The following is a 49,096-nucleotide window of genomic DNA, read 5'->3' on the forward strand; positions in this document are numbered from 1 at the left end:
GAGGTTGGCCACGTTGGCGCACGCGATGAGCAGCACGAAGCCCACCGCCACCCACAGCATCCACAGCACATCTCGCGTGTTCGTCGTGAGGTGGTCCTGCCAGCCCGTCACCCGCACGGTGTGGCGCTTCTGCCCTGGCTCGGGGTGGCCAATGCCCTGCGCCGCGCGCTCCAGGTCCGCTCGGGCCGCCTCCAGTGAGACGCCCGGTGCCAACCGTCCCAGCACCGACTGGTAGTGGTTGCCATGCCGCTGTGGGTCCTGCCACTCGGGGACCCACACATCCGTGTCCTCGGCGAACTCGGGGAACGAGAAGTCCTCCGGCAGCACGCCCACCACCGCGTGGCTCCGGCCGTTGAGCACCAGCGTCTGGCCCACCACGTCCGGGACGCCGCCGAGCGCCCGCTGCCAGTAGCCATGGCTCACCAACACCACGGAGGTGTCACCCCCGGGCGGCGCGTCCTCTTCACGCAGGTCGCGCCCCTGCGCGGGTTGCACCCCCAACACGGAGAAGAAGTTGGGGGTGATGCGCGCCGCCCGCACCCGCTCGGGCTCGTCCGTTCCCGTCCGGTTGAGGCTGGTGCGTCCGAAGCCCGCGAGCTGGCTGAAGCCCTTCGAATGCTCCCGCCAGCCGAGCAACTCCGGTGCCGCCACCGAGGCGTGGCTCACCGACTCCTGCACGCACCAGATACGGACCAGGGATTCGGGGAGGGGAAAGGGCAGGGGCCGCAGCAGCATCGCGTGGATGGCGCTGAACAGGACGGCGTTCGCCCCAATGACGAGCGCCAGCGTGAGGCCCGCGGCCAGCGTGAAGCCGGGGGTTCGTGTCAGCGTGCGTATCGCGTAGCGGAGGTCCTGGAGGAGCGAATCCATGGCTGCGGCCATGAGCGAAGGACATGCCAACCGCCTCGCGGGCGCAACCGCCGGACATCCGGAGGGTGTCCTTCCCTGAGCGAGCCAGGCGGGTGCGCGAATGCGGGAAGGCCCGTCCCGGAAGCGGACAGGCCCGGGGCGGGACGCCCGCTCACCAGCGCGTCAGTGGACGTCCCACCGGGCGGCGATTTCCTCGCACGCCAACCGGACGTCGTTCATCCGGCGCTGCTGGGCCTTGGGCGCCTGGAAGAGTCGGCCCGCGAAGACGTCGAACACGCCCACCAGCCGCGGGTCCACCGGGCCGCGCTGCTCCAGCCGCTCCTCGGCGTAACGCTGGAGCACCGTGGCGATGTACTGCCCGGAGCGCTCGTCCAGCGGCGTGTGCTTGGAGAAGTAGAGCTTCAGCAGCCCGGAGCGCATCAGCCCCTGGGCATCCACGCTGCGCAGCAGCACGTCCGGGCGCACGCTGATGTCCACGCCCGCCAGCGCCAGCGGCGGCAGGTCCGCGTCCACGGGGCTGGCAATCGCGCGGGTGGCCAGGTCCCCCGCGGACACCAGGCAACGCTGGAGCGCCTCCGCGCACAGGGCCAGCCGGTGCGCGTCGTAATCGGATTCCGGCTGGGCGTTGAGGAGCCGCCGCTGGTGGTAGCGGAGGATGACCTCGTCCCGGCCTTCGCACAGGAACTCGATGATGGCCTGGGCGGCGGCGGGGTAGCGCAGGTACTGCGGGTCCACCGGGTGCTTCTGGCCCTGGATGATGCGCTTTCGCAGTGACGGCGTCGCGGTGAGGTACTGGCCCAGCTTGTTGACGGAAACGCGCGGACTCTCACGGGTGACGGTCATGGTTCGGCCTTCCTTTCCGGCTTCGGGAATGAAGGCAGACTACCGGAAGGGTCTGACATTCCCGGGGCGGCCAGACGGGCCAGCCGCCCCATGAAAATCACACCCGTGGGGTAGGCCCTGTCAGGCCCGTCGTGGTGGGCCCCGGTTGGACATGGAGGCGATGACGGCCATCAGCTCCACCGGTTCGATGGGTTTGGGCACGTGGGTGGTGAAGCCCGCGAGCAGCGCGCGCGTCCGGTCCTCCATGCGGGTGTAGGCCGTGAGGGCCACCGCGGGGATGCCGCCACCCTGTTCCTCGGGCAGGGCCCGGACGCGGGCAATGAAGCGGTACCCGTCCTCCTCGGGCATGCCGACGTCGGAGACGAGCACATCGAACGAGGCCTCGCGGAGCTCGGCCAGCGCGTCCTCCGAAGAACTGGCCGTGGTGACGATGCCGCCACACGCCTCGATGATGCTGCGAAGCAGCTCACGCGTGTCCTCCTCGTCGTCCACCACGAGCACCCGCAGGCTCGCGAGCTGGGGCGGGCAGGGGATGTCCTGCTCCTGCAACGGGCCGCGGAGGGTGGGGGGCACCAGCACCTCCCGCCTCAGCGCCACGGCCTGCGGCAGGCTGACGATGAAGGTGGCCCCCCGGCCCTCGCCCTCGCTGGTGGCCATCACGGTGCCGCCGTGCAACTCCACCAGGTGCCGGACGATGGCCAGTCCCAGCCCGAGCCCACCGGCCTTGCGCGTGGTGCTGCCGTCGGCCTGTCGGAAGCGCTCGAACACGTGCGGCAGGAACTGCGGGGAGATGCCCTGGCCCGTGTCGGCCACCGTGATTTCCACCGAGGAGTTCCGCCGCTCCACCAGCACCTGGACGCGGCCTCCCTTGGGGGTGAATTTCACGGCGTTGGACAGCAGGTTCCACACCACCTGCTGCAGGCGGCTCACGTCGCCCATGATGGTGCCGCCCGAATCGAGCGCGGCCTGGATGCGGATGCCCTTCGCCTCGGCGGCCGGCCGCAGTGACTCGAGCACGGCCTCCACGACCTGGCTCACGTCGACGGACGACACGTCCAGCTTCAGCTTGCCCGTCATGATGCGGCTCACGTCGAGCAGGTCCTCGACGAGCTGCCCCTGGGCGCGGGCATTGCGCTCCACGGTGGCCAGCGCCCGCTCCCGCTTCTCTGGCGGCAGCGTGCCGGTCCGCAGCATCTGCACCCAGCCAAGCACCGCCGTGAGCGGCGTGCGCAGCTCATGGGAGACGGTGGCGAGGAACTCGTCCTTGAGCCGGTTGGCCTCCTCCGCCTCCTCGCGCGCCACGCGCTCCCGGGCGAGCAACCGCTCCCGCTCCGCTTCCAGCCGCTTCTGGGCGCGGATGTCGCGGCCGACGGTGGCGATGCCCATCTGCCGCTGGGTGTCGTGCTCTACCAGGGCGAAGGTGTGGTACTGCGCCGCGATGGGCTCGCCCGTCGGGAAGTGCCGGAAGCGGAACGCTCCCTCCCGCCGGCCGCCCTGGAGGATGGCGGCGGCGATGTGTTCGTCGACGTAGGTCTGGTCTTCGGCCAGGAAGAAGTCCCGCAGGTGGTACCGGGTGATGTCCTCATCCAGTCCCAGGCCCAGCAGACGCCGCCCCGCATCGTTCACCCACACCGCCCGGCCGGATGGGTCTCCCACGCCGATGAAGTCGGGGGATTGTTCGACAATGGTGGCCAGCCGCTCGCGTTCCCGTTCAGCGCTCCGCTGCTCCGTCACGTCCTGCAGGGCGCCGACGACGCGGTCAGGCTGCCCCTGGGCGTCGAAGTGCGTCTTCACCATGGCCAGCAGGAAGCGCTGCACGCCATCCCAGCCTTGCACGCGGCACTCCAGGCGAATCGCCTCCGCGCCCGGACGCAGCGCCTGTTCGATGGTGCGCCGTGCGCGGTTCACGTCGTCGGGATGAATCCGGGCCGCGGCTTCCTTCAGCGTCGGAGACTTGCCGGGGGGAAGGCCCAGGTGCTGCAAGGCCCGCTCGTCCCACGACAGCACGCCGCGCTCGTACTGCAATTCCACGACGCCCAACTGACCGGCGGCCAGGGCCATCCGCAGGCGTTCCTCGCTGGCCCGGAGCGCGGCCTCCGCCTGGGCCCGCCGGGCCACCTCCGCTTCGGCCTGGGCCCGGGCTTGCTTGGCGTGTGTGTAGGCCTCGCGCTCGGCGCGCTTTTCCTGCTCCACGGCCAGGTGGGTGGCCAACTCGCGCGCCAGGTCCTCGAAGAACTGGCGATAGGTGTCGTCGAAGCGCAGCCGGGGGCTGATGCCCAGGACGACCACGCCCCGGAGGCTGTCCGTGCGGGTGCGGCGCAGGGGCAGCACCAGCGCCTTCTCCGTCGGCTCGGGCCAGGGGCCGAACTGGCGGGCTCCCAGGAGGGATGGCACCGACTCCAGGAGGACGGGGACGTTCGCCGCCACGGCCTGCTTCGTGGCCTCCGTGATTCGTCCCAGGTCCACCACGGCGTGCTGCGCCAGCCCGTCGAGCCCCGTGGACTCCGCCAGCTCCAGCCGCTGTTCGCCCTCGTCCCAGTGGTAGATGAGGGCGAAGGGGATGTCCTTGGGGTTGTCCGCCAGGGCCCGGATGGCATCCGTGGTGGCGCTCTCGGAAGGCCCGTTCACCCGGGGCGCCAGCGCGCGAATCGTGGCCAGCCGGCGTTCGCTGAGCACGACGTCGGTGACCTCGAAGACGACCTGGAGGATGCCCGCGATGGTGCCCGCGTCGTCCCGCAGGGGACTGAAGTCGAAGGTGAAATAGGCCTCTTCATTGAACCCGTAACGGGTGAGCATGAAGTAGGTCTTCGCCACCTGCGTCACTTCGCCCGTCGCCAGGAGCTTGCGCATCCAGGGCGAGATGACGGGATAGGTGTCGGGCCAGCACTCGCGGTAGGTAGCGCCCAGGTAACGGGGATGGCGCGGGCCCATGATGACCGCGTAGCCGTCGTTGTAGACCTGGATGAGCTCGTGTCCCCAGAAGATGATGGCCGGGGCCGGCATCTCCAGAATCATGGTGACGAAGGCCTTCAGCGGGCGGGGCCACGATTCGTAGGGGCCAAGTTGGGTGCGGCTCCAATCGTGCGAGCGCAGCAGTTCGCCCAGTTCGCCACCAGGGACAGGGAGTTCAGTCTGGGAAGTGAGTTGTTTCACGCGGTCGGTGGGGGTGCAGGGCGGGGGCGTAATCTTGCGTAATCTAGCGATGCAGCCTGCCGCGTCCTGGCTGGATGCGTTCGGCCGAATCGCGATGAAGCGGGGTGGCAAGCGCTCGAGTCGCGCCCAGCGTCGTGCCGTGAACAGCCCTCCGCCGTCCGGGCGCCACCTGTCCCCAGGGGAAGTTGATGGAGGATTCATGGCGCGGCGCGCTGTGAAATGCCCTGACAGTCTCTGGCTGGACTTTGTACTTTTTATGCAGGGGAGCCGTCCCTACGTTCGCGAGAGGAAGCGCTCCCGACCAGGGGGCGCTTCGGCGACTCGCGCGGGCCGTGAAGGCCCGCGCCCCAGCAACGCACGGAGGCGGCGTCATGGCGGATACGGCAGAGAACCCTCTTGGGCTGAATGGCTTCGAGTTCGTGGAGTTCACCAGCCCCCAGCCCGAGGTGATGGAGCACCTCTTCGAGCGGCTGGGGTTCACCGCGTACTCCAAGCACCCGTCCAAGGAGCTGGTCCGCTACAAGCAGGGCGGCATCAACCTGCTCATCAACCGCGAGGCTTCCGGGCAGGCCGCTGAGTTCCGCGCGGAGCACGGCCCGTCCGCCAGCGGCATGGCCTTCCGCGTGGCGAACGCGCGCACCGCCTACGAGATGGCCCTGGAGCGTGGCGCCAAGGCGGCGGACCCGGAGCGGGGCTCGCTGGGCGAGGGCTCCTATGTCCTGGAGGGAATCGGTGGCAGCCTGCTGTATCTGGTGGACCGCCACGGGGAGAAGGGGACGCTCTATGACTCCTGGCAGGAGATTCCTGGCGCCGAGGCGGCCGAGGCGAAGAACAGCGTGGGCCTGGAGACGCTGGACCACCTGACCCACAACGTGCGCCGCGGGCAGATGCGCACCTGGTCGTCCTTCTACAACCGCATCTTCGGCTTCACCGAGCAGAAGTACTTCGACATCAAGGGCCAGGCCACGGGCCTGTTCAGCCAGGCGATGATCGCCCCGGACAAGGCCATCCGGATTCCGCTCAACGAGAGCCAGGACGACAAGTCGCAGATTGAAGAGTTCATCCGCCAGTACAAGGGCGAGGGCATCCAGCACCTGGCGCTCACCACGCCGGACATCTACGACACCGTGGAGCGGCTGCGCGCGCGCGGCGTGGTGCTGCAGGACACGCTGGAAACCTACTACGACCTGGTCGACAAGCGCGTCCCCAAGCACGGCGAGGACCTGGCGCGGATGCGCAAGAACCGCATCCTCATCGACGGCAGCGAGGAAGAGGGCCTGCTGCTCCAGATCTTTACCGAGAATCTCTTCGGGCCCATCTTCTTCGAAATCATCCAGCGCAAGGGCAACGAGGGTTTCGGGAACGGCAACTTCCAGGCGCTCTTCGAGTCCATCGAACTGGACCAGATTCGCCGCGGCGTCATCAAGGTCGACTAGTCCGCTCGCCGCGCTTGCGAGGAGAATCCGGTGACCACCCAGCCTTCCTCCGAGGTGTCGCCGGGGAGCGTCCTCAAGACGGCTCCCGGCGCCTATCTGTCTGGCTTTGGCAACGAGTTCGCCACCGAGGCGGTGCCCGGCGCACTGCCCGAGGGACAGAACTCACCCCAGCGGGCGCCGTTCGGCCTCTATGCCGAGCAGTTGTCGGGCTCGGCCTTCACGGCCCCGCGCCGGGAGAACCGGCGCTCGTGGCTGTACCGCCTGCGGCCCAGCGCCAACCACCCTGCGTTCCAGCCGCTGGCGCAGGGACTCTTGCGCAGCGGGCCCTTCGACGAGGTGCCCGCCTCGCCCAACCGGCTGCGGTGGAGTCCCCAGCCCCCGCCGGCCCAGCCCACTGATTTCGTGGACGGGCTCGTCACCTACGCGGGCAACGGGGACGCGGCGTCAGGGGCGGGCATCAGCATCCACCTGTACGCGGCCAACCGCTCCATGGTGGACCGGGTGTTCTTCGACGCGGACGGTGAGCTGCTCATCGTCCCGCAGGCGGGGCGGCTGCGGCTGGTGACGGAGCTGGGCGTGCTGGACGTGGCGCCGGGCGAAATCGCGGTGGTGCCGCGCGGGGTTCGCTTCCGCGCGGAGCTGCCGGAGGGCCAGGCCGCCGGCTACGTCTGTGAGAACCACGGTGCGTTCTTCCGGCTGCCGGACCTGGGGCCCATTGGGGCCAATGGACTGGCCAACCCGCGCGACTTCCTGACGCCGGTGGCGGCCTTCGAGGACGTGGACCGGCCCACGGAGGTGGTGCAGAAGTTCCTGGGGCGGCTGTGGTCGGCGCGGTATTCGTACTCACCGCTGGACGTGGTGGCGTGGCACGGGAACCTGGTGCCGTACAAGTACGACCTGGCCCGCTTCAACACCATCAACACGGTGAGCTTCGACCATCCGGACCCGTCCATCTTCACGGTCCTCACGTCGCCCAGCGAGGTGCCGGGCACGGCCAACTGCGACTTCGTCATCTTCCCGCCGCGGTGGATGGTGGCCGAGCACACCTTCCGGCCGCCCTGGTTCCACCGCAACGTGATGAGCGAGTTCATGGGGCTGGTGCACGGCGTCTACGACGCGAAGGCGGGCGGCTTCGCCCCGGGCGGCGGCTCGCTGCACAACTGCATGAGCGGCCATGGCCCGGACCGGACCAGCTACGAGCAGGCCATCCAGGCGGACCTGAAGCCTCACAAAATCAAGGACACGCTGGCCTTCATGTTCGAGTCGCGCTGGGTCATCCGTCCCACGCGCTTCGCCATGGAGACGCCCGCGCTCCAGCAGGACTACGACGCGTGCTGGGCGGGCTTCCAGAAGGCGAAGTTGCCTTGAGGGCCGCGTGAGCACGGGGGGGGAGACGGCGGGGCGCAAGCGCGTCTGGTCGACGCCGGCCAACGTGAAGCTGCTCCCGGTGAGCGCCCTGGAGGACCCCGGGGCGCGCAACCTCGTCCTCCAGATTGGGGACGCCTTCTTCCACGGCTTCCTGGTGCGCAAGGGTGACGCGGTCCACGGCTACGTGGACCGGTGTCCCCACGCGGGTCTGCCGCTCGCGCGCGAACTGGACCGCTACCTGACGCCGGACAAGGGGCTCATCGTCTGTGCCTGGCACGGGGCTCTGTTCCAGGTGGAGGACGGGCTGTGCGTGGGCGGGCCGTGTTCGGGCGGGCGACTCACGCCGTGGCCGGTGACGGTGCGTGACGGCATCGTCGTCACCGGCTGAGCACGCGGCTCAGGCGTGCGCTGCGACGGGCGCGGCCTCCGCCTCCGTCTCCGCGTCGAGGGAGACCAGGACCTGCTTCTCCCAGGCGCGGCTCTTCCAGCGCAGCCACATGGTGATGCCGCGCACCCATTCATCCGCGGCCACCGCCATCCACACGCCGGCCAGTCCCAGGCCCATGTGGAAGACGAGGTAGTAGCCCAGCGGCAGGCTCATGCAGACCATGGACGCGATGCCCATGTAGACGGTGAATGTCGCGTCACCCGCGGCGCGCAGGGCGTTGATGAGCACCAGGTTGAAGCAGCGCCCCGTCTCCAGCGCGAGCCCGATGACGATGACCTGCGCTGTCAGCCGGACGATGTCGGCGTTCTCGGTGAAGAGCGAGACGATGGGGACGCGGAGGAGGACGACGGCCACGTCCACGACCAGGGTGATGGCCAGGCCCCACTTCAGGCTGCGCAGGGCCTGCTGGTACGCGTCGTCGGCGCGGTTGGCGCCCACCAGCCTGCCCACGATGATGGACGTCCCCATGCCAATGGCCAGGCTGCACAGGAAGACATACTGGGAGATGGCGTGTGCGTACTGCCGGGACGCCAGCGCCACCGCGCCCAGGAACGTCACGTAGTACAGGAACACCGTCTGGCAGCCCTGGTACGTGGCCTGCTCGAAGGCGGAGGGCAGGCCGACCTTGAGAATCTTGCGGACGTAGTCCTTGGAGAACGTCACGTAGTCGCGCGGCGCCATCTTCACCGGCATCACCCGGTACAGGACGTAGACGAAGACGCCCAGCGCGATGGCCCGGCTCACGACGGTGGAGATGGCGGCGCCCGCCACGCCCATCGCGGGGAAGCCGAAGTGGCCGGCGATGAGCACGTAGTTGCCACCCACGTGCAGCACGTTCATTCCCAGCGAGACGAACATGGACGCGCGCGTGAAGCCGTAGGTGCGCAGCAGCCCGGCGAAGACGTTGATGAGGGCCTGGATGAACAGGAAGCCGCCGACGATGTGCAGGTACGTCTTGGCGTACGCCAGCATGTGGCCCTGAAGGTTCATCCCGCCCAGGATGGCATCCCCGCTGAGCAGCAGCCCCGCGCTGACGGTGATGCCGAGCGCGAGGTTCAGGGTGACGGCGATGGCGGAGATGCGCGCGGCCTCTGTCTGCCTGCGCGCGCCCAGGTACTGGGCCACGACGATGGCCGCGCCGTGACCCACGACCTCCATGATGAGGATGCAGATGAAGACGTACTGATTGACGACGCCCACCGAGGCGACGGCGTCATCCGACACGCCGCTGAGCATCAGCGTGTCCGCCGTGCCCATCATCATGAAGAGCAGCAGCTCCAGGAAGATGGGCCACGTGAGCCGGAACAGCCCCAGCGACGGTGCGCCGTGTGGATCGGCATTCGGGGATGCTGCGACTTCCATGGTGCGTCGACTCCGAGAGGCGGGCGCGGCAATGCCTCGGCTCGCGCCAGCGTCTCGCATGTCGCGCAGAGCGCGTCGAGTGACATCGAGGTGTGGGCGCCGCTGCTTGATTGGCGTTCAAACAGCAGGAGCCTTTTGCTCGTCTGCCCGACGACGCGATGGCGCGGTGAGGCGTGCGGATGAGGGGCACGGCGTGCCGTGGCAACGCGGGCTCATCCTGGGCGCCAGACGCCGCGAGCGAGCGGCTGGCCGCTCGTTCGCCTCGTGGAGTCCGTATCGTGAGTGGAGTGACACGAGGTGGTCGACAGCGGCCCGGACGGCATGGGCGCACCCGGGGGCTCCAACGCCTGCCGCGGACCGGTGACAACTCGCACCGTTCTGGCACTCAGGGCGCGAGCCGCGCGGATGGGGCGTCCGCCCCCTTCGTGCGAGTCGCAGTGGACGGCACGGCGATGTCTTCGATTTGCAGATACGCGGAGGCTTCGACGATGACTTCCGCGGGCGCGCCCCGGTTGGAGCCCCGGCCGTTGACCTCACAGTCTCCGTCGGTGTGGACGCCCAGCAGGTGCCCTTGCTGGTTGAGTACGCCCGCGCCGGAGCTGCCGACCAGCGTGTCCAGGTCCCCGTAGAAGATGAGGTTGTTGCACGCGTCCAGATAACGGCCCTCGGCGATGACCTTGGGGCGTCCGCGAGGGTGCTGGATGATGGCCAGTTGCTCGGTGGCCTGGGCCGTCAGCGGGATGGGCGTGACATCCGGGAGGACGTCGAGCTGGATGAGCGCGTAGTCCGGCTCCATCGACTGCTCGATGACGGTGCCCTCCGTAATCAAAGGGTCGCCGTCCGCGTCGTCCTCGAAGTTGAAGACAATCAGCGGGATGTCCCCGAGGTTGACACAGTGGCCCGCGGTGAGCACCACGGGGCCCGCGCTTGCTTGAATCAGCGTTCCGGTGCAGCGCCCGTCAATGAGCACGACGGCGTCTTCCCGGTCCTGGATGATGTCCGAGAGCTCGCCGACGTAGCTGTTGATGGGGGTGAAGTCGAGCGTCGGACCGCACTGCGCGAAAGCACGAACCTCCGGACTGGCGGGTGGCTCACAGACCGCAGGCTCGGCCGGCTCGGACCGTCCTCCGCAGGCGGTGAGGCCCAGGAAGACGGTCCCAGCGAGGAGCGAACCCCACAGCGTCAGGTGGAAGTCTGTGGGGTGTCGCGCCATGACTCAGTACAGGTACTGGAGCGCCGTGACGTCGGAGCTCTTGAAGTTACCCGTCTCGGACGAGCCGAAGCAGGAGTTCATGAGCGAGCCGCCGCGGGTGGCCGTGGTCGGCGTGCCCGGGATGTGGATGGCGCCAACGCCCGCGGTGCCTTCGTTGGTGGCCGCGCCGCCGCAGCTGATGCTGCGGTTGTAGTAGTCAGAGTGGCGCAGGCCCACGGCGTGGCCCAGCTCGTGGGTCACGACGTGCTCGACCACGGCCACGCCGTAGGTGGCCGTGCCGGTGCCGATGTTGATGATGCCGTAGGGACGGCCGCCGGAGGGGAAGCCCGCCGAGCCGCCAGCGCCGGACATGGTGCGTGCGGAGATGGTCGCGCTGCAGCCGGAGCCGCCGCGCTGCATGGTGAACGACAGGCCCAGCGCGTTGTAGTTGGCGATCGCCCGGTCCAGGGCGGACATCAGCGTGGTGTTGGCGGCGTACGCGGAGTTCGGGACGATGCAGATGCGGGTGATGGAGGCGGCGACGAGGTTCGTCGTGCGGTACTGCTCCTGCGTCTTCAGGTCCGTCTGGAGCATCTCGCGGGACGCCTCGAGCGTCACGTGCGCGTCGCGACCCACGTACACCTGGCCGTCGGAGAGCAGGATGTCGTCCGCCGGGAAGCCGGCCTCGACCAGGTTGGAGATGATCTCATCCTGCTCGTGCTGCGAATCGGCCTGCACGTCAGTGCCGCAGCCCGTCAGCATCATGCTACCGGTCACCGCGAGGACTGCAGCTCCCTTGAACATCTTCTTGAACATGGGCATCGGAGATTCCTCGTCCGTTTTGACTGCGGGGGGACGCGCCGTCCGCCTGGTATCCACCAGCCGCGGCGAGACGCGTCCCGGCCCTTGAGCAAATGGTAGGCCAATGAGTCCCGCAGAGAGAGAAACAAGGAATAGTTGACTAGCGTGGAGTATCTGCGCTCCAGGCCCGCGTCACGGGCGCGTAAATAGAGTTGACGCCAGTCGCCGCAAACCCGCGTGATTGCTTCGGGTTCCATGGATATGGTCGGGCGTTTCGAAACCGCACAGTGATGTCTGGTTATCGGTCACCTGCCCCATGGGGCAAAGACACCCCAGGCATGATCTGACTCAAGTGAAAACAAACTACGACCCTGTAATGGGCTGGGAAAGGACACTTCCCTCTGACGAGAGGTGCGCGTGAATACACTGTCGGTGTATTCAGTCGCATATGCAAATGCGCCACGTCACCTGTCCTGTCGCCGCGCTGCTGGGCGCGGCCCTGTCGTTCCTTTCTGGCTGTGGGGGCACGATGTCGAGCAATCCCTCGCCCATCGACGCTCAGAGCCAGACCGCCACTTCTCAGCAGGCCGCGGAGGCCTGGAAGCGTGCCCGCGTGGGCGATCGCGTCACCTATGCCTTCTCCGCGACCCAGGGCCCGACCCCCCGTGCGGCTGACGCCGCGCGCACGCTCGACGGCCAGTTGACGCTGGATGTCGTGTCCGTCCAGCAGCCCTGGGTCTATGTGCGGGTGGCCTTCACGGACGCGGCGGGAAATCCGTTGACGCAGACGCGGCTGGCGCGGGACCTGGTGGTTCCCGTGCGCTCGGACATGACGCGCTCGCTGGACGTGCCGCGTCCAGGGCAGGTGACGGCGGAGCGTCCTTCCTTCTCCGGGCGCAACTGGGAGGCCACTCGCTATGTCAGCGATCAACGGCCCGTGGACGGTCCGCTGCGCACGCGCGTGTATGCCAATGATTCGGCATTGCTCTACCTGACGCGCGGCCTGCTGGAGGCCAGCACGGAGTCCGCCGGGTTCCGGACGCCGGGCGGCATCAGGCTGTCGCTGCGTGAGTTCCAGGAGGGCTCCACCGGGGCCAGCGCCCCCGTGCCCGCGCTGGAGCGGCCCCTGGGGCCCGGCGCGTACTACGACAGGAAGGTGGACATGGCGCCCACGCACGAGGTGCTGCGCGTGTGTTTCACCGCGGAGCGCGGCTACATCCTGCGCGCGGAGGGCCCCTTGGGCACTGGGAGCGAGCCGTGCGCCGACTTCTCCAAGGCGGAGCCTGAGTCCCTGGAGGAGGTGGTGATGGGCCTTCCTTGGGAGGCGCTGGTGTCAGGCGAGTGGCCTCCCTCCAAGGACGGCGCCCGTGGCACCTTCACCGTGGGAGACCGGAACGTGCCCTCCATCACGGAGCAGCGCACGGAGGACCTGGAGGGCACGCAGCACGTCTTCATGGACACCTACGCGGCGGAGCCCTGGGCGCCGGGGCTCGCGGGCCTGCCGTATGAAGCGCGCTTCCAGTCGCTCTCCAGCGGCTCCGAGCGCGTGGGCCCCGGGGGGCAGCGTGAGTTCGCGGGCGGCAGTCGGATCGTCCAGTGGGGCCCGTGGCTCGGCGGGCAGCCGTGACGGTTCGGTAGCCTCCAGAAAGAGGCCCCGGGGCCATTGCGCTGAGCGGAGCTACACTGGGTGCGGACTGGAGGCGTCATGCACCTTGTGAGATTTCGTCGGCTGCCCGCGCTCGTGCTTCTCGGACTTTCCTTCGCCGGTGGGATGGGGTGCTCGGAGGACGACGGGGGTGTGGACACGCCCAACCCCCTGACGAATCCCAAGGATGGGCCTCCCGCCGGGAATCAGAACCCGGAGGCCACGTGCGCCATCCCGGCCGAGGCTGGCCTCGCGGATGTCGCCCGGCCCACCACGGTCGTCGGCACGGGCAGTCCGGAGAGCTGTACCAGTGACGCGTTCATCCAGGCCGTGGCGCGGGGCGGGGTCATCACCTTCGACTGCGGTCCCGAGCCCGTCACCATCACCCTGGAGCGGACGGCGAAGATCTTCAACGACACGGGGCCGGAGATCGTCATCGACGGCAAGGGGTTGGTGACGCTGAGCGGGGCGGGGCGGCACCGCATCCTGTACATGAACACCTGCGACCGGGATCAGGTGTGGACGACGGCGCACTGCCAGGACCAGGACCACCCTCGGCTGACGCTGCAGAACCTGACGTTCGTGGATGCCAGCTCCAAGACGGAGGCCGAGTTCGACGGCGGCGGCGCGGTCTGGGTGCGCGGCGGGCGCTTGAAGGTCATCAACTCCCGGTTCTTCAACAACGTCTGCTCGGATGTGGGACCGGACGTGGGCGGCGCCGCGCTCCGTGCGTTCAGCCAGCACCGGAACCAGCCCGTGTACGTGGTGAACACGACCTTCGGGGGCAAGGCTGGTTACGGCGGTGCCTGCTCCAACGGCGGTGGCATCAGCAGCATCGGCGTGTCCTGGACCATCATCAACAGCCTGTTCTCCCACAACCGGGCCGTCGGCAATGGCGCCAATCCCGCGCGGCCGGGAACTCCGGGAGGGGGCAGTGGCGGAGCCATCTACAACGATGGGAACACGATGACGCTGTCACTTTGTGGCACCCGGATTGAGCACAACGAGGTCAATGCGCACGGCAGCGCCATCTTCTTCGTGAGCAATGACCACTCGGGAGATATCCGCATCGACCGCTCCGTGATTCGGAACAATACGGGCGGGTCGTGGTACCCGACGCATCCACAGATTTCGAATCACGATGACACGCCCATCGTCGTGACGAACTCCACGATTGAGTGACCAATCGCCCGCCTGCCGCGCAGCCACGCCGCCTCGCGTCTGAAGAGCGCAGGGCGGAGAAGGCAGATGGTCCCCCCGTCGTAGGCCACCCAGCCACAACAACCTTGACGCTTACTGCCTGGCGGCTCAGCGCCGCTTCTTTCCCGGTGCCTTTCCGTCAATGAGTACCGCCAGTCCATCGAGCACTCGCTCGAGACCGAAGGCAAACGCCCCCCTGGGGTCGTGTGCCCCGTAGGTCTCTCCCGCGGTCTTCCCGACGCGGGACAGGACGGGGTAGGGCGTGAAGTCGATGGTTTCGAGGAAGGGGGCGACGCGGTACCACCACTCCTCGTCCGTCATGCCGGTCAGGTCCTTGACCATCTTTTCCCGGGCCGCGTTGCGGACCGCGCCGTGGACGTAGTCGAGGACCAGGGTGATGATCCGGTCCATCTCGAGGTCCGTGAGCCCCAGGCCTTCAATGGCGCTCAACGCGATGTCTGCGGAACGGAAGGTGTTCGGGCCCAGCACAGTGCGGTGGGTCGCGAGTGGAATCACCCACGGGTGGGCCAGGTAGAAGTCGCGATAGTCCGTCGCCACCCGCGTCAGGTTGGCGCGCCAGTCGGCGGGCTTGAAGACGGGCCGGTCCTTCAGGATTTCGCCGGACACGACATCCATCATCAAGTCCAACAGCTCGGCCTTGCCGGGGATGTGCGTGTAGAACGACATGGGGGAGATGCCCACTGCCTCCGCGACGCGGCGCGTGCTGACCGCTTCGAGCCCCTCGGCATCCGCGATGGTGACGGCGGCTGACACCAGCTCCGCGACGCTGGCCTTCGCCTTCGGGCCGCGCTTCGGTGCCTCGGTTCGTCCCCATAGCAACTGCAGTGATTTCAATGGGTCGCCCCGACCGGAAATCTCGTCGCTCATCCGTACCTCAGGATAACTATTTACAGTGTACGGGGTTGTTGTGCTAAACCTCGTGCGCCGTACGAAGTTACGGCGTAGCTGAAAAGATGTCGAGCGATTTGCGGGAAGCCTGTTCGTGGACGTGCCGCGTCCGCGGGCAGGGCGTCACTCTAAGGAGAGGCCAATCATGTACGGCTCCATCAAGATTCGCGGGGCACGCGAGAACAACCTGAAGAATGTCTCGCTCGACATCCCCAAGCGGAAGATCACGGTCTTCACGGGCGTCTCGGGTTCGGGCAAGTCATCCCTGGTTTTCGGCACCATCGCGGCTGAGAGCCAGCGGCTCATCAACGAGACCTATCCGGCCTTTGTGCAACAGTTCATGCCGCACTACGGCCAGCCGGACGCGGAGAGCCTGGAGAACATCTCCGCGGCCATCATCGTGGACCAGCAGCGGCTGGGAGGGAACTCACGCTCCACGGTCGCCACCGTCACCGACGCCGCGCAGATGCTCCGCGTGGTGTTCTCACGCCTCGCCGAGCCGCACCTGGGCAGTCCGGGCTTCTATTCCTACAACGACCCTCGGGGGCTTTGTTCGGAGTGCGAGGGAATCGGTCAGGTCGCGTCCATGGACATGGACGCCGTCATCGACAAGTCCAAGTCCCTCAATGAGGGCGCCATCCTGCCCAAGGACTATGCGGTCGACAGTTGGTACTGGGCCATCTACGCACGCTCGGGCTTCTTCGACGTCGACAAGAAGCTGTCCAAGTACACGAAGGAGGAGATGGAGAAGCTCCTCCACCTGGACGACGGCCGGAAGATCAAGCTCGACAAGATGAACCTCACCTACGAGGGCCTTGTCCCCAAGCTGCGCCGGACGCTGGGTGCCAAGGACCCTGAGACGGTCCAGCCGCACGTCCGCGCCGAATACGAGCGCATCTTCACCCGAGCCACCTGCCCTTCCTGCAAGGGTGGGCGGCTCAACCAGGCAGCGCTCGGCAGCCACATCCAGGGGAAGAGCATCGCGGAGTGCTCCGCGATGCAGGTGTCGGACCTCGCCGCGTTCGTCCGGAAGATTGCCGCTCCGTCCGTGGGGCCCATGCTGGAGGCCCTGGCCCACCGGCTCGACAACCTGGTGACCATTGGCCTGGGGTACCTCAGCCTCGACCGCGAGAGTTCGACGCTGTCGGGTGGAGAGAGCCAGCGGGTGAAGATGGTGCGGCACCTGGGCTCCAGCCTCACCGATGTGACGTACATCTTCGATGAGCCCAGCGTGGGGCTCCACCCGCACGACGTAGGTCGGCTCGCGGGCCTGATGCAGCAACTGCGCGACAAGGGCAACACCGTGCTCATCGTGGAGCACAAGCCGGACATGATTGCCATTGCGGACCATGTGGTCGACATGGGGCCCAAGGCCGGCAACAAGGGTGGACAGGTCGTCTTCGAGGGCACCTACGAGGGGTTGCTGACCTCGGGCACGCTCACGGGCAACCACATGAAGAAGCACCAGCCGCTGAAGACCACGCCTCGAAAGCCCACGGGGCAGCTTCAAATCAAGGGCGCCCGGCTCAACAACCTCCAGGACCTGTCCGTTTCGATTCCGCGAGGTGTGCTCACGGTGGTGACGGGCGTGGCGGGTTCGGGAAAGTCGTCGCTGATTCAGGGCTGCCTGCCCAAGGCGTACCCGGAGACCATCATCATCGACCAGAACCTGGCTCGGGGCTCGCGCCGCTCCAACACCGCCACGTACACCGGCATCCTCGACAACGTCCGCAAGGCCTTCGCCAAGGCGAACAAGGTGGATGCCGCGCTGTTCTCCGCCAACTCGAAGGGTGCTTGCCCGGACTGCAGTGGCCTGGGCGTCATCTACACGGACCTGGCGCACCTGGACCCGATGGTGACCGTCTGCGAGACGTGCGAGGGCAAGCGGTTCACCGAGGAGGTGCTGGCGCACCGGCTGCGCGGCAAGTCCATCAGCGACGTCTACGAGATGGCCGTCAGTGACGCGGTGGCCTTCTTCACCGAACCGGCGATCGCCAAAATCCTCCAGGGGCTGGATGACGTCGGGCTCGGCTACCTCACGCTGGGGCAGCCGCTGTCAACGCTGTCGGGCGGTGAGCGCCAGCGGTTGAAGCTCGCCGCGGAGCTGGGCCGTTCTGGGAACATCTACGTGCTCGATGAGCCCACCACGGGACTGCACATGAACGACGTGGACACGTTGATTGGCCTGTTCGACCGGTTGGTGGATGCCGGGTCGACGGTCATCGTCATCGAGCACAACCTCGACGTGGTGTCCCGCGCGGACTGGGTCATCGACCTGGGGCCCGGCGCCGGGCATGAGGGCGGACAGGTCGTCTTCGAAGGACTTCCGGCTCAGCTCGCCGCGCACCCGCGCTCGCTGACCGGGCAGCACATGGCCCGCCGAGGCAAGGCGTAACGGCGGGCCCGCCGGAGCGGCGCGAGACACCTCGCACCGCTCCGGTCGACGCGTACGGCTCCGGCGGCAATGGACGTCTACCGGCGGCGGCGCTGCTGCATCGCCCGGCGAGCCGCGGCCCGGGCCTCACCGCGCGCCGCGACTTCCTTGAGCGCTTCTTCCTCGCCGCTGTCACCCGACAGGAACCCGGAGAGGGTGCGGATGGTGGGGTAGCGGAACAGGTCCACCAGCGTGAGGGGTTTCTCCACCTGGGCCTTGAGCTTCTCCAGCACCTGCACCATCAGCAGCGAGTGGCCGCCCAGGTCGACGAATTTGTCCTCCACGCCGACCTTGTCGAGCTTGAGCACGTCCTGCCAGATGCTGGCAATCAGCGCCTCCGTCTCGCCTTCCGGCCGGACCAGCTCACCGCGCGCCTGCGCCTGCTCCGGAGGTGGCAGGGCCTTGCGGTCCACCTTCTTGTTCGGCGTCTGGGGGAAGGTGCTCAGCGTCACGAAGGACTGCGGCACCATGTACTCGGGCAGCCTCGTGCGCAGAAACTCGCGCAGCGCGTCCGCCGCGGGCGGCTCGCCCGGCTTCGCGATGAGGTAGGCCACCAGCCGCTTGTCGCCCGGGATGTCCTCGCGGACGATGACAACCGTCTCCCGCACCGCGGGGTGTTCGCCCAGCCGGGATTCGATTTCGCCCAGCTCGATGCGGAAGCCGCGCACCTTCACCTGGTGGTCCAGCCGGCCGATGTACTCCACCAGACCGTCGTGCCTCCACCGCGCGGCATCACCGGTGCGGTACATCTGCGCGCCTGGCTGGGAGGAGAACGGGTCCGGCACGAAGCGCTCGCGGTCCAGCTCCGGACGGTGGTGGTAGCCCCGCACCACGCCCTCGCCGCCGATGTACAGCTCACCCGCCGCGCCAATGGGCAGCGGACGCTGCTGCGCATCCAGGATGTAGAACTGCGTGTTCGCGATGGGCGTACCGATAGGGACGCCTTCGCCCACGTTCTTCACCGGGTGCGTGGAGGACCAGATGGTCGTCTCGGTGGGGCCGTACATGTTGATGACGTCGCCGGACACCGTCTCGGAGAGCTGTCGCGCCAGCGGGACGGGGAAGGCCTCGCCGCCCACCATCATCTTCTTCAGCCGCTTGAGGCCCTCGCGCGAGCGCTCCTCGGCCAGGAGCATGCTCGCCTGGGACGGCGTGCACTGGAGATGCGTCACCGCGTGACGCTCCATCAGCGCGGGGATGGAGCCGTCGAGTTCGGGCTCGGCGCCCGGCTGGCCCACGCCCGAGTTGGCGCGCTGGCGCACCTCGGCCAGCAGCGGCAGGTGCTTCATCACCAGCTCCGTGGGCACACCGAAGTCCACGAGGCAGGCAATCTCGTCCACGTCCAGTCCCTTGAGCCGGTCCACGAGCGCGACGCACGCATCCACGCTGCCGAACAGGCCGGAGGACTGGAAGTAGCGCTCGAAGGAGAAGTCGAGAAGCGCGTCCATCTCCTCGGCGGACAGGTGGTCGGTGCCGAAGTTGCCGTTGGCCAGCGTCGTCTGCGCCTTGAAGGCCGGGAAGCTCCAGGCCGCCTCCTTGATGAGGCCCACCGACGACCTGAGGTACGACTTCATCGGCTCGCGGACGACCTCCTTCACGGAAGCCTCGGAGTCACCGACGAAGGTGTGCAGCATCAGCGACACGGTGCCCTTGCCGGGGTGGCCGGCCTTGGCCCACGTCTCCCGGTAGAGGGCAATCTTCTGCGCCACCTCTTCCACCGACTGGCCCAGCAGGTGGGTGAGGACGTGGCAGCCCGCGCGCGCCGCTTCCTCGAAGGTCTCCGGGTTGCCCGCGGTGGTGACCCAGATGGGCAGCTCTTTCTGCACCGGGCGGGGCAGGGTGCGCAGCTTCACGGTGTGGCCCGTGCCGCTCTTCGTCTCCAGCGCCTCGCCACGCCATAGCCGGCGCACGTCTTCAATCTGCTGGAACATGATGCGCTTGCGGTCCGGGAAGGTCTCCGGACGCAGCGCGAAGTCGTTGGGCTGCCAGCCCGCGGCGAACGAAATGCCCACGCGGCCGTGGGAGATGTTGTCCACCACGGACCAGTCCTCGGCGATGCGCAGCGTGGGGTGCAGCGGCGACACGAGGCTGCCGGCGCGAAGCTGCACGTTGCGCGTCACCGCCGCCAGCGCGGCCGACGTCACCGCCGGGTTGGGGAAGAGTCCGCCGAACGCGTGGAAGTGCCGCTCCGGCGTCCACACGGCGCAGAAGCCGTTCGTGTCCGCGAAGCGCGCGCTCTCCATGAGCAGGTCATAGCGTCCCTCGGGACGCTCGCCTTCATCACTGGAGAAGTAGAAGAGACTGAACTCCATGGCGCGCGAGGCGTGCTTGCCGGCCTGCGCCGTGTCGTGCCGCTCCGCGTGCAGCACCACCGTGAAGCCGCGCGTGAGCGTCCAGAGCAGCTCCAGCACGGAGATGTCGAAGTTGAGGCTCGTCACCGCCAGCCAGGTGCCGCGCTCCGTGCCCAAGCGCTCGTCCATGCCAACGCCGAAGTTCACGACGTTGCGGTGTTCAATCATCACCCCCTTGGGCTTGCCCGTGCTGCCCGAGGTGTAGATGACGTAGGCCAGGCTGTCCGGCGTGGCCGGCGGCGTCTGGGCCTCCGGCGCGGCGGCGATGCGCTCCCACTGCTGGTCCACCGCGAGCACGGCCTTCGCCGCGGACGGCACGCGCGACAGCAGCCGCTCCTGGGTGAGCACCAGGTGGCAGCCCGCGTCCTCCTCCATGAAAGCGATGCGCTCGGCGGGATAGGCCGGGTCCAACGGCACGTAGCAGCCGCCCGCCTTGTGCGTGGCCAGCACGCCCACCATCATCTCCAGCGAGCGCTCCATGAAGATGCCCACGCGCACGTCGCGGCCCACGCCCGCGCCGCGCAGGTGCCGTGCGAGCACCTCGGCGCGCGCGTCCAGTTCGCGGTAGGTCAGCGAGGTGCCCCGGCAGATGAGCGCGGTGTCGTCCGGCGTGCGCCGCGCCTGGGCCTGGAAGAGCGAGGCCAGGGTGGCGTCGCGGGGGAAGTCCCGCCGCGTGTCGTTCCACCGGGCCAGCAACTGGCGCTCCTCCGCGCCCAGCAGGTCATGCTCGCCCACCGCCTTGCCCGGCGCGTCCCGGAGCGAGGCGAGGAACGCGTTGAGCTGCCGCGCCACGTCGTCCACGCGGGCCTTGTCCACGCGCGTGGCATCAAAGTGCAGGTGGGCGTGTCGGCCCTGCGCGTCCACGTCAATGACGAGCGCCGCGCCACCCACGGCGGGGTTCGCCGCTCCGATGCGCAGCGCGACGGGATACGCCACTTCGCCGCCGTGGCGCTGGAGGTTGGAGAGCTGCGCGGAGCGGCCCAGGGCGTCGCGCGCGAGCACGCCCTTGTCGCGCAGTTGCGTCAGCGCCTTGCGGAAGGCACCCGCGGCCTGCTCCGGCGCATCCTTCATCGGCAGCTCGATGCGCAGCGGGAGCTGCGAGGCGAAGAAGCCTTCCACGCCTTCGATGTGGGCGCGCGTGGACGCATCCGCGTAGCCGACGTCGAAGCGGGGCTCGGGGGACAGGCGCGCCAGGAAAGCCATGGCGGTGAAGAGCAGCCGCTCCTCGGGAGGCAGGTCCGTGACCCAGCCTGGGGTAAGGTCGCTGGCCTCGAACTTCAGTGTGTGCGTCCCCACGTCCTTGGAGCTGCCGCCCAGGAAGGACAGGTCCGGTGGCGCGAGCGTCTCCAGGCGACGGAGGAAGAACGACTCCGCCTTGCCCGCCTGCGTGCCCACCTCGGTCAGCCGGGCGCGCAGCTCCGGAGCGGCGGCGGGCAGGGCGTCACCCCGGGCAAGCATTCGAGCGCCGAGCACGTCGGCCCATGACAGCGGCGCGCCGCACAGCCCCTTGGGGCCCTTCAGCGTGAGGTCTCCGCCCTGGAGCGCCACCGTCAGCGCGTCACCCTCGATGTCGAGCACGGTGCCCGGGGCGGACTCGGATGCCGGCTCGGCGCGGCGGGCCTCGGAGATGGCGATGGGCCCGTTGCCCAGCCAGACCTTCGCGAAGGACAGCGGGTTGGGGTAGCCGCCGTAGTCGAGCGCCGATACCAGCGCGTGCGCCACGTCCACGTCTCCGTGGAGGTCGACGACGCCCGCGGCCTCCGGACGCTGCGCGAGGCCGAAGTAGCTGCGCTGCGCGAAGTCCTGCTCCTTCGCCTCGGACGTGCCCGCGACCAGCTCTTCCGCGAGCTCCGCGAAGGTCTCCATGCCCAGCGTGTAGCAGCGGGCGTTGAGGCTGAAGGCCGTCTCACCGGGGGCGATGTCGAAGAGGCGCTGCTTGAGGATGCGGCCCTCGTCCGCGCCCTTCGTCATCTCGTGCCACGTGACGCCGTGCTGAGGCTCCCGGTTCAGCAGCGCCCACGACGTGACATTGAGTCCGGCGTAGCGGGGCAGCGGGCCGTCATGGAAGTTGATGGCCATGCGCCGGGGCAGGCGCAGGATTTCGTCCTTCACCATGCTCAGGTTGACGATGCTGAAGAGCCAGTCGAAAGGCGCCTGGGACAGGAAGGGCAGGGCCTGCTCGCCGGGCGGCACGTGCGGCACGCCCTGCTCCTCCGCCCACTTCTGGAGCGCGGGCTCGCGCGTGACGAGCCCGAGAATCCGGACGCCGCGCTCGGTGAGGGCTTGTGCACAGGGAACGACGAGGGTGCCCTCGCCAATGATGAAACAGTTGGGCGACTCCGGAGCCGCGCTCATTCAGTGCCTCCTGCGTTGCTGCGATTCGGGTGTTCCCCGCTCACAAGCCCAGGCCCTGCCGGGCGTCGGCGAGCGCGGGGGGATGCTTCAAAAGCTCGGCGTGACCGATACCGGGGTACGTCTTGAGGGGAGCGCGAAGCCCACGGCTGACGCGCTCGCCCTGGACGGGGGGCAGCGCGCTGTCGGCGCCTCCATGCAGCACGAGCGCGGGCGGGAGTCGCTTGGGTTGCAGCAGCGGCTGGTTGTCGTACCGGTGCCGCCCGACGAGGCTGCCGATGAGCCCCATGCGCCCCACCTTCATCGCCTGGAACGGCGCGAACAGCACCAGGCTCCGAGCGGGCGTCTCCTGCGCCCGAAGCGCGTGGGCCGCCGCGAGCGCCGACATGGTTCCCATGGAGAAGCCCACGAGGTGGATGTCCTGCGCCGCGGCAGGATGTGTCTCCGTCAGCCAGCGCATGGCGCTCGCGGCGCTGTCACGGAGTGCTTCGGGGGAGGGCTTGCCCGGCGAGCCGTCGAAGCCGGGGGGCGCGATGGCGGCCAGCCCGAGCCCACGGCCTTCGTCCAGCGAGAGCAGGACGGACTTCGCCTCCGCGAGGTACCCCGGGGTGTTGCCGCCGAAGTACACCAGCCACCGCGTCTCACCCGCGGAGGGCGGCCGCGTCAAGGCGACGAGCCTGGGCGGCGCGTCGGGGCCTGTCACCGTCCATCCCTCCGAGGCCAGGCGCGCCCGTTCCTCCGCCGATAGGGGCGCGCCGGTGTAGGGGAACGGGCCCGGGAGATCCGCGTCGTCTCGAGTCAACCCCACCATGAGTATCCCCACCGCCAGCACGGCGGCTGTGACCAGCGGGAAGCGCTGGTTCACCCTGAAGCGCGCCCCTCTCACTTCGTGCCCACCCGGCGCGCCTCGTCACGCGTGCCGCGCTGTGCATCGTCCAGCGCTTCGCGGAGCAGCCGCCCCAGGACATGGACGTTGGGCTCGCGCACCAGGCTGTCGTGGTCGCCCGGCACCTCGCGGATGTTCAGCGCCGGCACCAGCGGCTCCCAGCCCAGGCTGGTGCCCATGTGCGCGTAGATGGCGTGAATCTCCTGCGCGCGGAACAGCGTCACAGGACCGGCGTAGGGGCTGGGGACGTAGCGGCTTGCCAGGGCCTGGAAGCGCTCGGTGAGCTGGAGGTTGCGCAGCTCGATGGGCAGCGCTTCTCCCCGCTGCTCGTACCAGCGCAGCTTGAGCTGGCTCAACAGCCGGGTGCCGTCGCGCTCCACCTTGGTGCGCAGCTTCCGGCTGACGTAGCTGGCCGCGCCCTCCCGGCGCAGCTCCCGCAGGCGCTCATGGAGGGACTGGCGTCGCTCCTGGGTGGACGGGTGGAAGGTGTCCAGGAACGCGACCAGCGCCACCGGCTCGCCCAGCGCGTGCAGCCGCTGCGCTATTTCGTAGGCGACCACGCCGCCGCCGGAGTAGCCGCCGAGCAGGTAGGGCCCGTGGGGCTGCACCTGACGGATGCTCTCCAGGTAGATGGACGCCATCTCCTCGATGCTGTCGGCCGGAGGCAGCTTGCCGTCCACGCCACGCGCCTGGAGCCCGTAGAAGGGCTGCTCCTTGCCGAGCGTCTGCGCCAGCTCGCGGAAGTTGAGGACGTTGCCGCCCGCGCCGTGCACGCAGAAGAAGGGGAGGGTATTGCCGCCCTTCTGGATGGTGACCAGCGGAGACCAGCTCTTCGGCACCGCCTTGACGCCCGGGGCCTGCGCAGCCGGCGCCGCGTCACCCGGACCCGCGTCCGGCGTGAAGGGAATCCCGGCGGCCTCACGCACCAGCGCGGCGCACTGCTCCAGCGTGGGAGCCTCGAACAGCGTGGCCAGCGTCAGGTCCGCGCCCAGCGTCTTCTTGATGCGCGCGAACAGGCGCACCGCGATGAGCGAGTGTCCGCCCAGCTCGAAGAAGTTGTCCTTGAGCCCCACCTTCGGCGCACCGAGCAGTTGCTGCCACAGCTCCGCCAGCTTGCGCTCCACGTCGTCGCGCGGTGCGTCCGCGGCCGCCACACCGGACGGCGCGCCTGCCTGGGCCGTGGCCGCCGCCGCCGCCGCGGGCTTCGCCTCCTGCTTCGGGCGCATGCGGGCCGCGAGGGTGTGCAGGTCCATGGAGCTGACGAAGAGCGCGGGCGTGTCCTCGAGGGACAGCGCGCGCAGGAAGGCGTCCTGACCTTCCGCTGGCTTGATGCCCAAAGGCAGCCAGCTCTCCAGCAGTGAGCCCTTCTTCTGCGGCGAGCGGCCGAAACGCCGCGCCTCGACGGACGCGACGAGGTAGCCCTCGATGGCGCAGAAGACATTCCCGTCCGTGTCGGTGAGCGTGACGTCGAGCAGCGCCCCGCGGCCTTCCTCCTGGCGCACGCGGACGTGGCTCAGCGCCACCTGGGGCCAGGGGCCCCAGACCTGGAGTTGCCGGTAGGAGACGGGCACGTGCAGCTTCCCCGGCTGTCCCGCGTCGGGGAGCAGGGAGAAGGCGAAGCCGGAGGCGATGTCCAGCAGCCCGGGCGGAATCCCGTACGTCGACAGGTCCTCGCGGTAGGCGGCGGGCAGCTCCAGACGGCCCAGGGCCTCGGACGTGCCGAAGCCCGCGCTGCGCAGCACCTTCCAGCGTGGACCGAACGCGATGAGCGCGTCCTGCGGCAGGGACTGCTCACCCTCGCCGAAGGTCAGCGGCCGCTCACCACAGCGAACCTTCGCCGCGGACACGTTCAGCGCCGTGGGACGCTGGCCCGTGGCCTGGTGGAGCCGCGCGGTGGCGTGCTCCGTCCATGCGTTTCCGGCCGCGCGGCTGCGCACGCGGAAGGTGAAGCCGTCGCCCTCCGGCGCCAGCCCGATCTCCACCTCCCGTACCTCGCCGTCCGGGACGTCCAGCGGTGACACCAGCGAGAGCTGCGACAACTCCAGCGGCTCGCCAGGACGCGCCAGCGCCCAGGCGGCGCGGGCCAGCTCGACATAGGCCGTGCCGGGGAGGACGGGGCCTCCGCCGCGCATCCGGTGCTCATCCAGCACCCAGTGGGCCTTCGCGTCGTAGATGGCGCGGAAGACGTGGTGCCCTTCGGGGGCCTCCACGCGCCGCTGGAGCAGCGGGTGGATGACGGACTCGCCGGGCGGCAACTGCGGCGCGAGCTGCGCCGCGGCCATGCCGACCTCCTGCCAGACGCCCCAGCCCAACGCGAGTGCGCGCTTCGCGATGCCCGTGGCCTCCAGCCGTGTCGCCTGCGCCAGCAGGTACGCGTTGGCGGCGACGTAGTCCACCTGCCCCGGGGGCCCAAGCCACGCGCTCGTCGACGCGAAGCTGACGAAGAAGTCCAGGGCCGCGCCTTGCAGCGCTTCTTCCAGCGCGAGCGCCCCCATCGCCTTGGGCGCGAGCACCCGCAGGGCCGAGTCGCGCGTTTTCGCCTCCAGCGGCCCGTCCTCGAGCGTGCCCGCCGCGTGTACCACGCCATGCAAGGCGCCGAAGCGCTCCCGCACCTGGGCGATGGCCGCGCGCAGTTGGCCGGCGTCGGTGGTGTCCGCCTTGAGCAGCAGCACCTGCGCGCCAAGTCCTTCCAACGTGCGCTGAAGCTCCGCGTGCGACGCGCTGGCCGCCGACCGCGACACCAGCGCGAGCCGGGCCTTCACCTTGCGAGCGAAGAGCTCGGCGAGCGTGCGGCCGATGCCGCCCAGGCCGCCCGTGATGAGGTAGACGCCCTGCTCACGCAGCGGCGTCGGGCCCTCGTCCAGCGCCGTCCGCTCCATCACCTGCACCAGCCGGCGTCCACCGCGCAGCGCCACCGGCGCCTCGACGTCCGGGCGCAGCAGCTCGTCCGCGAGCTCCCGCGCCTGGCCCATCACGTTGACCACCAGTTGCAGGTCCACCACGCGGGCCTTGAGCTCGGGAAGCTCCTTGGGGCCCACGAGCAGCGGACCGAAGCTGAGCGCCTGCTCCGGGCTCGTGGCGTGTCCTTCGGCGGGCAGGGCCTCCTGGGTCACCCGCATGTAGCGCAGGCCCGGAGGCAGCGACTCGGAGGTCAGGGACTGCATCAGCGCCAGCGGCGTGAGGAAGTACCGCGACACCGCGAGTTCCCAACCCAGCGGGGCCTTGTCCCGGCTGGTGATGTCCACGATGCGAGGTGGCACGCGCCCCTCGGCGCCCAGCGCATCCCAGAGCGCTTCCCAGTCCTCGCGCGCGTCGAACCGCAGGGTGAAGTGCCCCTCGTCCGCGCGGCCAAAGGCATCGCCCGGCAGCACGCGCATCACCTGGGCGCCGCGCGCCGACAGCTCGCGAGCCAGCTCGCTAAGCAACAGGTGCTGCTCGCCCACGAGGAGCCAGCGCTCGTTCTCCGTTGGTGCCTCCGGCGCCGCGCCGGCCTGCTCGCGGAAGCGCGGCACGTAGCCCCAGCGCGACACGTTCTCTTCACGCACCAGCGGGCGCTCACCCTCGCGCCGCGCCATGAAGGTGCCACTGCCTGGCTCCACCCAGTGGCGCTCGCGCTCGAAGGCATACGTGGGCAGCGCCACGCGGCGCCGCTTCTGGCCATCGAAGAGCGCGGCGGCGTCCAGGTCCACGCCCGCGGCCCAGAGGCGGCCGAGCGCGAGCTGGAAGAACGCCAGGTCCGCCACGGTGTCGTTGGGGTGCCGCAGTGACGGCACCAACTGCTCGGCCTGCGGCTTCTCTACCTGGGCGCGCAGCAACTGCGTCAGCGTCTGGCCAGGGCCGACCTCCAGGTAGACACGCGCCTTGTCCGCCAGGAGCACGCCCGCGCCCTCGGCGAAGCGCACCGGCTGACGCAGGTGCCGCACCCAGTAGTCGGGCGACGTGGCCTCCTCCGGCGTCACCCATGTCCCGGTGACATTGGAGATCCACGGGCCGGTGGGCTTGGTGAAGCGCACCGTGCCCAGGAACTCACGGAAGGGCGCGAGGATGGGCTCCAGCATGCGCGAGTGCGCGGCCACGCGGATGTGCAGCCGCCGCGCCTCCACCTCGCGAGCCTTGAGCTGGGCCTCCAGCGCTTCGATGGCGGCCACTTCACCGGAGACGAGGCACAGCCCCGGCGCGTTGTGCGCGCCCAGGTCCAGGCCCTCGCCCAGCAGCGGCTTCAGCTCCGCCTCGGGCATCTCCACGCTGAGCATCGCGCCGGCGGGGAGCTGGTCGAAGAGGCGGCCACGGCAGGCGACGATGCCCAGCGCGTCCTTCACGGAGAAAACGCCGTTGAGCTGCGCGCAGGCGTACTCGCCCATGCTGTGGCCCATGCAGGACTGCGGCGTCAGGCCACGCGCCTTCCACAGCGCGGCGAGCGACAGCTCCACGGACAGCAGCGCCGGCAGCGCGTACGTGGCCTGCTCCAACTGGGCGCGCGCTTCCTTCTCGGCGCCGGCCTCCGGGAAGAGCAGGGGCCGCAGCTTCAACGACTGGTGCTGTTCGAGCAGCGACAGGCACTCATCCAGCGCGCGGCGGAACACGGGCTCCTGCTCGTAGAGACCCTTCGCCATGCCCGGGTACTGCGCGCCGCCGCCCGGGAAGAGGAAGACGACGGAGCGGCCCTCCGCCTCCGTCTGTGCCTGGGCCGTCCGTGCGGCCTCTGGCTGTGACAGCAGGCGCACGGCGTCCTCGCGGGACGATGCCACCACGGCGCGGCGATGCGCGAAGCGGCGGCGGCCCTCGAGCAGGGTGTACGAGGTGTCACCCAGGTTGGGCGCGTCGGCTTCACCCAGCCGCGTGGCCAGCCGCTGGGCGGCGCGCTCCAGGGCGGCGGGGGTGCGCGCGGACAGCCACAGCGTTTCGAAGGGACGCGCGGCGGACGTCTGCGGCTGCGCGGGCGCCTCCTCCAGGATGACGTGCGCGTTGGTGCCACCCACGCCCAGCGAGTTCACCGACGCCCGGCGTGGCCGGCCCTTGGCGGCGGGCCAGTCGCGCAGCGCGGCGTTCACGCTGAAGGGCGAGCGCGCGAAGTCGATCTGTGGGTTGGGTTTCTCGAAGTGCAGCGTGGGCGCCATCTGCTTGTGGCGCAGCATCTGGACGACCTTGACGAAGCTCGCCACGCCCGCGGCCGTGTCCAGGTGGCCGATGTTCGTCTTCACCGAGCCGATGCGGCAGAACCCGCTCTTCTGCGTCTGCGTGCGGAAGGCCTGGGTGAGGGCGGTGATTTCAATCGGGTCGCCCACCGGCGTGCCGGTGCCGTGGCACTCGATGTAGTCGATGGAGTCGGCGCTGATGCCGGAGACGTTGAGCGCCTCCACGACGGCGTCCGCCTGCCCGTCCACGGACGGCGCCAGGTAGCCCACCTTGCGCGCGCCGTCGTTGTTCACCGCGCTGCCCTTCACCACCGCGTAGATGGTGTCGCCATCCGCCAGCGCGTCCTCCAGGCGGCGCAGCACGATGACGCCCGCGCCGCTGCCGAAGAGCGTGCCCTGGGAGCGGTGGTCGAACGCGCGGCAGTGCCCGTCCGGTGAGAGGATTTCTCCCTCCTGGTACAGGTAGCCGCGGTAGTGCGGCAGCTCCAGCGTGACGCCGCCCGCCAGCGCCAGGTCGCACTCGCGCGCCAGCAAGCTCTGGCAGGCGGAGTGGATGGCGACGAGCGACGTGGAGCACGCCGTCTGCACGTTGAGGCTGGGCCCGCGCAGGTCCAGGCAATACGAGACACGGGTGGTGAGGAAGTCCTTGTCGTTGCCCGTATGCCGCACGAGGAACAGTCCCACCTGTTCCATCAGTTGCGGGTTGGTGAAGAGGTTGTAGGGCATGTACGCGTTCATGCCCGAGCCGCCGAACACGCCGACGGGCCCCTTGAACCGCTCCGGCGGATGGCCGCTGTGCTCCAGCGCTTCCCAGCACACTTCCAGGAAGTGGCGGTGCTGCGGGTCCATGAGGGACGCCTCGCGCGCGCTGAAGCCGAAGAAGCCCGCGTCGAAGTCCTCCAGGCCCTCGTACACCATGCCCGACTTCACGTAGTTCGGGTCCTGGAGCAGCGCCGGGTCCACGCCCGCGCTCAGGAGCTGCGCGTCACTGAAGTGCGTGACGGACTCGACGCCGTCGCGCACGCGGCGCCAGAACGTGTCCACATCGCGCGCTCCAGGCAGTCGCGCGGCCATCCCCACCACCGCGATGTCTGGCGAATCCGCAAGCCCTTCAACGTCTTCCGTCATGACAGTAGTCCTGAAAAGTACCGCTTCCAGCAGTTCAAATCAGCACAGTTTGAGGAGGGTCGAACCCGCCCCAGCTTTGGAACCGGCGTACCTAGGTCTGTCATGACATCCCCCCGCTGCGCTCAGCCTACTCGTGTGTGGCATTGAGCCCGAATATCTGGCGCAGCCGTCCGAGTATACGGCCGACCTCGGCGGGAATGGCGTCGTTGCTCGTTCCGCTCGCTTCGGCCACCGCGCGCAGCTGGGTCCGCCGCTGGGCAAGCATGGAGGAGAGCTGCCGGGCCAGGCCGGGATACTCCGTGAAGAGGCGGGCGAAGGTGGGACGGTCTACTTCGAGGAGCAATGAGTCCTCCACCGCCACCACCGTGGCCGAACGGCGCTCTCCCGTCAGCAGGCACATCTCTCCGAAGTAGCTGCCGCGGCCCAGGCGGGTGACTTCCGACTGGGACTTCCCCGTGCGCACGCTCACCTCTCCGGAGGCGAGCACGTAGAAGGTCCGGCCCTCGTCGCCCTCCTGGATGATGCGCTCGCCGGCGCCGAAGCGGCGCACCAGCGACTCCTGGCGAAGCCGGTCCAGCTCCTCCGTGTCCAGGGACTGGAAGAGGTCCACGGCGCCCAGGAGGCTGCGGATGGTGTCCTCCGACAGCTCCGTGCGCGCCATCTCCTGTCGTACGTGCACCGTCCGCTGGGCGTAGGGAATCTCGATGTTCGCCCGGCGCAGCCGGTACCACAGGCGGGAGTGGAGGTCCTCCTTCACCGCGTCCGCCAGGCCGTAATCGCCGATGAAGAACCGCACCATGTAGCGGATGGCGGAATCCTCGTAGCCCAGCGTGCGCGCGATGGGAGACGGCTCCGGGAGGATGAGGGGGGTCTCCCGCATCGTCTCCAGCAGCGCGTGCTTGACCTGGTTGGGCGCGGCGTCCCGTGACAGGCGGAACTCCACGTCGATGCCGACGGGGTTGGGGTCCTGGGTGAAGTTGAGGACCAGCTCCTTGGCCACCATGCTGTTGGGCAGCGTGATGACCTCGCGGCGGAAGTTGGCCAGCCGGATGGAGCGCCAGCCAATGAAGACCACGCGTCCGGTGTGTGTGCCGATGCGGATGAAGTGGCCGACCTCGAAGGGGCGGTCCAGTTGGAGGGACAGGCCCGCGAAGAGGTTGCCCAGCGTCTCCTGGAGCGCCAGACCGATGACCACCGACAGCACCGCGGACGTGGCCACCAGGCCCGCCAGGTCCACGTTGAACTGGGTGCGCAGGAGCGGCAGCACCGCCAGTGGGTACAGCGTGAAGTCGATGACGTTGCGCAGGATTTTCGGTGTGCCCACCGCCGGCGCGCGCAGCCGGATCACCTTCAGCGCCAGGGCCACGCTGGCGCGGATGCCACCGAAGGTGAACATCAGCATCCAGCTGACCTGGAGCGCCTTCTTGAGGCCTTCGGGGGCGGTCGCCGGCAAGGCCCACGTCGCCAGCCGGAGCACGATGAACGCGATGAGGAGCCGGTTGGCGCTCTTCAAATCCTGCCGAAGGTCGGCGTCTTGAGCGGCGGCGCGCACCCCCATCAGCACGACGATGAGCAGCGCACCCACGGCCAGGGACAGGTTGCTCTGAAGGAAGGGCAGCAAGGCGGGGGGAATGTCTCCCGCCATCTCCATGGGGGTCAAGGCGGCCGTTGACGCGTGCCGCGTGAGCGGGGATACACGCGCCATGACGCTCGCAACGGTACTGGGACAGCCTCGCGCGGTGGACGCCCTCCAGGCGGCCCTGCGCAGCGGCGCGGTCCACCACGCGTACCTCTTCGCCGGGCCAGAAGGGGTGGGCAAGGAGCTGGCGGCCGTCGGGCTGGCCCAGGCCCTCACGTGCCCCGAGCAGCCAGACGTGGGCTGCGGCGCCTGCGCGAGCTGCCAGCGGGTGGAGAGGGGCCTCCACCCGGACGTCACCTGGGTGATGCCTGACGATGAACGGGTGTCCCGGGGGCTGGCGGGTCGGTCCGACTTCACTGGGACGCCCAGCCGGGAGCTACGCGTGGAGCAGGTGCGCCAGCTCCAGGAGCGCATCGCCCTTCGCGGCCTGGAGTCGCGCCGCAAGGTGGCGCTCATCGTCTCCGCCCAGACCATGAACGTGCAGGCGCAGAACGCGTTCCTCAAGACGCTGGAGGAGCCGCCTTCGGACACCACGATCATCCTGGTGGCCAGCGCGATTGACCGCCTGCTGCCCACCATTCGCAGCCGGTGCGGAAAGGTGCACTTCGGCCCACTGCCGGTGGACATGGTGGCCCAGCGCGTGGCGGAGGCGCGCAAGCTGGACGCGGAGACGGCCATGCTCGCGGCCGTCATGGCGGGCGGCAGCCTGGGCCGGGCCATGGCGCTGGACGTGGACGCGCTGTCGCGGCGCAAGGACACCCTCACCGCCTTCGAGGCCCTGCGCGGCGAGGACGCCGTCGGCCTGCTGCGCTTCGCGGAGGCCCATGGCGGCTCGCGCGAGGAGGCGGAGAGCACCCTGGAGCTGCTGGCGCTGTGGACGCGCGACGTGGCGCTGGTGAAGTCAGGCCTGGAGTCGGGGCTGGCCAACCGCGACATGGTGGACCTGGCCCGGCAGGTGGCGGCCCGCACGTCCGACATCCTCCTGCACCGCCGGCATTCGCTGCTGGATGCGGCGCGGGCGGCCATTGCCCGGAACGGTGCGCCCCGGCTCCAACTGGAGCGGATGCTCATCGACCTGTTCACGGAGGCGTCGCGATGAGCGCCAGTGAGATGGATGACGTGCTGGCGAGCGTGAAGGGGGGCAAGGTCGCCCCGGTGTACCTCTTGGTGGGCGAGGAATTCCTGGTCCGCAAGGGCGCTGACGAGCTGGTGAAGCTGCTCGTCCCCGACGCGGCCATGGGCCTCAACCTGGCCGTGTTGGACGCGGGCAGCCCGCGCGAGGTGGCGCAGGAGCTGGCCACGCTGCCGCTGTTCCCCGGCCGCAAGGTGGTGCTGGTCCGCGACCCGGAGTTCCTGGCGCCCAAGAAGGGGCGAGGGGACGCGCTGGGCAAGGCACGCGAGGCGTGGAAGGCGGGCAAGCGAAAGGAGGGCGCGCGGCGACTGTTGGCGCTGGCGGCCCGTGCTGGCTGGGGCGTGGACCAGTTGGACCCGAGCACGCCCGGGGCTCCGTCGGTGGAGAAGTGGAAGGACGAGCTCAACGTCGAGCTGGCCGACGTGGACGTGGCCTTCCTCAAGGAGGCGGCCGCCTTCTGCCGCGAGGAGCGCATCTCCGCGCCCGAGGGGGATGCCTCGGCGCTGCTGGACCTCATCCAGAAGGGCGTGCCGGCGGGCCATGCGCTGGTGCTGGCCGCGTCCGACATGGACGCCAAGAATCCGCTGGTGAAGCTGGCCCACGACAAGGGCTACGTCGTCGAGCGGAAGGTGGCGGCGCGTCACAAGGACCTGGACCTGACGGACATCGCCAAGGAGTTCCTGGCGCCCTTCAAGAAGAAGCTGGGCCCCGGTGCGCTGGACGAACTCAAGGAGCGCATTGGCGGGAACATCCGCCTGCTCCAGTCGGAACTGGAGAAGCTGGCCACGTATTCGGAAGGGCCCGCCATTGAGCGGGCGGACGTGGCCGCGCTGGTCCACCACGCGCGCGAGGAGGAGTTCTTCGAGCTGTCCGAGGCGCTCCAGAAGCGCGACTTCGGCGGGGCGCTGTCCTACGCGAATGACGCCATGGGGCAGGGGACGCACGCGTTGCAGTTGCTGGGCGCGGTCGCCTCCATCGTTCGGGGCCTGCTGGAGAGCCATGAGTGGCTGTGGCGCTATGCGGGAGGCAATCCGCCTCGCACCGCGAAGGACGTGGAGGCGCGCGTCTTCCCCCGGCTGGAAGCGGAGCTGAAGGGCAGCAAGCGGAAGATGCCCAACGCGTGGGCGCTCACGTTCAGCATGAAGGCCGCGGCGGGTTATGAGCGGCGGGAGCTGCTGGGCGCGCTGGTGGCCTGCGCAGAGGCGGACCTGGCGCTGAAGTCGTCGGCGAACGGCCGGCTGGTCATCGAGCGGCTGCTGGCCACGGTGTGTGTGCGCCAGCACGGCGCGGGTTATTAGAGGAGGCGCATATGGCGGACAAGCGTCGTTTCGACCTCTTCGCGGATTTCCTGGTGGAGCGCTTCAACGCGCCGCGGGTCTTCGACGTGGCGGGCGGGCAGGGGAAGCTCAACGAGGCGCTGACGAAGCGGGGCCGAGCCGTCACCACCTTCGACCTGCGGCACAAGCACCTGCCCGTCACCTACGCCCAGCGCATCTTCACACTGGAGGAGCCGTGCGAGGCGGAGCTGGTGGTGGGCATGCACCCGGATGGCGCCACCCGCATCATCATCCAGTACGCGGCGGCGCACCGGCTGCCCTTCGCCGTGGTGCCGTGCTGCTCGGACAACGGCATGCCCTACAACCCGTGGATGCGGCACCTGGCCGAGCTGGCTCGCGAGTCAGGCTTCACCATCGTGGAGGAGGTGAAGCTCTCCATGGACGGGCGGGCCCGGGTCCTCGTGGGCGAGCATGGCGCCGCTGCGTCTTGAAGGCGTCGGAGTCCCCGCCGACTGTCACTCGGTGGGCCCGGTCAGCAGGCCCGTGACATCCTTCCAGGGTCCCTGGCAGGGCGGCGTGTCCGAGGCGAGGTAGTGCCCGACGCGCCCCGGCGCCAGCGCCACCACGGCGGACGAGCGCGTCCCGTAGAGCGGCGTGTGGATGCAGAGCGCCTGGAGCCGTTGCAGGAAGTCGCGGGGCAGGTCCTCACCGGCGCCCGGGGGCGGAATCAGCTCCTCGGTGGGGAGGGTCGGGTCGGCCAGCACCGCCTTCAAGCCCTCCGCCAGCTCCGGCCAGGGCTTCTTCGCCACCTCGGTGGTCAGCAGCCGGGCCCGTTCCACCTTGGGCAGCTCCGGGGCATTCAGCACGTCATTGGGCAGGACATGGACCCCCGGGGGGACATCCTCCCGCCGCAACTGCCGGTCCGTCCTCCGGGCGTAGGCCACGCGCAGTCGCTGGGCGTCCCCATAGAGCAGGTTGAAGGGCATGAACTCATCCCCTGGCAGGGAATCTAGGTACCGGTCCACGGCGTCCACGCTGCCGGCCTGGAGGGCCTTGAGCACCACCTCGCCCCGCGAGCGGGGGGCCGGACCCTGGCCTCGCTCGCCCCGCTGGTTCGTCAGGCCGACGAACAAACCGCCGTGGGTTACACCCATCCACGTCCCACCGCGTTCCTCATCCCGGCCGCCCACGGCGAGCGGGGACTCCAGAAGCACTTGGGGGCCAGTCGCAGGGCGGGCGTAGAACTCGTCCCGGTTGGCCGCGAGCACCAGCGGCCATTCGGGGTGGATGTGGCGCAGGATGATGATGGTGCACATGCGTATCCGGTCGATAACATCTCCGGCTCCGCGGCGCATTCGGGCCCGCGGACTTCACGCCGTCGATGACCTCGGCCATCCGAGCGGCTAAGGTCCGCCGCCCTCAGGAGAGTCCATGGCTGAGAGAACCCTCGTCACCAGCGCGCTGCCCTACGCGAACGGCCCGCTCCACATCGGCCACGCCGTCGAGTACGTGCAGACCGACATCTACGTTCGTTTCCTCCGCTCGTGCGGCAGGGACGTCGTCTACTTCTGTGCCGATGACACCCACGGCACGCCCATCGAGCTGAACGCGGCGAAGCAGGGCCTCAAGCCCGAGGAATTCATCGCCCGCTTCCACGAGGAGCACCAGCGGGACTTCCACGACCTCGATGTCCGCTTCGACTACTTCCACTCCACCAACTCGCCGGAGAACCGCCAGTACGCGGAGCTCATCTACGGGCGGCTGAAGGAGAAGGGCGACATCGAGCGCCGGAACATCGAGCAGACCTACTGCGAGAACGACCGCCGCTTCCTTCCGGACCGCTTCATCAAGGGGACCTGCCCCAACTGCAAGGCTTCCGACCAGTACGGCGACGCCTGTGAGAAGTGCGGCAAGGCCTACGACCCCACGGACCTCATCGACGCGCGCTGTGCCCTGTGTGGCACGCCTCCGGTCCGCAAGCACTCCGAACACCTGTTCTTCAAGCTGTCGCGGCACGAGGACTTCCTCCAGGACGTGCTGCGCAAGCCAGGCTTCATCCATCCGGGCCTGGCGACCCAACTCCAGGGCTTCTTCGAGAAGGGCCTGTCGGACTGGGACATCAGCCGCGACGGGCCGTACTTCGGCTTCGCCATTCCGGGTGAGACGGACAAGTACTTCTACGTCTGGTTGGACGCGCCCATCGGGTACATCGCCACCACGGAGAAGTGGGCGAAGGAGACGGGCAAGGCGAAGAGCGCGCTGGACTACTGGAGCGCGGACGCGGACACCCGCATCATCCACTTCATCGGCAAGGACATCGTCTACTTCCACGCGCTGTTCTGGCCGGCCGTGCTCAACGTCGCGGGCTTCCACATCCCCAGCGAAATCAAGGTCCACGGCCACCTGATGTTGAACGGCGAGAAGATGTCGAAGACTCGCGGCACCATGGTGCCAGTGCGCGACTACCTGGACCAGTTGGACCCCAGCTACTTGCGCTACTTCTACGCGGCCAACCTGGGCCCGGGGGTGGAGGACCTGGACCTCAACCTCAAGGACTTCCGCCAGCGCGTGAATGGCGAGCTGGTCAACAACGTGGGCAACCTGGCCAACCGCGCCCTGTCGCTGCTGGCCGGTCCGCTGGAGAAGCGTCTCGCGCCCGGCCGTGCCGAGGGCCCGGGCCGCGAGTTGGTGGAGGCCGCGCTCGCCCGCGTGCCGGAGGTTCGCGACGCGTTCGACAAGCTGGAGTACCGGTCCGCCATCCGCGTCATCACCGAGATTGCGTCGGCCGCGAACGGCTTCCTCCAGACGGCCGCGCCGTGGGCCCAGGTGAAGAAGGACGCGGAGGTCGCTCGCGCGGACCTGTCCGACGCCGCGGACGTGGCCTACCTCCTGGGCGCGCTGCTCGCCCCGGTGACACCGCGCCTGTCCGAGAAGCTCTTCGCTCAGCTCGGCGCCGAGCCGCTGACGTTCCAGGCCCTGGAGGGCGCGAAGTACCCGCTGTTGGATCGCAGCCGTCCCATCGGCACGCCCGAGCCGCTGCTGCCGCGGCTGGAGGAGGAGCGCGTCAACGCCATCATCAAGCTACCGGAAGGCGCCGCTGCGCCGCAGGCCGCGGAGGCCAGGCCGGCCAAGGGCGCCAAGACGGAGAAGAAGCCCGCCGAGGCTCCCGCCGCGACGCAGGCGGCGGCTCCGAGCGCTGGCGCGGCCGAGTCGCCGGGTGAAATCGAGTACGACGACTTCGCCAAGGTGGTGCTGAAGGCGGGCAAGGTGCTGGCCGCGGAGAAGGTGCAGAAGGCAGACAAGCTGCTCAAGCTCACGGTGGACGTGGGCGAGGGGAGCCCGCGCACCATCGTCTCCGGCATCGCGGAGGCCTTCGCTCCCGAGGCGCTCACCGGGCGCAACGTGGTGGTGGTGGCCAACCTCAAGCCGCGCAAGCTCAAGGGCATCGAGTCGCGCGGCATGCTCCTGACGGCGGGGCCGGGCGGCAAGGAGCTGTCGCTGCTCGACCCGGGCGATGTGGCCCCTGGCAGCGAGGTGAAGTGACGTGACGGACTGGCGCGCCGACCGGGACCGGGCCCTCCTGACGCTGGAGCGCGAGAAGCGCCCGGCGTTCAGGACGGAAGCCGCGCTCCAGCTCTATCACCTCGCGTCGGAGGTCCCCGAGCACGCCGCCGAGTTCCTCGAGGCGCTCCCCCGGTTGTTGGCGGACAAGCAGGTGGAGGTGCGCCGCGCGGGGGTGAGCCTGGCCTCCGTGGTGGTGCCTCCGGCGGAGCTGCCGGACCTGCTCATCGCCCGGCTTCGGGACGAGGAGTGGCAGATTCGCCTGGAGGCCACCGGCCGGTTGGCAGACCTGGCCCGGCCGGAGCTGCGTGGGGCGCTGGCCTCCATGCTGGAGGATGGCACCTTCGAGGTCCGCTTCGAGGCGGCACGCGGCATCGCCAGCCTCCATCACGCCGCGGGGCTGGAGGTGTTGCTGGAGGCGCTGGACGCGGACCTGCTGCGCTTCCGGGCCCTGGGCGCGCTGGCGGAGCTGGGGGACGCGCGCGCGCTGCCCCAGGTGAAGAAGCTGTTCGGCCGGTGGCTTCTGCCCGCCTTCGACAAGACGCAGGCCGCCGGGGTGCTGGCGAAGCTGGGCGATTCGGACGGCCCGACGTACCTCATCCAGCGGATGGCGAAGAAGCGGTGGAGCCCGGACCGGGCCCTGGCCGTGGAACTCTGCGGCGAGGTGAAGGTACCCGGCGCGCTGGAGCGCTTGAAGGAAGTCCTGGACGACGTGAAGGACCCCTGCCGGGGCGCGGCCGCGAGAGGCCTGGGCCGGCTGGGCGATGCGCGGGCGCTGCCCTGGCTGGTCGGGCTGCTCCAGGACGCGCAGGCCTCCGAGGACACCCGATTGGACGCCGCTGACGGGCTGTGGCGCCTGGGCGGGGCTGAGGCGCGTGAGGCCGTTCGCAACGCGGTGAGTACCTTTCCCTCACCAGAGGCCCGCGCCGAACTGGAAGAGCTGTTGCAGGAGGAGCCATGAAATTCGTCGACGCCCACTGTCACCTCGAGGTGAAGGACTACCCGGACGTCGTGGCCGTGCTCGACGCGGCTCGCGCGGCGGGGCTGGTCCATGCCGTCGTGGTGGGGCAGTTCCACGGCCCGGGTAACTGGGGCAACGCGCTGGAGGTGGCGGCGGCGCACCCGGAGTTCCTGTCGCCCACGTTGGGCATCCACCCGCACGAGGCCGCCCGGGCCACCGAGGAGGACCTGGCCACGCTGGAGCGCACCTGCGCGCGTCCCGAGGTCCGGGCGGTGGGGGAGGCGGGCCTGGACTACTACTACGACCACTCACCGCGTGAGGCGCAGGCGGAGGTCTTCCGGCGGCAGTGCGCGCTGGCGCTCCGGCTGGGCAAGCCGCTGGTGGTGCACGTGCGCGACGCGCATGACGACTGTGACGCCATCCTCGGCGAGACGGGCGTGGCGAAGGGCGTCATCCACTGCTTCACCGGTGACACGGACGCGGCGCGGCGCTACCTGGACCGGGGCTTCCTGCTGTCGCTGTCGGGCGTCATCACCTACAAGAAGACGGAGGCGCTCCAGGACGCGGTGCGCTTCGCGCCGTTGGACAGGCTGATGGTGGAGACGGACAGCCCGTACCTGGCGCCGGTGCCGCACCGGGGGCGGAAGAACCAGCCCTCGCACGTGGTGGAGACGGCGAAGAAGGTCGCCGAACTCAAGGGCGTGACGCTGGAGGAGGTGGCCTCGGTCACCACCGCCAACGCCGCCGCCCTCTTCAACCTCAACCTGCGTTGAGGCCGCCGGCCAGGGCCGCGAGGTCCTGGTCCATCTGCGGCACGTCCAGCAGCAACGCGTCCGGGTCGTACTGGAAGTCCGCCTGCTTCAGCTTCAGCAGCGCCTGGAGCGCGGGCTCGCCTGAGTGACCACCGAAGGACGCGAAGACGACGCGGCCTCGCTCCAGGTGCAGGTAGCCCTCCAGCGTGTGCTGGCGCAGGTTGAGCCGGCCGCTCTTGTGGCCACCGCCCAGCGTGCGCAGCAGCTCGCGAGGGGGGAGTTCGTCGAAGCTGCCGCGCACCACGCGCCCCGGCCCGTTGTGCTGGACCCGGTCGTCGTAGAGGGCCTGCACCGTCTTCGCGATGGCGGGCTTGTCCGCGGGCGACAGCACGTCCGTGGCGCCCGCCATGAGCAGGCGCTCCCGCGTGGCATTGTCGGGCTCGCCCACCACCGCGATGGGCAGACCCGCCGTCTCCGGCGCCGAGCGGGCCTGCGCCAGCAGGTCCGTCACGTCCTGCAGCCCCAGCCGCAGGCTCACCACCAGCACGTCGCAGTCCTGCCGCGCCAGTCCGTCCTGCGCGCCCTCGACGGTGGACAGCGCGTGCGCCACCAGGCCCTGCTTCAGCACCGCTTCCAGCAGCTCGCCGCGCGCCGTCTCGTCCGGCTCCACCACGAGCACCTGGCGGCCTTCGCTCTCCAGCCGGTGGCGCAGCAGCTCACCACTCTGGAGCTGGATGACGATGTCCGCCACCACCGGGTCATAGAGCGCGCCCGCGTACTTGCGCAGGTGCTCCAGGGCCTGCTCCTTGGGCAGCACGCGGCCCAGGGCGTTGCCCGGGTTCTTCGTCAGCTCCAGGAAGCTGTCCACCGCGGCGAGGATGCGCGCGCCCAGGGTGATGTCCTCGCCCTTGGCGCCCTGGGGCGTGCCGGAGCCGTCCCAGGCTTCGTACATCTGCGCGAGGATGGTGTTCGTCTGCGCGGGCAGGTGCACCGTCTCGAACATGCGGGTGGGGATGCGGCAGGCCACCTTCGCCTGCGCCTTCCACTCCGGGTTGACGGCGTTGCTCGCCAGCGAGAAGTGCCGCTCCGCCGGCTTTCCCAGGTCGTGCAGGTAGGCGGCGATGGCCAGCGCGGCCAGCTCCTTGTGGGGCATGCCCATGCGCTGGCCCACGATGCCGGCCTGCCGCGCCAACTGCGCGGAGTGCCCGCGGTGGCGCTGCCGGTCCTGCTCCAGCAGGCCGACCATGATGCCCAGCGTCTCCACGTAGTCGCTGTCGCTCACCAGCCCGCGCGGCCCGCCGGGTTCGCGCCGCTGGGTGGACGGGCGGACCGCGGGGGTGCCGGTGCTGCTGCCGCGTTGCAGCCGCATCCGCGCGTCCGTCTCCACGCGGAAGTTGAGGCTGAGTCCGCCACGGTTGCCCGCGCCCGTCCCGGTGCCGCTGCCCGCGTAGGTGCGTCCGTGCTCCGGGGCGCCCGGGCGGGACGGCGCGGCCGGGGCCTGGCCCTGGGCGTTGGCGCCTTCCAGCAGCGCGGCGAAGGCGGTGGGATCGCCGTAGTAGTGCTTGCGGATGGCGGCGGAGATGGCGCTGCGCAGGCCCACGTACGCGTAGACCTCCGACATGCCCGTGACGAGGGCAATCTCGTCCATCAGCGACTTGTTCTGCGGCTCGGCGGCGACCACGGAGAGCAGCTTGCGCTCCGGGTCCACCGCCAGTGGCAGCACGTTCTGCGCCTCGGCCAGGCGCACCGGAAGCCGGTCCAGCACCTCGGTGGCGATGCGCGCCTTCGCCAGCTTGTCCGCGCTGACGAAGCGCGTCTGGAACTCCGCCGCCAGGAAGCGCAGCAGCGCCGCTTCCTGGAGCAGTCCCAGCTCCACCAGACAATCACCGACCTTGTGGCCGGTGATTTTCTGGTGCTCCAGGGCCTGTTCCACGGCCCCGGCGTTGACGAGTCCCGCCTCGATGAGGCGCTCTCCCAACCTCTTCACCATGTGCTGCCTCAGCTCTCCGAGGAACCCTCACCGCCCTTGTTGCCGGAATCGGACGGTAACGACGTCAGCGCGCTGAACGGCTTGAAGGTCAGCTCCTTGGGCAGCGAGCTCGCGTCACGCGGCGGACGCTCCTCGCGGGGCGGACGGGGCGGGCGCTCCTCACGCGCGCGCTCCTCGCGGGGCGGACGCTCCTTGCGGGGCGGGCGCTGGGCCTGCTCCTGCTGCGGGGCGCCCTCGGCCGGGGTACCCGGCTGCTGCTGCTTCTCCGCCCGGGCCTTGCGCTTCTCCTCGCGGCCCTTGCGGCGGCCACCCCCCTCCACCGGGGCGCGGCCCCGCGAGGTGGGCGAGGGGCCCTTCCACAACTGGCGCTCATAGGGGCGCACCACGTCCGTCCACTTGTCGTGCGAGTCGCGCTGCATGGCCTCCAGCCACGAGGCGATGCGCGCGTCCAGCGACTCCAGCGAGTGGATGATCTGCGCTTCCAGCGTCACCGGCGACTTCGGGCTGCCGTGCTGCGCGTCGCCGTGCTGGGAGATGACCAGGTGCGTGAGGTGCTGCTCCAGGAGCGGCGGGAAGCCGGGGATGGCCAGCGCCTTCTCGCGCAGCTTCTGCGCCGTCAGGACGAGGTTGCCCACCAGCCGGCCCTCGTCGGAGGTCTCGGAGGCGTCCGCCGCCTTCTGCACCTGCTGCAACAGCGCGCCGGCCAGCAGCAGGTCGCGGTCCGCCATGGGGTACTGGTCCGCCACGCGGAGCGTCAGCCGCATCACCGACAGGATGTGCTCCGCCAGTCCGCCACGCCACGCGTGGTGCGTGCCCCGGACGCCCTGGGCCACCGGCAGGCCGGTCGCGATCTTCGGGTCGTCCAGGAAGGCCAGCAGCAGCTGCTTCACGAAGGTGTCGCCGATGCGCTCGGTGACCATCTCCCGGATGAGGCCGGCGGCGCGCGCGCCACCCGGGCCCTCGTTGCCGCGGGCCTCGCCCTTGTCGGCCTTCTCGGGCTTCTCAGCCTTGGCTTCCGGGGCGGCCTTGGCCTCCGGGGCGGCCTTGGTCTCCGGCGCGGGCTTCGCCTCGGCGGCGGGCGGGGCCGGGGGCGGCTCGAACTCCTTGGGGTCCAGGGGCTCTGGGTCCAGGCGCTCCAGGGTCTCGACGACGACCTGGGTGCGGCCGTGGAACTGGATGACGTTGCCCTGGACGAGCACGAAGTCGCCCGGCTGGAAGACGGGCTCGAGCGCGTCGACCTGGTCGAAGATGCGCGCGTCCACCTCGCCACTCTTGTCGACGAGCGTGGCGGCGACGAACACCTTGCCACTGCGGGCGGTCACCTTCTCCTTCTTGGTGACGCGGAAGACGGTATGGACGCGGTCCTTCTCCCGCAGGTCGGCCGCATACACCTTGCGGACGGTCTCCACGGAACCTTCCGGGGCGGGGGGCGCGGACTCGGGCACGTTTTCGTTGGTCATTGCGGCGGCGGACACTAGCACTCCATCGGCCGCGCGGGTGGATGGCTTCAGCTGACTTCCAACGCCATTGCGTGGAGGTGCTCGGCCCCATGGGATCCGGCCAGGGTCGGGTGGTCTGGCGGCAGGCCAGGGCGGGCCAGCCGGGTGGCGATCCGGGCCTCGCCCTCGCAGGCGGTGGCCACCAGGTCGTCAAAGCCGTCCTGGGGGAGGGGTGGATGGTACCCGGTGACCATCAACCATCCACCGTGGCGCGTCCTGCGAAGCGCGTGACGCAGCAACTCCACGAATTCCTCGCCGGTCGCCACGGCCGGTGTGTCCAGCAGGACCAGGTCGAAGGTGTCTCGCACCGCACGGAGGACCTGGAGGGGTTTGCCCGTCTCCACCATCACCCGGCCCAGCAGGCCGTTGGCCTCCGCGTTCTCACGCGCCAGGTCCGCGGCGTCCGCGTCGGCGTCGAACGCGAGGATGTGCCGGGCCCCGTGCACCCCCGCGTGGACGAAGAGCCCTCCCACGTTGCAACTGGCGTCCAGCACGCGCGAGCCCTGGGCCATGCGCGCCACGAAGCGGCGGACCTCGCGCTGGTCATACGCGTAGCCCGTGCCCTGGCCGTATGTGAGGTCCACGGTGAAGCGGGCCCCCATCTCCAGCAGCCGGCACCAACGGGGTGGGGTGCCGTACAGGACATGGGGGCGCTGTGTGGGCAGGCCCAGCGCTTTGCGGCGAAGGGTGTCGTTGCGCAGCAGCACCGCGCCCGCGCCCGCCACCTCCACCAGCGCGCGCGTCAGTTCCTCATGGCGCGCGTCCATGGCACGGGTGAGCGTCTGCACCACGAAGTGCGTGTCGTAGCGGTCCACGATGAGGCCGGGCAGACCGTCCCCGTCATCGTTGACGACGCGGCAGAAGCGCGGGTCGTCCACCAGCCGGGCCCGCCGTTCGAAGGCGTGGCGGAGATGGCGTGGGATGAGTCCCTCCACCGCCTCGTCCGGCTGGCCGAGCCGCCGCACCGCGTAGGACGCCTCTAAATCCACGTCTCCCAGGCCCAGCACCGAGCCGTCCTCGTCCCGAAGCTGTACGGGCTCTCCGGGCTGCGGCGTGCCTTCCATGGAGACGATGTCTTCCCGGCGCAGCCATGGCGCGCCATGGCGGAGTCGGCGGGCGGCGTCGCGGGACAGATAGGTGCTGAGCACGATGGGTTCTCCTCTCACCGCGACCCGAGGGCACCGGCGCCCGGGGCGTGCTGCCAGGGGAGAACATGGGGTGCTGGCCTGCGGATGGCTGCCCGTCCCGGAGCGCCACGTCGGGGGGCAGCCGGGCGGGCGGGCCCGTGCGCCGTCGCCCCGTCGCTTCAGCCTCCGCTGGGCGTGCGCTTGAAGGCCTTGGTGGTGACCTGGAAGAGCAGGGAGCTGGCCACCAGTGCCAGGACGATGCCGATACCGCGCAGCCGCAATTCGTCGCGGAACACCAGGGACAGGGCCAGCGCGCTCAGCAGCACCACGGCCGCGACGCGAAGCACCTGGCCCCGCTGCAATGCCCCCGAGCGCGCGGGTTTCGCCCGGGCAAGAACGGGGATGCTCGCCGCCTTGCGCCAGGTGGTCGCGGTCTCCTCCCGGACTTCGTCCTCCGCGTCCACCAGCCCCTGGACGTAGGCCCGCTCCACATCCAGCAGGCTGGGGTAGACCAGCTCGCCCTCCGGCGTCCGCACGACGTATCCCATGAGCCCTCCTCCCGGCCGTCCGTCAGGACAGTTCGGTGGCAATCTGCTCAGCGACGCGCAGTCCATCAACGGCGGACGAAACGATGCCGCCCGCGTAGCCGCAGCCCTCGCCCGCCGGGTAGAGGCCCTTCATGGACACCGACTGCAGGTCCTCGCCGCGGGTGACGCGCACCGGTGAGGACGTGCGGCTCTCGATGCCGATGAGCTTGCCCTCCTCGCTGATGAAGCCGCGCATCTTCCGCTCGAAGGTGCGCAGGGCTTGCTTCAGTGACTCGGTGAGCCGCGCCGGGAAGAGTTGGTTGAGGTCCGTGTGCGCCAGGCCGGGACGGTAGCTGGTGCCGCCCGGGTCCTTCTTCACGCGCCCGGCCAGGTAGTCAGGAATCGTCTGGGCCGGCGCGTAGAAGCGGCCTCCGCCCAGCTCATACGCCTTGCTCTCCCAGTGACGCTGGAACTCCAGGCCCGCCAGCGGCCCGCGGAAGCCCTCGCGCTCGAAGTCCGCCACGGACACGGACACGACGATGCCCGAGTTGGCGTAGCGCGCGTTGCGCCGCGAGTTGCTCATGCCGTTGGTGCACTGGAGTCCGTCCTGCGTGGGCGTGGGCACCACGATGCCGCCGGGGCACATGCAGAACGAGAAGACGCCGCGCACCTCGCCGTCCACCTCCAGGTTCTCCGCCAGCTTGTAGTCCGCCGGGGGCAGGCGCGGATTCTTGGCCGCGTTGCCGTACTGGATGCTGTTGATGAGCGTCTGCGGGTGCTCGGCGCGGAAGCCCAGGGCGAAGGGCTTGGCCTCCACAATCACCCGGCCGTCGGCGGCGAAGCGCTCGTAAAGCTCGCGCGCGGAGTTGCCGGGAGCCAGGATGACACGGTTGCTCTCCAGCGTGCGTCCGTCGGACAGCTTCACGCCCGCGATGTGGCCGTCCTTGTAGAGCAGGTCGTCCACGCGCGTGCTGAAGTGGACCTCGCAGCCGCCAGCGATGAGCTCCTCACGCAGCTTCGCCACCGCACCGGGCAGCAGGTCCGAGCCGATGTGCGGCTTGCCCTCGATGAGGATGTGGTCCGGCGCGCCGTAACGGGCGAAGGCCTCGATGACCTTGCGCACCATGGGGTGGTTGATGCGCGTGGACAGCTTGCCGTCCGTGTACGCGCCCGCGCCGCCCTCGCCGAAGTTCATGTTGCTTTCGGGGTCCAGCGTCCCGTCGCGCATGAGCTTCGCCACGTCCTTGCGGCGCGACACCACCTCGCGGCCTCGCTCCAGCAGGATGCTGCGAACGCCGCGCTCCAGCAGGCCCAGCGCGGCGAAGAGCCCCGCGGGGCCCGTGCCGATGATGATGGGCCACTGCTCCGGCGCCTTCACCGGGCCCAGCGCTTCGGGAGGAGGGGGCGTCTCACCCACGTCCGGTGGCAGCTTCGCCGGCTTCTTGCCCCGGGCCAGCTCCACCTCCAGCGTGTAGATGTAGCGCGGGCTGCCCTTCTTCCGCGCGTCCAGCACGGAGCGCACCACCCGCACGGACGCGAGGTCGGAGCGGGTGACGCCCAACTTCTCCGCGGCGCGCTGACCGAGCAGCTCCTCTGGCTCGTCCAGCCACAGCCCGATGTTGTTCACCCGATACGCCATCGCATCCGCTCCTGGTGGGGCGCGTATCTCGCCGCCCTGTTGAAAGATTGCAAGCCCTTGAAATCCGGGTGCGAACCCGCTGATGCACCCCCCCACGCCAATCCCCCGTACCGCCGAGGACTGCGCAAGCGCGTTCGCACTGCCCTCCAGGGCCGTTCGGGGCCCTGGTCTACTTCAACCCTTGGGAAATGTTGAGGAATCCGTGAGGAAGAGAACGGCTGGCACGAGGGTTGAAACAGGGCTGTCTCGTGATTAGGCGGCGTCGCTCCTTCCCGGCCGCGTTCTTTATGGAGGCACTGACCTTGAGCACCGATCAAAAGGGCACCCGGATCCTGGCGCGCACGTTCTTCAACCAGTTGCGCGCGAGCGGCTACACCCCGCACCAGGTGATTGGCATCGCCACGGAGCTGCTCGAGCTGGTGACGGCGGACATCAAGGAAGGCGACAAGGCGACGGCCGTCCAGGCGGCGCAGGAGCAGGCCCCGGAGCGTCGCCCGCACGCCTGAGGTTCTCAGCGGGTTCTCCCCGCGGGCGCGTGGGCTCCGGACGGGTTTCCGGGGCGCCCGCCCGCGTGTGGAGGCAGCGAGGTGGTGAAAGGACCGGCCTTGGCCGGTCTTTTCGTTTCGGCTGATGAATGAGTCAGGCGCGGGGCGCCCTCTGCTCCCGCCTCCGCTGGTACGCAGCCGCGCCGGCGACAAAGAGCAGACCCGCGGTGAGGGCGCTGAAGACGCTACTGGCCGTCTGCGTGGCCTGGAGCGCCATCAGCACGCCGCCCGCGGTGAAGGCAGCCACATCCACCCACGCGGGACGGCGCTGCGGCAACACCAGCACCAGGATGCAGGCCGTCAGCGGCAGACCCAGCGCCACCTGGCGGATGATGGCGTCGGTGCTCGTGCGCACCGTGTCCCAGTTGTGCACCAGGATGGCGGCGAAGATGACCACCGTGCCCAGCGCGAGCACCAGCACGCCCGCGGCGGCCGCGTCCTTGGCCAGCCGGGCCTTCTCGTCGAACTGCTGGACGGCCAGGTCCACCAGGTGTTCCAGCGCGCTGTTGAGGATTTCGGCGAAGAAGATGAGCAGGACGCAGAAGATGAGCGTCACCTTCTCCGCGAGCCCCAGAGGGATACCGCTGCCCACCAGCCCCACCAGCACGGCGGCGATGAGGTGGACGCGCATGTTGCGCTGGTAGATGACGGTGTGGATGAGCCCCGCCCACGCGTGACCGAACGAGGCGAGCAGCCCCGAACCGTGACGGGGGGGGAAGGATGAGGGTGGCCGGGGAGGTGCGTTCATCGATGGCGAAAGCGCGGGGGAGGCTAACACCCGCGGGACGGATTGCCCCTTCGTCGTGAAGGGGTATGGTCCGACCCTGTGAATGCCCCTTCCTACCCTCTTCGTGTCCGTCTGGGTGGCGCACTGCTCGCGCTGTTGTTGACTTCCCCCCTGGCCCGCGCGGAATCCCACGCCGCGCACGACCATGCACTGGATGAAGGGGGGTGTGGCCTGGAGCCGCCGGGCGTGGAGTACGTGCCGATGCCCGGGCCCCGTCCGCATGAGACTCGCCGCCTGTCCGCCGCGGAGCCACCGGTCGTCCGGCGCGAGCTCCGGACGGGGGCTTCCGGGACGAAGTCGGGCGTGCCGCAGACGCGGCAGCGCACGGGCGCGCTCTCCGGCAAGGTGGTGTACCTGAGCCCGGGTCACGGTTTCACGCGCAGCGCGCCGCTGAACCGCTGGGCCACTCAGCGGCCGAACACCTGGGCCGTGGTGGAGGACCTCATCTCCGCCGAGGTCCTCAACCAGTACCTGCTGCCCATGCTGACGGGCGCCGGCGCCACCGTGGTGCCCCTGCGGGAGCCGGACCTCAACGGGCACATGTCCATCGTCGACGACGGGCAGGCCGGCTATTCGGAGGACGGCGACGTCTTCGAGTCCTCCGCTCAGCCCGGCTGGGGCACGCCGCCGACACCCATGGGCAACGCGGTGGAGCCCTTCTCGCTGGGCACGACGCGGGTGATGGCCTCCGCGCGCAGCGCCACCGCGAGCGCGACGTGGACGCCGGAGATTCCCGCGGAGGGCAGCTACCACGTCTACGTCTCCTACGCGGCCGACCCCACGCGCGCGCCGGACGCGCACTACGTGGTGAAGCACGCGGGCGGTGAGAGCCACTTCCGGGTCAACCAGCGCCGTCACGGCGGGACGTGGGTGCTGCTGGGGCGCTTCTATTTCAAGGCGGGGCAGCACCCGGATTCCGGCGCGGTGGTGGCGCTGAACGACACCGCGGAGGGCGGCACGCTGTCGCTGGACGCGGTGCGCTTCGGCGGTGGCAGCGGCGTCATCGGTGACGCGGCGATGGCGCCCCTGGCGCGGCCCCGCTACGAGGAGTCCGCGCGCTACCACGTGCAGTTCAGCGGCGCGCCCTTCACGGTGTACGCACCCACGGGGGCCAACGCGCTGACCAACGAGCGCAACGCGGACGTCACCGCCCGGCCTCGCTTCGCCGCGTGGCTGCACGAGGAGGGCGAGGACGCGGTGTACGTGGCGTGGCACACCAACGCGTCCACCACGGGCAACGTGTCGGGGACGGAGGCCTACGTGTACGGGCCCAACCCGGTGGACGGCACGCTCAACTTCACCGGCTTCCCGGGCAGTGACGTGCTGGCGCGGGCGCTGCTGGACGAGCTGGCGCAGGACATGCGCCGCGAGGTGGACCCGAGCTGGCGGGTGCGCAACCTGCGCTCGGCGAACCTGGGCGAGGTGAACCCCACGCACAACAATGAGATGCCGTCCGTGCTGCTGGAGGTCGCCTACCACGACAACGTGACGGATTCGAACCGGCTGAAGGAGCCCGTGTTCCGTCGGGTGGCCGCGCGCGCCATCCTTCAGGGCCTCATCAAGTACTACGCGGCCCGGGACAGCGTGCCTGTCGTCCTGCCGCCCGAGGCGCCCGAGGCGGTGGCCGCGCTCAACGGCAGCGGCGGCACGGTGGAGTTCCGCTGGGCGGCGCCGCCGGCCAACCCGGATGAGGAGGGCCGCGACGCGCCCACGGGTTACCGCGTCTACCAGAGCGCGGACGGGCTGGGCTGGGACGACGGCACGGATGCAGCGGGCACGTCCTTCCGCACCACGCTGGCGCCGGGCACCGTGCGTTACTTCCGCGTGGCCGCGCACAACGCGGGCGGCGAGGGCTTCCCGTCCGTCACTGTGGGCGTTCGGACGCCGGGCGGCGCGGAGTCCCCGGTGCTGGTGGTCAACGGCTTCGAGCGGCTGGATGCATCCCAGGCGTGCGCCGAGCCGCTGGACGCCTATGACCTCCATGCGCCTGTCCGCCTGCTGGTGGAGACGATGAACGATGGCACCTACGTGCGCCGCCACGGCGCCGCGCTGGCGCACGCGGGCACCGCCTTCGACAGCGCGACGCGCGCGGCGGTGGCGGCGAACCTGGTGACGGTGGGCGCGCCGTACCGGCTGGTGGACTGGTT

At 69.6% G+C, this 49,096-nt stretch carries 32 protein-coding genes (1 of these 32 running past the window's edge); 14 read left to right on the forward strand and 18 right to left on the reverse strand.

Annotated features, from left to right (window positions below; genetic code table 11):
* The 3 genes from FMQ63_RS13675 to FMQ63_RS13685 form a co-directional block, all read right to left on the reverse strand.
* Positions 1–870, reverse strand: the start of a protein-coding gene (locus FMQ63_RS13675; RefSeq protein ID WP_011552850.1) for an ABC transporter permease. It extends 1,533 nt beyond the left edge of the window; only the first 870 of its 2,403 coding nucleotides appear in the window; it begins with the start codon at positions 868–870; its stop codon lies beyond the left edge, outside the window.
* Between the two features lie 162 nt (positions 871–1,032).
* Positions 1,033–1,713 carry a hypothetical protein gene (locus tag FMQ63_RS13680; protein ID WP_011552851.1) on the reverse strand — a complete coding sequence of 227 codons (681 nt, stop codon included), beginning with the start codon at positions 1,711–1,713 and terminating at the stop codon, positions 1,033–1,035.
* A gap of 120 nt (positions 1,714–1,833) precedes the next feature.
* Complete coding sequence (locus FMQ63_RS13685; RefSeq protein ID WP_305034246.1) at positions 1,834–4,866, reverse strand: ATP-binding protein; 3,033 nt, start codon at positions 4,864–4,866, stop codon at positions 1,834–1,836.
* A gap of 371 nt (positions 4,867–5,237) precedes the next feature.
* On the opposite strand from FMQ63_RS13685, the gene hppD reads away from it, so the two are divergent.
* The 3 genes from hppD to FMQ63_RS13700 are packed head-to-tail and all read left to right on the forward strand — an operon-like array spanning position 5,238 to position 8,058.
* Positions 5,238–6,302: a 4-hydroxyphenylpyruvate dioxygenase gene (hppD, locus tag FMQ63_RS13690; RefSeq protein WP_011552853.1), complete on the forward strand. Its 1,065-nt coding sequence runs from the start codon at positions 5,238–5,240 to the stop codon at positions 6,300–6,302.
* Between the two features lie 30 nt (positions 6,303–6,332).
* Entirely contained in the window at positions 6,333–7,670 is a 1,338-nt protein-coding gene (hmgA, locus tag FMQ63_RS13695) for a homogentisate 1,2-dioxygenase (protein WP_020478780.1), read from the forward strand.
* A 7-nt stretch (positions 7,671–7,677) separates the two neighbouring features.
* A complete protein-coding gene (locus tag FMQ63_RS13700; protein WP_011552855.1) occupies positions 7,678–8,058 on the forward strand; it encodes a Rieske (2Fe-2S) protein in 381 nt (126 codons plus the stop codon).
* 9 nt (positions 8,059–8,067) lie between these two features.
* On the opposite strand, the gene FMQ63_RS13705 is transcribed toward FMQ63_RS13700, so the two are convergent.
* The 3 genes from FMQ63_RS13705 to prtB form a co-directional block, all read right to left on the reverse strand.
* Entirely contained in the window at positions 8,068–9,480 is a 1,413-nt protein-coding gene (locus FMQ63_RS13705) for an MATE family efflux transporter (protein ID WP_011552856.1), read from the reverse strand.
* A 385-nt stretch (positions 9,481–9,865) separates the two neighbouring features.
* Positions 9,866–10,693: a serine protease gene (locus tag FMQ63_RS13710; protein ID WP_011552857.1), complete on the reverse strand. Its 828-nt coding sequence runs from the start codon at positions 10,691–10,693 to the stop codon at positions 9,866–9,868.
* A 3-nt stretch (positions 10,694–10,696) separates the two neighbouring features.
* On the reverse strand, positions 10,697–11,494 hold the full coding sequence (gene prtB, locus FMQ63_RS13715) for a M57 family metalloprotease PrtB (protein ID WP_011552858.1): 798 nt from the start codon (positions 11,492–11,494) through the stop codon (positions 10,697–10,699).
* Positions 11,495–11,921: 427 nt separating this feature from the next.
* Here prtB and FMQ63_RS13720 point away from each other — a divergent pair, with 427 nt between their 5' ends.
* Together FMQ63_RS13720 and FMQ63_RS13725 are read left to right on the forward strand one after the other, a co-directional pair.
* The gene (locus tag FMQ63_RS13720; protein ID WP_011552859.1) at positions 11,922–13,100 is read left to right on the forward strand and encodes a DUF6068 family protein; all 1,179 of its coding nucleotides are present in this window, start codon (positions 11,922–11,924) and stop codon (positions 13,098–13,100) included.
* A gap of 78 nt (positions 13,101–13,178) precedes the next feature.
* Complete coding sequence (locus FMQ63_RS13725; protein ID WP_026113953.1) at positions 13,179–14,300, forward strand: hypothetical protein; 1,122 nt, start codon at positions 13,179–13,181, stop codon at positions 14,298–14,300.
* Between the two features lie 126 nt (positions 14,301–14,426).
* On the opposite strand, the gene FMQ63_RS13730 is transcribed toward FMQ63_RS13725, so the two are convergent.
* Positions 14,427–15,206 carry a TetR/AcrR family transcriptional regulator gene (locus tag FMQ63_RS13730; RefSeq protein ID WP_011552861.1) on the reverse strand — a complete coding sequence of 260 codons (780 nt, stop codon included), beginning with the start codon at positions 15,204–15,206 and terminating at the stop codon, positions 14,427–14,429.
* Between the two features lie 166 nt (positions 15,207–15,372).
* Between FMQ63_RS13730 and FMQ63_RS13735 the strand changes: the two genes are divergently transcribed.
* Positions 15,373–17,622, forward strand: coding sequence for an excinuclease ABC subunit UvrA (locus tag FMQ63_RS13735; protein WP_011552862.1), 2,250 nt, complete (start codon positions 15,373–15,375; stop codon positions 17,620–17,622).
* Positions 17,623–17,699: 77 nt separating this feature from the next.
* Here FMQ63_RS13735 and FMQ63_RS13740 read toward each other — a convergent pair whose 3' ends face one another.
* The 4 genes from FMQ63_RS13740 to FMQ63_RS13755 form a co-directional block, all read right to left on the reverse strand.
* Positions 17,700–22,367, reverse strand: coding sequence for a MupA/Atu3671 family FMN-dependent luciferase-like monooxygenase (locus FMQ63_RS13740; protein ID WP_011552863.1), 4,668 nt, complete (start codon positions 22,365–22,367; stop codon positions 17,700–17,702).
* Between the two features lie 40 nt (positions 22,368–22,407).
* Positions 22,408–23,229 (reverse strand): S9 family peptidase, encoded by an 822-nt coding sequence (locus FMQ63_RS13745; RefSeq protein ID WP_225888819.1) that lies wholly within the window; start codon positions 23,227–23,229, stop codon positions 22,408–22,410.
* Positions 23,230–23,246: 17 nt separating this feature from the next.
* A complete protein-coding gene (locus tag FMQ63_RS13750) occupies positions 23,247–29,513 on the reverse strand; it encodes a type I polyketide synthase (protein WP_011552865.1) in 6,267 nt (2,088 codons plus the stop codon).
* 127 nt (positions 29,514–29,640) lie between these two features.
* Positions 29,641–31,164, reverse strand: coding sequence for a mechanosensitive ion channel family protein (locus FMQ63_RS13755; protein WP_043612236.1), 1,524 nt, complete (start codon positions 31,162–31,164; stop codon positions 29,641–29,643).
* Between the two features lie 52 nt (positions 31,165–31,216).
* Here FMQ63_RS13755 and holB point away from each other — a divergent pair, with 52 nt between their 5' ends.
* Genes holB through FMQ63_RS13770 form a run of 3 tightly spaced genes read left to right on the forward strand, consistent with a single transcriptional unit; the run spans position 31,217 to position 34,052 of the window.
* Complete coding sequence (gene holB / locus FMQ63_RS13760; RefSeq protein WP_011552867.1) at positions 31,217–32,251, forward strand: DNA polymerase III subunit delta'; 1,035 nt, start codon at positions 31,217–31,219, stop codon at positions 32,249–32,251.
* Complete coding sequence (holA, locus tag FMQ63_RS13765; RefSeq protein WP_011552868.1) at positions 32,248–33,582, forward strand: DNA polymerase III subunit delta; 1,335 nt, start codon at positions 32,248–32,250, stop codon at positions 33,580–33,582. The genes holB and holA overlap by 4 nt, the downstream gene beginning before the upstream one ends.
* 11 nt (positions 33,583–33,593) lie before the next feature.
* Positions 33,594–34,052 (forward strand): hypothetical protein, encoded by a 459-nt coding sequence (locus tag FMQ63_RS13770; protein ID WP_026113952.1) that lies wholly within the window; start codon positions 33,594–33,596, stop codon positions 34,050–34,052.
* A gap of 24 nt (positions 34,053–34,076) precedes the next feature.
* Here the strand turns inward: FMQ63_RS13770 and FMQ63_RS13775 are convergent, their stop codons facing one another.
* Positions 34,077–34,877, reverse strand: a complete 801-nt coding sequence (locus tag FMQ63_RS13775) for an NRDE family protein (protein WP_011552870.1) — start codon at positions 34,875–34,877, stop codon at positions 34,077–34,079.
* A 115-nt stretch (positions 34,878–34,992) separates the two neighbouring features.
* On the opposite strand from FMQ63_RS13775, the gene metG reads away from it, so the two are divergent.
* Genes metG through FMQ63_RS13790 form a run of 3 tightly spaced genes read left to right on the forward strand, consistent with a single transcriptional unit; the run spans position 34,993 to position 38,856 of the window.
* Positions 34,993–37,104, forward strand: coding sequence for a methionine--tRNA ligase (gene metG / locus FMQ63_RS13780; protein ID WP_011552871.1), 2,112 nt, complete (start codon positions 34,993–34,995; stop codon positions 37,102–37,104).
* A 1-nt stretch (position 37,105) separates the two neighbouring features.
* Positions 37,106–38,083 carry a HEAT repeat domain-containing protein gene (locus tag FMQ63_RS13785; RefSeq protein WP_011552872.1) on the forward strand — a complete coding sequence of 326 codons (978 nt, stop codon included), beginning with the start codon at positions 37,106–37,108 and terminating at the stop codon, positions 38,081–38,083.
* Positions 38,080–38,856 carry a TatD family hydrolase gene (locus FMQ63_RS13790; protein WP_011552873.1) on the forward strand — a complete coding sequence of 259 codons (777 nt, stop codon included), beginning with the start codon at positions 38,080–38,082 and terminating at the stop codon, positions 38,854–38,856. The genes FMQ63_RS13785 and FMQ63_RS13790 overlap by 4 nt, the downstream gene beginning before the upstream one ends.
* Here the strand turns inward: FMQ63_RS13790 and FMQ63_RS13795 are convergent.
* From FMQ63_RS13795 to FMQ63_RS13815, 5 genes are all read right to left on the reverse strand, one after another.
* Positions 38,843–40,825, reverse strand: a complete 1,983-nt coding sequence (locus FMQ63_RS13795; RefSeq protein ID WP_011552874.1) for an HD domain-containing phosphohydrolase — start codon at positions 40,823–40,825, stop codon at positions 38,843–38,845. The two genes, FMQ63_RS13790 and FMQ63_RS13795, sit on opposite strands and share 14 nt — an antisense overlap.
* A gap of 8 nt (positions 40,826–40,833) precedes the next feature.
* The gene (locus FMQ63_RS13800) at positions 40,834–42,285 is read right to left on the reverse strand and encodes an OB-fold nucleic acid binding domain-containing protein (RefSeq protein WP_020478779.1); all 1,452 of its coding nucleotides are present in this window, start codon (positions 42,283–42,285) and stop codon (positions 40,834–40,836) included.
* Positions 42,286–42,332: 47 nt separating this feature from the next.
* The gene (locus FMQ63_RS13805; protein ID WP_026113951.1) at positions 42,333–43,472 is read right to left on the reverse strand and encodes a class I SAM-dependent rRNA methyltransferase; all 1,140 of its coding nucleotides are present in this window, start codon (positions 43,470–43,472) and stop codon (positions 42,333–42,335) included.
* Between the two features lie 158 nt (positions 43,473–43,630).
* Positions 43,631–43,999 (reverse strand): hypothetical protein, encoded by a 369-nt coding sequence (locus FMQ63_RS13810; protein WP_020478778.1) that lies wholly within the window; start codon positions 43,997–43,999, stop codon positions 43,631–43,633.
* Between the two features lie 22 nt (positions 44,000–44,021).
* Positions 44,022–45,617: an NAD(P)/FAD-dependent oxidoreductase gene (locus FMQ63_RS13815; protein WP_011552878.1), complete on the reverse strand. Its 1,596-nt coding sequence runs from the start codon at positions 45,615–45,617 to the stop codon at positions 44,022–44,024.
* Positions 45,618–45,919: 302 nt separating this feature from the next.
* On the opposite strand from FMQ63_RS13815, the gene FMQ63_RS13820 reads away from it, so the two are divergent.
* The gene (locus tag FMQ63_RS13820; protein ID WP_225909941.1) at positions 45,920–46,123 is read left to right on the forward strand and encodes a hypothetical protein; all 204 of its coding nucleotides are present in this window, start codon (positions 45,920–45,922) and stop codon (positions 46,121–46,123) included.
* Between the two features lie 133 nt (positions 46,124–46,256).
* Here the strand turns inward: FMQ63_RS13820 and mprA are convergent, their stop codons facing one another.
* Positions 46,257–46,910, reverse strand: a complete 654-nt coding sequence (gene mprA, locus FMQ63_RS13825; RefSeq protein ID WP_011552880.1) for an MprA protease, GlyGly-CTERM protein-sorting domain-containing form — start codon at positions 46,908–46,910, stop codon at positions 46,257–46,259.
* Positions 46,911–47,150: 240 nt separating this feature from the next.
* Between mprA and FMQ63_RS13830 the strand changes: the two genes are divergently transcribed.
* Positions 47,151–49,096: N-acetylmuramoyl-L-alanine amidase (locus FMQ63_RS13830; RefSeq protein ID WP_228556416.1), on the forward strand; the 1,946-nt coding region annotated here is incomplete at its 3' end.

Source organism: Myxococcus sp. CA005 (assembly GCF_006518205.1).
Classification (GTDB): domain Bacteria; phylum Myxococcota; class Myxococcia; order Myxococcales; family Myxococcaceae; genus Myxococcus; species Myxococcus xanthus.

What these genes read in the sequence shown, in the direction of transcription:
- FMQ63_RS13680 (WP_011552851.1), bottom strand. Translation starts at nt 1,713, where the DNA reads ATGACCGTCACCCGTGAGAGTCCGCGCGTTTCCGTCAACAAGCTGGGC.
- hppD (WP_011552853.1), top strand. Translation starts at nt 5,238, where the DNA reads ATGGCGGATACGGCAGAGAACCCTCTTGGGCTGAATGGCTTCGAGTTC.
- FMQ63_RS13705 (WP_011552856.1), bottom strand. Translation starts at nt 9,480, where the DNA reads ATGGAAGTCGCAGCATCCCCGAATGCCGATCCACACGGCGCACCGTCG.
- FMQ63_RS13710 (WP_011552857.1), bottom strand. Translation starts at nt 10,693, where the DNA reads ATGGCGCGACACCCCACAGACTTCCACCTGACGCTGTGGGGTTCGCTC.
- prtB (WP_011552858.1), bottom strand. Translation starts at nt 11,494, where the DNA reads ATGCCCATGTTCAAGAAGATGTTCAAGGGAGCTGCAGTCCTCGCGGTG.
- FMQ63_RS13720 (WP_011552859.1), top strand. Translation starts at nt 11,922, where the DNA reads ATGCAAATGCGCCACGTCACCTGTCCTGTCGCCGCGCTGCTGGGCGCG.
- FMQ63_RS13725 (WP_026113953.1), top strand. Translation starts at nt 13,179, where the DNA reads ATGCACCTTGTGAGATTTCGTCGGCTGCCCGCGCTCGTGCTTCTCGGA.
- FMQ63_RS13730 (WP_011552861.1), bottom strand. Translation starts at nt 15,206, where the DNA reads ATGAGCGACGAGATTTCCGGTCGGGGCGACCCATTGAAATCACTGCAG.
- FMQ63_RS13735 (WP_011552862.1), top strand. Translation starts at nt 15,373, where the DNA reads ATGTACGGCTCCATCAAGATTCGCGGGGCACGCGAGAACAACCTGAAG.
- FMQ63_RS13740 (WP_011552863.1), bottom strand. Translation starts at nt 22,367, where the DNA reads ATGAGCGCGGCTCCGGAGTCGCCCAACTGTTTCATCATTGGCGAGGGC.
- FMQ63_RS13750 (WP_011552865.1), bottom strand. Translation starts at nt 29,513, where the DNA reads ATGACGGAAGACGTTGAAGGGCTTGCGGATTCGCCAGACATCGCGGTG.
- FMQ63_RS13755 (WP_043612236.1), bottom strand. Translation starts at nt 31,164, where the DNA reads ATGGAGATGGCGGGAGACATTCCCCCCGCCTTGCTGCCCTTCCTTCAG.
- holB (WP_011552867.1), top strand. Translation starts at nt 31,217, where the DNA reads ATGACGCTCGCAACGGTACTGGGACAGCCTCGCGCGGTGGACGCCCTC.
- holA (WP_011552868.1), top strand. Translation starts at nt 32,248, where the DNA reads ATGAGCGCCAGTGAGATGGATGACGTGCTGGCGAGCGTGAAGGGGGGC.
- FMQ63_RS13770 (WP_026113952.1), top strand. Translation starts at nt 33,594, where the DNA reads ATGGCGGACAAGCGTCGTTTCGACCTCTTCGCGGATTTCCTGGTGGAG.
- FMQ63_RS13775 (WP_011552870.1), bottom strand. Translation starts at nt 34,877, where the DNA reads ATGTGCACCATCATCATCCTGCGCCACATCCACCCCGAATGGCCGCTG.
- metG (WP_011552871.1), top strand. Translation starts at nt 34,993, where the DNA reads ATGGCTGAGAGAACCCTCGTCACCAGCGCGCTGCCCTACGCGAACGGC.
- FMQ63_RS13790 (WP_011552873.1), top strand. Translation starts at nt 38,080, where the DNA reads ATGAAATTCGTCGACGCCCACTGTCACCTCGAGGTGAAGGACTACCCG.
- FMQ63_RS13795 (WP_011552874.1), bottom strand. Translation starts at nt 40,825, where the DNA reads ATGGTGAAGAGGTTGGGAGAGCGCCTCATCGAGGCGGGACTCGTCAAC.
- FMQ63_RS13800 (WP_020478779.1), bottom strand. Translation starts at nt 42,285, where the DNA reads ATGACCAACGAAAACGTGCCCGAGTCCGCGCCCCCCGCCCCGGAAGGT.
- FMQ63_RS13810 (WP_020478778.1), bottom strand. Translation starts at nt 43,999, where the DNA reads ATGGGATACGTCGTGCGGACGCCGGAGGGCGAGCTGGTCTACCCCAGC.
- FMQ63_RS13815 (WP_011552878.1), bottom strand. Translation starts at nt 45,617, where the DNA reads ATGGCGTATCGGGTGAACAACATCGGGCTGTGGCTGGACGAGCCAGAG.
- mprA (WP_011552880.1), bottom strand. Translation starts at nt 46,910, where the DNA reads ATGAACGCACCTCCCCGGCCACCCTCATCCTTCCCCCCCCGTCACGGT.